This is a genomic window from Micromonospora sp. DT228 (genome assembly GCF_049841595.1).
Lineage (GTDB): Bacteria > Actinomycetota > Actinomycetes > Mycobacteriales > Micromonosporaceae > Micromonospora.
Map to the genome: position 1 here is coordinate 218,642 of NZ_JBNCKO010000006.1, position 57,497 is coordinate 276,138.

General features: G+C 73.5%; 50 protein-coding genes and 1 pseudogene (2 of these 51 running past the window's edge). 13 read left to right on the forward strand and 38 right to left on the reverse strand.

Features of this window, described 5'->3' with window-relative positions; translation table 11 throughout:
- Positions 1-92: the start of a histidinol-phosphate transaminase gene (locus ACLQ29_RS15170; RefSeq protein ID WP_425772198.1), read on the reverse strand. The gene continues 1,000 nt to the left of window position 1, outside the view; the window shows 92 of its 1,092 coding nt (coding positions 1-92); its start codon is at positions 90-92; the stop codon falls past the left edge of the window.
- 76 nt (positions 93-168) lie between these two features.
- Entirely contained in the window at positions 169-1,491 is a 1,323-nt protein-coding gene (gene hisD / locus ACLQ29_RS15175; protein WP_425772199.1) for a histidinol dehydrogenase, read from the reverse strand.
- Positions 1,492-1,597: 106 nt separating this feature from the next.
- Between hisD and ACLQ29_RS15180 the strand changes: the two genes are divergently transcribed.
- Complete coding sequence (locus ACLQ29_RS15180; RefSeq protein ID WP_425772200.1) at positions 1,598-2,302, forward strand: LON peptidase substrate-binding domain-containing protein; 705 nt, start codon at positions 1,598-1,600, stop codon at positions 2,300-2,302.
- Here the strand turns inward: ACLQ29_RS15180 and ACLQ29_RS15185 are convergent.
- The 25 genes and pseudogenes from ACLQ29_RS15185 to mraZ all read right to left on the reverse strand — a co-directional run bounded on the left by ACLQ29_RS15185 (position 2,217) and on the right by mraZ (position 29,091).
- The gene (locus tag ACLQ29_RS15185) at positions 2,217-2,948 is read right to left on the reverse strand and encodes a DUF2567 domain-containing protein (protein ID WP_425772301.1); all 732 of its coding nucleotides are present in this window, start codon (positions 2,946-2,948) and stop codon (positions 2,217-2,219) included. The two genes, ACLQ29_RS15180 and ACLQ29_RS15185, sit on opposite strands and share 86 nt — an antisense overlap.
- Before the next feature lie 193 nt (positions 2,949-3,141).
- The gene (locus ACLQ29_RS15190; RefSeq protein ID WP_425772201.1) at positions 3,142-4,896 is read right to left on the reverse strand and encodes an ATPase; all 1,755 of its coding nucleotides are present in this window, start codon (positions 4,894-4,896) and stop codon (positions 3,142-3,144) included.
- A gap of 95 nt (positions 4,897-4,991) precedes the next feature.
- Entirely contained in the window at positions 4,992-6,023 is a 1,032-nt protein-coding gene (locus ACLQ29_RS15195; protein WP_425772202.1) for a hypothetical protein, read from the reverse strand.
- Positions 6,024-6,065: 42 nt separating this feature from the next.
- Positions 6,066-7,010, reverse strand: coding sequence for an RluA family pseudouridine synthase (locus ACLQ29_RS15200; protein ID WP_393363355.1), 945 nt, complete (start codon positions 7,008-7,010; stop codon positions 6,066-6,068).
- The gene (lspA, locus tag ACLQ29_RS15205; protein WP_425772203.1) at positions 7,007-7,621 is read right to left on the reverse strand and encodes a signal peptidase II; all 615 of its coding nucleotides are present in this window, start codon (positions 7,619-7,621) and stop codon (positions 7,007-7,009) included. Before lspA ends, ACLQ29_RS15200 begins: the two co-directional genes overlap by 4 nt.
- A 64-nt stretch (positions 7,622-7,685) precedes the next feature.
- A complete protein-coding gene (locus ACLQ29_RS15210) occupies positions 7,686-8,105 on the reverse strand; it encodes a TraR/DksA family transcriptional regulator (RefSeq protein ID WP_124770807.1) in 420 nt (139 codons plus the stop codon).
- A 227-nt stretch (positions 8,106-8,332) separates the two neighbouring features.
- Positions 8,333-9,832 carry a potassium/proton antiporter gene (locus ACLQ29_RS15215; RefSeq protein WP_425772204.1) on the reverse strand — a complete coding sequence of 500 codons (1,500 nt, stop codon included), beginning with the start codon at positions 9,830-9,832 and terminating at the stop codon, positions 8,333-8,335.
- Between the two features lie 22 nt (positions 9,833-9,854).
- Complete coding sequence (locus ACLQ29_RS15220) at positions 9,855-10,160, reverse strand: DUF167 domain-containing protein (protein WP_425759822.1); 306 nt, start codon at positions 10,158-10,160, stop codon at positions 9,855-9,857.
- A gap of 11 nt (positions 10,161-10,171) precedes the next feature.
- Entirely contained in the window at positions 10,172-10,729 is a 558-nt protein-coding gene (locus ACLQ29_RS15225) for a hypothetical protein (protein ID WP_425772302.1), read from the reverse strand.
- Between the two features lie 347 nt (positions 10,730-11,076).
- Complete coding sequence (locus tag ACLQ29_RS15230; RefSeq protein ID WP_357251070.1) at positions 11,077-11,883, reverse strand: DivIVA domain-containing protein; 807 nt, start codon at positions 11,881-11,883, stop codon at positions 11,077-11,079.
- 44 nt (positions 11,884-11,927) lie between these two features.
- Positions 11,928-12,233 carry a YggT family protein gene (locus ACLQ29_RS15235; protein ID WP_030334503.1) on the reverse strand — a complete coding sequence of 102 codons (306 nt, stop codon included), beginning with the start codon at positions 12,231-12,233 and terminating at the stop codon, positions 11,928-11,930.
- Between the two features lie 31 nt (positions 12,234-12,264).
- Entirely contained in the window at positions 12,265-12,957 is a 693-nt protein-coding gene (locus tag ACLQ29_RS15240) for a cell division protein SepF (protein WP_393363369.1), read from the reverse strand.
- Between the two features lie 189 nt (positions 12,958-13,146).
- Positions 13,147-13,890, reverse strand: a complete 744-nt coding sequence (locus ACLQ29_RS15245) for a YggS family pyridoxal phosphate-dependent enzyme (protein ID WP_393363372.1) — start codon at positions 13,888-13,890, stop codon at positions 13,147-13,149.
- A 9-nt stretch (positions 13,891-13,899) separates the two neighbouring features.
- Positions 13,900-15,015 (reverse strand): cell division protein FtsZ, encoded by a 1,116-nt coding sequence (gene ftsZ, locus ACLQ29_RS15250; protein ID WP_425772205.1) that lies wholly within the window; start codon positions 15,013-15,015, stop codon positions 13,900-13,902.
- 245 nt (positions 15,016-15,260) lie between these two features.
- Positions 15,261-16,079 (reverse strand): cell division protein FtsQ/DivIB, encoded by an 819-nt coding sequence (locus ACLQ29_RS15255; protein ID WP_425772206.1) that lies wholly within the window; start codon positions 16,077-16,079, stop codon positions 15,261-15,263.
- Entirely contained in the window at positions 16,076-17,641 is a 1,566-nt protein-coding gene (gene murC / locus ACLQ29_RS15260) for a UDP-N-acetylmuramate--L-alanine ligase (RefSeq protein ID WP_425772207.1), read from the reverse strand. Before murC ends, ACLQ29_RS15255 begins: the two co-directional genes overlap by 4 nt.
- Positions 17,638-18,744 carry an undecaprenyldiphospho-muramoylpentapeptide beta-N-acetylglucosaminyltransferase gene (gene murG / locus ACLQ29_RS15265; RefSeq protein ID WP_425772208.1) on the reverse strand — a complete coding sequence of 369 codons (1,107 nt, stop codon included), beginning with the start codon at positions 18,742-18,744 and terminating at the stop codon, positions 17,638-17,640. Before murG ends, murC begins: the two co-directional genes overlap by 4 nt.
- Positions 18,744-20,156, reverse strand: a complete 1,413-nt coding sequence (locus ACLQ29_RS15270; protein WP_425772303.1) for an FtsW/RodA/SpoVE family cell cycle protein — start codon at positions 20,154-20,156, stop codon at positions 18,744-18,746. The genes murG and ACLQ29_RS15270 overlap by 1 nt, the downstream gene beginning before the upstream one ends.
- A gap of 255 nt (positions 20,157-20,411) precedes the next feature.
- Positions 20,412-21,536: a phospho-N-acetylmuramoyl-pentapeptide-transferase gene (gene mraY / locus ACLQ29_RS15275; RefSeq protein WP_425772209.1), complete on the reverse strand. Its 1,125-nt coding sequence runs from the start codon at positions 21,534-21,536 to the stop codon at positions 20,412-20,414.
- Positions 21,533-22,930 carry a UDP-N-acetylmuramoyl-tripeptide--D-alanyl-D-alanine ligase gene (locus ACLQ29_RS15280; protein ID WP_425772210.1) on the reverse strand — a complete coding sequence of 466 codons (1,398 nt, stop codon included), beginning with the start codon at positions 22,928-22,930 and terminating at the stop codon, positions 21,533-21,535. The genes mraY and ACLQ29_RS15280 overlap by 4 nt, the downstream gene beginning before the upstream one ends.
- The gene (locus ACLQ29_RS15285) at positions 22,927-24,450 is read right to left on the reverse strand and encodes a UDP-N-acetylmuramoyl-L-alanyl-D-glutamate--2,6-diaminopimelate ligase (RefSeq protein WP_425772211.1); all 1,524 of its coding nucleotides are present in this window, start codon (positions 24,448-24,450) and stop codon (positions 22,927-22,929) included. Before ACLQ29_RS15285 ends, ACLQ29_RS15280 begins: the two co-directional genes overlap by 4 nt.
- 91 nt (positions 24,451-24,541) lie before the next feature.
- Positions 24,542-26,746, reverse strand: coding sequence for a peptidoglycan D,D-transpeptidase FtsI family protein (locus ACLQ29_RS15290; protein WP_425772212.1), 2,205 nt, complete (start codon positions 26,744-26,746; stop codon positions 24,542-24,544).
- Between the two features lie 3 nt (positions 26,747-26,749).
- The gene (locus ACLQ29_RS15295; RefSeq protein WP_393363393.1) at positions 26,750-27,355 is read right to left on the reverse strand and encodes a hypothetical protein; all 606 of its coding nucleotides are present in this window, start codon (positions 27,353-27,355) and stop codon (positions 26,750-26,752) included.
- Positions 27,345-28,454: pseudogene (gene rsmH / locus ACLQ29_RS15300) on the reverse strand (16S rRNA (cytosine(1402)-N(4))-methyltransferase RsmH). The gene ACLQ29_RS15295 and the pseudogene rsmH overlap by 11 nt, the downstream one beginning before the upstream one ends.
- A 205-nt stretch (positions 28,455-28,659) precedes the next feature.
- Positions 28,660-29,091: a division/cell wall cluster transcriptional repressor MraZ gene (gene mraZ / locus ACLQ29_RS15305; protein ID WP_425772213.1), complete on the reverse strand. Its 432-nt coding sequence runs from the start codon at positions 29,089-29,091 to the stop codon at positions 28,660-28,662.
- A 355-nt stretch (positions 29,092-29,446) separates the two neighbouring features.
- On the opposite strand from mraZ, the gene ACLQ29_RS15310 reads away from it, so the two are divergent.
- Genes ACLQ29_RS15310 through ACLQ29_RS15320 form a run of 3 tightly spaced genes read left to right on the forward strand, consistent with a single transcriptional unit; the run spans position 29,447 to position 32,083 of the window.
- The gene (locus ACLQ29_RS15310) at positions 29,447-30,694 is read left to right on the forward strand and encodes a MurT ligase domain-containing protein (protein WP_393364511.1); all 1,248 of its coding nucleotides are present in this window, start codon (positions 29,447-29,449) and stop codon (positions 30,692-30,694) included.
- A complete protein-coding gene (locus tag ACLQ29_RS15315; RefSeq protein WP_393363398.1) occupies positions 30,684-31,403 on the forward strand; it encodes a type 1 glutamine amidotransferase in 720 nt (239 codons plus the stop codon). The genes ACLQ29_RS15310 and ACLQ29_RS15315 overlap by 11 nt, the downstream gene beginning before the upstream one ends.
- A complete protein-coding gene (locus ACLQ29_RS15320; RefSeq protein WP_425772214.1) occupies positions 31,400-32,083 on the forward strand; it encodes a TVP38/TMEM64 family protein in 684 nt (227 codons plus the stop codon). Before ACLQ29_RS15315 ends, ACLQ29_RS15320 begins: the two co-directional genes overlap by 4 nt.
- A gap of 190 nt (positions 32,084-32,273) precedes the next feature.
- On the opposite strand, the gene leuS is transcribed toward ACLQ29_RS15320, so the two are convergent.
- Positions 32,274-35,114 carry a leucine--tRNA ligase gene (leuS, locus tag ACLQ29_RS15325; protein ID WP_425772215.1) on the reverse strand — a complete coding sequence of 947 codons (2,841 nt, stop codon included), beginning with the start codon at positions 35,112-35,114 and terminating at the stop codon, positions 32,274-32,276.
- A gap of 402 nt (positions 35,115-35,516) precedes the next feature.
- Between leuS and ACLQ29_RS15330 the strand changes: the two genes are divergently transcribed.
- From ACLQ29_RS15330 to ACLQ29_RS15340, 3 genes are read left to right on the forward strand one after another with little or no spacing between them, the layout of a single operon-like run.
- Positions 35,517-36,569, forward strand: a complete 1,053-nt coding sequence (locus ACLQ29_RS15330) for an AAA family ATPase (protein ID WP_387197722.1) — start codon at positions 35,517-35,519, stop codon at positions 36,567-36,569.
- Position 36,570: 1 nt separating this feature from the next.
- Positions 36,571-37,869 (forward strand): DUF58 domain-containing protein, encoded by a 1,299-nt coding sequence (locus tag ACLQ29_RS15335; protein WP_393363410.1) that lies wholly within the window; start codon positions 36,571-36,573, stop codon positions 37,867-37,869.
- Between the two features lie 16 nt (positions 37,870-37,885).
- Positions 37,886-40,363 carry a transglutaminaseTgpA domain-containing protein gene (locus ACLQ29_RS15340; RefSeq protein ID WP_425772216.1) on the forward strand — a complete coding sequence of 826 codons (2,478 nt, stop codon included), beginning with the start codon at positions 37,886-37,888 and terminating at the stop codon, positions 40,361-40,363.
- 610 nt (positions 40,364-40,973) lie between these two features.
- Here ACLQ29_RS15340 and ACLQ29_RS15345 read toward each other — a convergent pair.
- The 9 genes from ACLQ29_RS15345 to ACLQ29_RS15385 form a co-directional block, all read right to left on the reverse strand.
- Complete coding sequence (locus tag ACLQ29_RS15345; protein WP_110564093.1) at positions 40,974-41,372, reverse strand: DUF3040 domain-containing protein; 399 nt, start codon at positions 41,370-41,372, stop codon at positions 40,974-40,976.
- Between the two features lie 116 nt (positions 41,373-41,488).
- Positions 41,489-42,748, reverse strand: a complete 1,260-nt coding sequence (locus tag ACLQ29_RS15350) for a DNA polymerase IV (protein WP_425772217.1) — start codon at positions 42,746-42,748, stop codon at positions 41,489-41,491.
- 62 nt (positions 42,749-42,810) lie between these two features.
- Positions 42,811-43,983 (reverse strand): alkaline phosphatase family protein, encoded by a 1,173-nt coding sequence (locus tag ACLQ29_RS15355; RefSeq protein ID WP_425772218.1) that lies wholly within the window; start codon positions 43,981-43,983, stop codon positions 42,811-42,813.
- Entirely contained in the window at positions 43,980-44,729 is a 750-nt protein-coding gene (locus ACLQ29_RS15360) for a methyltransferase domain-containing protein (protein WP_393363421.1), read from the reverse strand. The genes ACLQ29_RS15355 and ACLQ29_RS15360 overlap by 4 nt, the downstream gene beginning before the upstream one ends.
- Positions 44,730-44,747: 18 nt before the next feature.
- Positions 44,748-44,924, reverse strand: a complete 177-nt coding sequence (locus ACLQ29_RS15365; protein ID WP_393318609.1) for a hypothetical protein — start codon at positions 44,922-44,924, stop codon at positions 44,748-44,750.
- Between the two features lie 93 nt (positions 44,925-45,017).
- A complete protein-coding gene (locus ACLQ29_RS15370) occupies positions 45,018-48,404 on the reverse strand; it encodes an error-prone DNA polymerase (protein ID WP_425772219.1) in 3,387 nt (1,128 codons plus the stop codon).
- A gap of 33 nt (positions 48,405-48,437) precedes the next feature.
- Positions 48,438-50,051 (reverse strand): DNA polymerase Y family protein, encoded by a 1,614-nt coding sequence (locus ACLQ29_RS15375; protein WP_425772220.1) that lies wholly within the window; start codon positions 50,049-50,051, stop codon positions 48,438-48,440.
- Positions 50,048-50,773 carry a hypothetical protein gene (locus ACLQ29_RS15380; RefSeq protein ID WP_425772221.1) on the reverse strand — a complete coding sequence of 242 codons (726 nt, stop codon included), beginning with the start codon at positions 50,771-50,773 and terminating at the stop codon, positions 50,048-50,050. The genes ACLQ29_RS15375 and ACLQ29_RS15380 overlap by 4 nt, the downstream gene beginning before the upstream one ends.
- Before the next feature lie 105 nt (positions 50,774-50,878).
- On the reverse strand, positions 50,879-51,328 hold the full coding sequence (locus tag ACLQ29_RS15385; protein ID WP_007463070.1) for an SAV_6107 family HEPN domain-containing protein: 450 nt from the start codon (positions 51,326-51,328) through the stop codon (positions 50,879-50,881).
- 442 nt (positions 51,329-51,770) lie between these two features.
- Here ACLQ29_RS15385 and ACLQ29_RS15390 point away from each other — a divergent pair, with 442 nt between their 5' ends.
- The 6 genes from ACLQ29_RS15390 to ACLQ29_RS15415 all read left to right on the forward strand — a co-directional run bounded on the left by ACLQ29_RS15390 (position 51,771) and on the right by ACLQ29_RS15415 (position 57,147).
- Positions 51,771-52,259: a YbaK/EbsC family protein gene (locus ACLQ29_RS15390; RefSeq protein WP_425772222.1), complete on the forward strand. Its 489-nt coding sequence runs from the start codon at positions 51,771-51,773 to the stop codon at positions 52,257-52,259.
- A gap of 104 nt (positions 52,260-52,363) precedes the next feature.
- Positions 52,364-53,101 (forward strand): monooxygenase, encoded by a 738-nt coding sequence (locus tag ACLQ29_RS15395; RefSeq protein ID WP_425772304.1) that lies wholly within the window; start codon positions 52,364-52,366, stop codon positions 53,099-53,101.
- Entirely contained in the window at positions 53,098-53,649 is a 552-nt protein-coding gene (locus tag ACLQ29_RS15400; RefSeq protein ID WP_393363437.1) for a GNAT family N-acetyltransferase, read from the forward strand. Before ACLQ29_RS15395 ends, ACLQ29_RS15400 begins: the two co-directional genes overlap by 4 nt.
- The gene (locus ACLQ29_RS15405) at positions 53,646-54,527 is read left to right on the forward strand and encodes a carotenoid biosynthesis protein (RefSeq protein WP_425772223.1); all 882 of its coding nucleotides are present in this window, start codon (positions 53,646-53,648) and stop codon (positions 54,525-54,527) included. The genes ACLQ29_RS15400 and ACLQ29_RS15405 overlap by 4 nt, the downstream gene beginning before the upstream one ends.
- Complete coding sequence (locus ACLQ29_RS15410; protein ID WP_425772224.1) at positions 54,524-55,648, forward strand: glycosyltransferase; 1,125 nt, start codon at positions 54,524-54,526, stop codon at positions 55,646-55,648. Before ACLQ29_RS15405 ends, ACLQ29_RS15410 begins: the two co-directional genes overlap by 4 nt.
- Positions 55,649-55,659: 11 nt before the next feature.
- A complete protein-coding gene (locus ACLQ29_RS15415; protein WP_425772225.1) occupies positions 55,660-57,147 on the forward strand; it encodes a phytoene desaturase family protein in 1,488 nt (495 codons plus the stop codon).
- A 17-nt stretch (positions 57,148-57,164) separates the two neighbouring features.
- Here ACLQ29_RS15415 and ACLQ29_RS15420 read toward each other — a convergent pair whose 3' ends face one another.
- On the reverse strand, positions 57,165-57,497 hold the 3' end of the coding sequence (locus ACLQ29_RS15420; RefSeq protein ID WP_425772226.1) for a CDP-alcohol phosphatidyltransferase family protein. Its footprint extends 357 nt past the window's final position; only the last 333 of its 690 coding nucleotides appear in the window; its start codon lies beyond the right edge, outside the window; the stop codon is at positions 57,165-57,167.

The window sequence follows — 57,497 nt, forward strand, 5'->3', positions numbered from 1 at the left end:
TCCAGCTGCGGCGCGCCGTACGGCGACAGCCCGCGCAGGTCGTCGCGGATCGGCAGGTCCGCGAGGCCGGTTCGCTCGCTGCGCTCGCTCACGCCGGCTCCCCGCTCCGCGAGGAGCCGGCGTGCGGCACCAGGCGACTGAGCCAGCTGGTTCGCTCGCTGCGCTCGCTCACGCTGGCGCTCCCGGGAAACGGGCCTGGACCGCCTGGCCGTGCGCGGGCAGGTCCTCGACTCCGGCCAGGGTGACCACGTGTGGGGCCACCTCACGCAGAGCGGCCTCGGTGTATTCGATCAGGTGCACGCCGCGCAGGAACGACTGCACCGACAACCCGGAGGAGTGCCGGGCGCAGCCGCCGGTGGGCAGCACGTGGTTGGACCCGGCGCAGTAGTCGCCGAGCGACACCGGCGACCAGGCGCCCACGAAGATCGCCCCCGCGTTGCGGACCCGCAGCGCCCACTCCCGGGCGTCGACCGTCTGGATCTCCAGGTGCTCGGCCGCGTACGCGTCGACCACCCGCAACCCCGCCTCCAGGTCGTCGACCAGGACCACGCCGCTCTGCTCACCGGTCAACGCCGTGGTGACCCGCTCGGCGTGCTTGGTCGCCGGCACCTGCCGGGCCAACTCCCGCTCGACCGACTCGACGAGCGTCATCGACGGGGTGACGAGCACGCTCGCGGCGAGCGGGTCGTGCTCGGCCTGACTGATCAGGTCGGCGGCGACGTGCGCCGGATCGGCCGTGTCGTCGGCCAGGATGGCGATCTCGGTCGGCCCGGCCTCGGCGTCGATGCCGACCACACCGCGCAGCAACCGCTTGGCGGCGGTCACCCAGATGTTGCCGGGGCCGGTGATCAGGTCGACCGGGTCGCACCGCAGCTCACCCAACGGGTCGACCGCCGCGCCGTACGCCAGCATCGCCACCGCCTGGGCCCCGCCCACGGCGTACACCTCGTCGACGCCGAGCAACGCGCATGCGGCGAGCACCCGGGCGTCCGGCAGACCGCCGTTGTCCTTCTGCGGCGGGCTGGCCACCACCAGCGACCGCACACCGGCCGCCTGCGCCGGCACGACGTTCATCACCACTGTCGACGGGTACATCGCCAGGCCGCCGGGCACGTAGAGACCGACCCGGTCGACCGGCAGCCAGCGCTCGGTGACCGTGCCGCCGGGCACCACCTGCGTGGTGTGGTCGGTGCGCCGCTGGTCGTCGTGCACCCTGCGGGCTCGGGCGATCGACTCCAGCAGCGCGGCGCGCACGGCCGGGTCGAGCACCCCCTCGGCCTCGGCGATCGCCTCGACCGGCACCCGCAGCACCTCCGGGGAGATGCCGTCGAACCGCTCGCTGGCCTCCCGGATCGCCGGGTAGCCATGCTCGCGGACCGCCTCTACCAGCGGGCGGATCCGCTCGACGGCAACCGAGACGTCGAGCTGGGCACGGGGCAGCAGGCGGCGCGGGTCACCGAGACCGTCGCGCAGGTCGATCCGATTCAGCACCCTTGCGAGTCTAGGCGGCCCGCGCGGAGCGCACCCGAGCCGCCCGACCGCCGGGACGGTGAGCCGGGCCACGCCCCCGGGGGCGAGATTGGTTAGGCTCGACCATGTGACCGCACGGCTGCCGGTGTTCCCGCTCGCAACAGTGCTCTTTCCCGGGTTGGTGCTGCCGCTGCACATCTTCGAGGAGCGCTACCGGGCGCTGGTGCGGCACCTGGTCGACCTGCCCGAGGGTGCTCCGCGTGAGTTCGGCGTGGTGGCCATCCAGGCCGGCTGGGAGGTCGCGCCCGCCGGTCCCGGCGCCCGCTCCACGCCGAGCGGCGGTGACGTCACCCTGCACGAGGTGGGCTGCACCGCCGAGCTGCGCCAGGTGACCGAGCTGGCCGATGGCGGCTTCGACATCGTCACGGTCGGCCGGCGTCGCTTCCGGATCGCCGAGGTCGACGACAGCGCCGCGCCCTACCTGACCGCCGACGTGGAGTGGTTGCCCGACCCGGCCGGGCCGGACGAGGTGGCCGAGCTGCTGGCCGCCCGGGTGATCGCGGTGTTCCGGCAATACCTGGGCCTGATCCGCTCCGATCCGGAGGAGATCTCCGAGCAACTGCCGGAGGACCCGACGGTGCTCTCCCACCTGGTGGCGGCGACCGCGGCACTCACCGTCGACGACCGCCAGCGGCTGCTGGCCATCGACGACACCGCCGCCCGGCTCCGCGCCGAGCTGCGGCTGCTCAACCGCGAGGCGGCTCTGCTTCGTCAGGTGCGGGCGGTGCCGGTGCCGCTGTCGGAGTTGGCGTCCCCGCCGACACCCAACTGAACCCCGCCGGGTCCGGCTCCGGGCGCAGCCCCGGCCACCGCGACCAGCCGGCCAGCAGGGTGTACAGGATCGCGGCGCCGAACGCCGGCAGCAGCAGGTTTCCGTGCGGCACCGGCAGCACGCCGAGCACCCAGTCGACCCCACCGGCCCGCAGGTCGGCCGGCTTGGTGAAGGCCTGCCCGGCCGGGGCGGTGGCCAGCAGCCGGTCGAAGGTGGCCAGGCCGACCCGCCGACCCACCTGCCAGGCCACCGGTGCGGCGACCAACGCGCCGAGCACCGCGGCGAGCAGCCCCACCGGGCCGCGCCGCCGCCGCAGCACGAACCACAGGGCGAGCGCGACCAGCAGCCCGAAGCCGAGCCCGAGCAGGCTGAACCACCCGTCGGCGGCGATCGGCTGCTCCGGTTGCGGGTCGGCGTAGATCGCCCCCTCGACGGTCTTGACCACCGGGGTGTCCGGCGCGAGCGCGGCCCAGAGCAGGCCGAACGGCACACCCAGCACGGCGAGCGCGAGCACCGTGCCCAGCACCGTCACCACGGCGCGCAGCGGACGGCGCGGCTCGTCGAAGCTCAGCTCCAGAGAGCTCTGGTACGCCCCCGAAGAGGCACCGACGGACGGCGGCTCACTCGCGGCCGGCTGCTCACCCACGGACGGCGGCTCGGCGGACGGCGGCGCACCGACGGGCGGCGGCTCGGCGGCCGACGGTGTCGTGCCCGACGCTCGGGGCGGCGTGGACTGGTCGGGCTCGTCGACGGGCCACTCACGGTCGGGGTTGTCCGGGCTCACCCGATGATCCTCTCAGGCCCGGTGTGGGCCGGGGCCCCGGTGGCGGCAGACCAGCTCACCGGGCGAACGGCTCCACCATCATCGCCGCCGCACGCAGCCACGCCTGCCGGGTCTCCGGCTGGAGCTGGTGGTACTCGATCGACGACCCGGTCTCCAGCGCCGGGTCGTACGGCACCACCGCCACCCCCCGGGTACGGGTGGCGAAGTGCCGCTCCAGGTCGTCCTGCAGGGGCGAGCGGCCCGAGGTCGGGCAGGAGATGAGGGTGATCGCGTTGTCCGCCAGCTCGCCCATGCCCTCCTCGTGCAGCAGGTCGAGCATCCAGTCGGCGCTGAACGCCGCGTCCTCGCGGGGCACGGTGGTCACCACCAGCTGATCCGCGGCCTGCATCACGGTGCGCCAGTTGGGGCTCTCCACGTTGTTGCCGGTGTCCACGCAGACCACGTCGTGGGTGCGCCGCAGCAACTCCAACACCCGGCGGACGGTGAACTGGTCCAGACGCTGGGCGAAGCGCGGGCTCTCCTCGCCGGCCAGCACGTCGTACGAGCCGTCGGAGGCGTGCCGCAGGTAGTCGTCGAGCCGACCCAGCAGTGTCGAGTCCTCCAGGATCTCGATGTGGGCCAGGTCGCTGACCAGGTGTCGGATCGTCCGGGCGTGCCGGGCGCTGCCGGCGCGCAGTCCGAGGGTGCCGCGCAGCTCGTTGTCGTCCCAGGCCAGTACGCCCTTCCCGCGCACGCTGCCGACGGTGGCCGCGGCGAGCACGGTGGCGGTGGTCTTGTGCACCCCGCCCTTGGGGTTGGCGAAGGCGAACACCCGGGGCGTGCCCAGGTCGCGGCGGAGCACTCCGTTGGCCCGCTCCTGCTCCGGGTCGGCGCCCTGCGAGCGCCACTCGACCCGGCCCGGGTAGGCGCGTTCGGAGACCGCCGCGCCGACGGACGGGGTGGTCGGAGGCACGACCGGCGGGGCGGGCGGAGGCGCGACAGGTGGGGGTGGCGGCGCGGCCACCGGGTAGCCGGTCTCCGGCTGGTAGCCGGTCTCCAACAGCGCGTACCGCGACTCCACCGGCGGGTCGCCCTGCTGGTAGCCGTTGTCCAGCAGCGCGTAGCGGGACTGGGCGGCCTCGGGGGCGCGGGGCGGCGGCTCGGGCTCGGCCCGGTACGCCGGTTCCGCCTGGTAGCCGGGCTCGGCCCGGTACGCCGGCTCGGCCTGGTAGCCCGGCTCCGCGCGATAGCCCGGCTCCGGCTCCGCGCGATAGCCCGGCTCCGCCCGGTAACCCGGCTCGGCCCGGTACGCCGGATCCGCGCGGTAGTCCGGCTCGGCGCGATAGCCCGGTTCCGCACGATAGGTCGGCTCGGCCCGGTAGTCCGGCTCGGCGCGATAGGTCGGCTCGGCCCGGTAGTCGGGCTCCACGCGATAGGTCGGCTCGGCGCGGTACGCCGGCTCCGACCGGTACGCGGGCTCGGAGCGGTACGCCGGCTCCGACCGGTAGTCCGGCTCGGCGCCGTAGGCGGGATCCGCCCGGTACGTCGGCTCGGCCCGATAGGCGGGGTCGACGCGGTAGGTCGCCTCGGCCCGGTAGGCGGGGTCCGCGCCGTACGACGACTCCGCCGGATGCCCGACGGCGGGCGCCCTCCCGGCGTGCCCGTTCGGGGCCGCACGTCGCGGCAGCGGGTCCGGCGGCGCCTCGTCGGCCCGCCGCTCCGGCTCGGTCTGCTCCGCGCCGCGACCGCCCAGCCGGGCGCGGTCCAACAACGCACGCCACCGCGGCGCTGGTTCGGCCGGCCGGCCCCAGCCGGTCTCACTGCCCTCCACGGCCCGCCCTCCCAGCACCATCGATCTTCGTCTGACAGGCTACGAAGCAAACCCTATTCGGACCACACCTCAGAACGCACACCAGCCGACGCAGATCACGACGGCGTGGGCGTCGGCGACTCGACGGCGTCGGTGACGTCCGGCGAGGTGGTGACGCTCGGCGGGGGCGGCTCGGTGGGCTCCGGCGAGGACAGCGCGGGTAACGGAATCGTCACGACGGGTGCGGGTTCCGACGATTCGCCCACCGACGCCGAGGGCGCCGGGGTGCGCGAGGCCGGCTCCGACCGCTGGGCCGGCGTCGGCTTCGGACTCGATCCGGTGTCGGCGGGCGGGCGCACCACGTCACGCTGCTCCGGCAGGGGCGGCGTGAAGACCGTGCGGTCCAGCCGGTATACCTCCGGGGCGGGGTCGACCGCCCGCACGTCCGGTCGGGCCGCCATGCCGCGCAACACCCCCGGCGCCGCTCGTACCACCGCGGCGTAGACGCAGGCGCAGCCGGTGCGGTACGCGGCCGCCTCGGCCGTCGCCACCTCGGCGCCGCTGGCGTAGAGCGCTCGCAACTCCCGCTCGCTCGCGCCGTCGCCGTCGACAGCGGTGGCCCTCGCCCGGTAGTCCGCGGCCTCGGTCTCCTTGCGGGCCGCCACCTCGTCCATACCGGCGACCACGTCGTCCGGCACCCGCAGCGCGGGAATCTTGACGATCTCGGTCTGCCGCCCCGGCAGCGGGACCCGCCCGAAGACCGTCGAGACCGGAACGTCGCCGAGCACCGTCGCCAGACGCTGCGGCGGCAGGTACGCGACGAGTGTGACGAGCGCGTAGGTCCCGTCCTCGGCGGCCGGGGGAGACTCGGCGAGCGCGGCCAGGTCGGCGGCGGCGGACCGCAGGTAGCCGGGCACGGAGTCGCCGTCGGAGACTCCCACCCGGGTCACCTCGCCCACCGTCCGGTCGCCGAGCGGGGTCTCGTCTGCGGCCCAGAGCGCGGTGCCCAGCACCGCCGCCGCGGACAGCGCGGCCGCCCAGGTGAGCACCCCGGACCGGGTCGGCCGGTCACCCAACCGGGTCACGGCCCGGGTCAGCGGCGGCAGCAACCGTTGGTCCAACTGCCGCAGCAGGTTGCCGGCGCGCACGGGCGGGATCCCCTCGTCGGATCGGTGTCGGGCGGTCGCCGCTCAGTCACGCAGGATCTGGAGCGCGCGGTCCAGATCGTCAGGGTAGTCGCTGACGAACCGGACCTCGTCCCCCGTTCGGGGGTGCAGGAAGCTCAGTTCGCGGGCGTGCAACCACTGTCGGGCCAGGCCGAGACGGGCCGAGAGGGTGGGGTCGGCACCGTAGGTCAGGTCACCCACGCACGGGTGCCGCATGGTCGAGAAGTGCACCCGGATCTGGTGGGTCCGGCCGGTCTCCAGTCGGACGTCGACAAGGCTGGCCGCCGGGAACGCCTCCAGGGTGTCGTAGTGGGTGATGCTCGGCTTGCCGCCGGAGACCACCGCCCAGCGGTAGTCGTGGGTGGGGTGCCTGTCGATCGGCGCGTCGACGGTGCCGCGCAGCGGGTCCAGGTGACCCTGCACCACCGCGTGGTAGCCCTTGTCCACCTCGCGGTACTTGAAGGCCCGCTTCAACGCCGTGTACGCGTGTTCGCTCTTGGCCACCGCCATGATCCCGGTGGTGCCGACGTCGAGCCGGTGCACCACGCCCTGCCGCTCGGCGGCGCCGCTCGTGGAGATGCGGTGCCCGATCGCGGCGAGGGCGCCGATCACCGTCGGACCGGTCCACCCGGGGCTGGGGTGCGCGGCCACCCCCACCGGCTTGTCGACCACCACGATGTCGTCGTCGGCGTAGACCACCCGCAGGCCGGGCACCGCCTGCGGCACCACGGTCGGCGGCGCGACCGGGGCGGGCAGCGTGACCTCCAGCCAGGAGCCGGCCTTGACCTTGTGCGAGTTGGCACGGGAGGCGCCGTCGACAAGCGCGTCCCCGGCGTCGACAAGGGCCGCGGCGGCGGTGCGGGAGAGCCCGAAGAGCCGGGACACCGCCTGGTCCAGTCGCATGCCGTCGAGGCCGTCCGGGACCGGGAGGGAACGCTGGTCGCCGCCTGCGGCGAACGCGGAGGTCATGCCCGCTCCCGCTGGTCCGCGCCCTGGGTGGCGTCCGTCTCGACCGGGGCGCCGTCGCGCCCGGCCCGTCGACCGTCCCGCTGCCGGCCGGTCAACTCCAACAGCATGGCCAGCAGCACACCGCAGACCAGCGAACTGTCGGCCAGGTTGAACACCGGCCAGACCTGGCCGTACGGGTCGAAGAGGCTGATCATGTCGACCACGTGCCCGTGGAAGGGCGCGGGGGCCCGGAAGATCCGATCGACGAGGTTGCCGAGCGCGCCGCCCAGCACCAGGCCGAGGCAGATCGCCCACGGCAGCGAGCGCAGGCGCAGGGCCATCCAGACGATCCAGCCGACCACACCGATGGTGATCAGCGGGAAGATCCAGGTGTGGTCCGCGCCGATGCTCCAGGCGGCACCGCTGTTGCGGGTCAGGCTCAGGTAGACGGACCCGCCGAGCAGCCGGACCGGCTCCCGGTCGGTCAACGCGGCAAGCGCGAGGTGCTTGGTGACCAGGTCGGCCAGCAGGGCCACCAGGGCGACTCCGGCGAGAGTCGCCACGGCCCGGGGGCGGCGTTTGTCGCCGCCCGGGTCGGTGCGGCCGGGTTCGGCGGACGGTGCTGCGGTCATGCGCTCCCCATCGACAGTCTTGGCGGTGATCGCTCACCGTCTCGTCGCCGCCGGGGAGCGGACCTCAGCGCCGCTCCTCCAGCTGCTTGCACGTCACACACTGGGTGGCCGACGGGAAGGCGGCGAGGCGCTCGACCGGGATCGGGTTGCCGCACCGCTCGCACCAGCCGTAACCACCCTCGTCGAGACGCTCCAGAGCGCGCTCGACCTGCGTGATCCGTTCCAGAATGCTGTTGGCGAGAGAGATCTCCTGCTCCCGCTCGAGCGTCTTGGTGCCCGTGTCGGCCTGGTCGTCCCCGGCCGAGTCGGTCAGCCGATCGCGCTGCAGCTCGGTGATCTCACTCAGCGTCTGATCGTACTCGGCGCGAAGCTCGTCCCGCCGCGCCGCCAGCGCCGCCCGGATCTTCTCGGTCTCCGCGGTGCTGCGGGTGGCCTTGGCCACCGGCTTGCGCCCGGCGGTCCTGGTGTCGGCTGGCTTCGCCATGGGTCGCTCCCTCGGCCGCGGCGCCGCGTTGTCCGCGGCACCTGGTCAGGGGGCGTCGACCACGACGTCCCCTAGATGTACGAAAAGGGGCGCACGGCGACGATGGCCGCGCACTCCGGAGGTTGGCAAGAATACGGAACGTACAGGCGTCCGACAACGTGCCGCACCGTCGCACCGCTTAACTACCCCTAGCCCTGCCTAACTAGGGCAAAGGGAACGCTAGCAGGTCAACCGACCGCCTCATCCCCGTACTCGCCAAACCATCGGGCCAGCCGGCCCCGCCGACTGACCGCCCGCAGCCGCCGTTCGGCCGCGTCGCGCACCCCGGCCGTCGCCACGATCAGCAGACTGTCGCCGGTCTTCAACCGGGTGCCCGGGCTGGGCACGAAACCCACCCCGTCCCGCAGCACCAGGGTGACCGACGCGCCCAGCGGAAGACGCAACTCGTCGACGTGCACGCCCGCCAACCGTGAGCCCGGCGGCACCTCCAACTGCAGCAGGTCCGCCCGCATCCGCTCCAGCGGCGCGGTCTCCAGATGGATCTCGGTGGCCTCCGCCGGCGCGGTCACCCGCAACCGGCGGGCGAACGGCCCCAGCGTGCTGGTCTGCACCAACGTGAAGATCACCACCAGCACGAAGACCACGTCGAAGAGGCGCTCCGCGCCGGGCACCCGCTCGGAGAGCGGAATTGTCGCCAGCACGATCGGCACCGCCCCGCGCAGCCCGGCCCAGGACAGGAACGCCTGTTCCCGGAGGCCGACCCGGAACGGCAGCGCCGAGACGGCCACCGACAGCGGACGGGCCAGCAGCACCAGGGCCAGCCCCGCGACCACCGCCGGCACCACCGCCGCGTCCAGCCGGCCCGGCGAGGCCAGCAACCCGAGCAACACGAACAACCCGATCTGGGCGAGCCACGCCAGCCCGTCGGCGAAGCCGAGGATCGCCCGCCGGTGCGACAGCCGGGCATTGCCCAGGAGCACCCCGGCCACGTAGACGGCGAGGAACCCCGAGGCGTGCAGCACCGCCCCCGCGGCGTACGCCAGCACGGTGATGCCCACCGCGGCGATCGGGTAGAGCCCGGCCGAGGGCAGCGCGGCCCGGCGCAGCGCCCAGATGCCGGCGACGCCCGCGCCCACGCCCACCGCCGCTCCGACGCCCAGCTCGTAGCAGACCAGCAGGACCTCGTACCACCACGGGTGCGACCAGCCCTGGTGCGACAGCAGCACCACGAGCAGCACCACCGGGGCGTCGTTCATGCCCGACTCGGCCTCCAGCGTCGCCACCAGGCGGGGCGGCAGCCGCAGCCGGCGCAGGGTGGCGAAGACGGCCGCCGCGTCGGTGGACGAGAGCACCGCGCCGTACAGCAGCGCCAACCGCCAGTCCAGCCCCAGCAACAGGTGCACGGCGACGCCGACCACCACGATGCTCACCACCACGCCGACAGTGGAGAGCGCGGACGCCAGCCCGAGCACCGGTCGCAGCGTGGACCACCGGGCGGTCAGACCGCCCTCCGCGATGATCACGATAAGCGCGCAGAAGCCGAGGGTACGGGTCAACTCGACGTCGTCGAAGCGGATGCCCAGGCCACCCTCGCCGATCGCCACGCCCAGCGCCAGATAGACCAGGAGGCTGGGCACACCCAGCCGGGTGGAGAGCCGCACCGCGCCGACGGCGACGAGCAGCACGGCCGCCCCCAGCAGCAGCGCGATGTCAAAGCCGGGCGTCACGGCTGCCCGGCCTGGGCGTTCCTCACTCGGCGGATCCGTCGCGCAGGAGGCGCAGCGCCGCGGACAGCTCCGGGCTGGGCCGATCGACGAGGAAGAGCTTGTCCCGGCTGGCCGCGCCGGCGCGCAGGGCGACCTCGGCTCGCCGGACACCCAGGGCAGCGGCGAGGGCCCGGCGAGCCGCCTCGGTCGCCCGACCGTCGACTGCCGGTTCGTGGACCGCGATCACGAGGGCGGGCCCGTGCGGGCCGTCGAAGCGGCCGCCCACCCGGGCGGACGAGGCGCCGGGCTTCACGCGTACCGCCACGGTGAGCGTGTCCTGCGCGGGCACCGGGGGCCGCTTCAGATCGGCCGGGCGTCGGCGAGCAGGGCGGTGGCCGGCGCACAGGTCGCGCACGGGGTGAAACCGAGCTCGGCGGCCTCGGCGACCGGCAGCGTCTCGGGCACCCGGCCGACGAGATGCGGGCAACTGGCGAGGTGGTAGCGGGGGTGGCCGTCCACCACCTCGACGTCGTCGGTCAGTCGCGCCACCCGGGCGGCCTCGGCGGGAGTGACCCGCTGCTCGGCGGGCTCGTCGGCGGCCGAGGCGCTGCGGCTCGGACCGTCGTCGGTCGACGGCGCGGGGCTGACCGGGCGGACCGGCGGGGACGTGTCGTCGGCCGGCGTCCCGAACGGCGGCCACTCGCCGAACGGGGGCGCGTCGTCGACCCGCGCGTCGAAGCCCGGCACGTCGTCGGCCTGCCCATCGAAGCCCGGCGCTTCGTCGACCCGCCCGTCGAACGGGGGCGCGTCGTCGAGCGGCGCGTCAGCGGGTGCCTCGTGGTCGACCGGCGGCGCGGGTGGTTGCCGCCACCCGGTGCCGCCGGTACCGACCGTCGTGGGCACATGCTGGACCGGCACCTCCGGCTCGACCAGCGGCGGCCCGTACGCGACACCCGGCGTGGCCTGGCTGGCCGTGCGGGATGCGTCGGGTTGCCACCGGCCGGTCCGGCCGGGATCCGCCGTCGCACGGTTGGCGGCTGCCTGACGGGCACCCACCACCAACGCCACGGCGGCCAGCAGACTGGCCGCGATAGAGATGATCAACATGAAGCTGGAGCCACCGGCCAGGCCGAGCACCAGGAGCACCACCGCGACGAGGATGAGCAGAAGACTTGCGACTATCACGGCTCACCCCCGCCGCGTCGTACCGTCCAGACAAGGCCGGCGACCGTCACCATTGGCGGAGAACGATCGCCGGCCGGCGCTCAGCGTCCGGCTTCGAGGGCGCCGGAACGCCCACTGCCGTACGAACCGGCGAGGCCCGCAGCGGCCAGCCCGTTGCCGCCGGCGACCCGGCCTGCCTCGGAGCGGGTCATCTCGGCTTCCAGGCCCTGGCCACGACCGTCGAGGTCACGAAGCTGGCTCTCCAGGTAGGCCTTGAGCCGGGTGCGGTACTCGCGCTCGAACTGCTTGAGCTCCTCGATGTGCTTCTGCAGGGCCGTGCGCTTGGCGTCCAGGCCGCCCATGGCCTCCTGGTGCCGCTGGCGGGCGTCCCGCTCCAGGGCGTCGGCCTTCGCGCGAGCCTCGCGGGTCACCTCCTCGGCCTTGCCACGAGCCTCGGACAGCAGCTGGTCGGCCTCGCGACGCGCGTCGGACACGTGGTCGTCGGCGGTGCGCTGGGCCATCATCAGCACGCGCAGGGCCTGCTGCTCACCGTCACCGGTGACGCCGCCGGCCGGGCCGCCGGTCGCGCGGACCTGCTCCAGCTCGGCCTGCATCGCGCGGGCAGCCTGCTCGGCCGCCGACTTGTCGCGCTGCACCCGGTCCAGTTGGGCCTTGACGTCGTTGAGCTCCGCCGCCAGTCGGGCGTCGCCGCCGGGGCCTGCGGGGGCACCGCCACGGCCGCCGCGCTCCACCTGGGCGCGCAGCTCGTTGTTTTCCTCGATGAGACGGGCGAGCTCGCGCTCGACCTCGTCCAGGAAGGCGTCGACCTCCTCCTCGTCATACCCCCGCTTGCCGATCGGCGGCTTTTTGAAGGCGACGTTGTGGACGTCGGCCGGGGTCAGCGGCATCGAAACTCCTCGGGTCAGTTGCGGCCGCGAAAGCGCGTCGGTCATCAGGCAGATGCCCTGATCGACGGCCCTAACACGAACTCCATCAGCACGAACAGGATAACCAGGAGCACAAGGGAGGCCAGGTCGATGCTCACGGTACCAATTCGCAGCGGAGGGATCACACGCCTCAACGCGTTGAGAGGGGGATCAGTGACGCTCCACACGGATTCCAATCCTGCCGATGCGCCACGGCCCGGTTGCCAGCGTCGGCCGTACTGCAGGACGGCGCTCAACACGAACCGGGACAGAAGCAAGAGCAGGAAGACATAAAGGATCAGGTACAGCACTTGCAGTAAGATCGACAACACGGTCAGCGACGTCCCTCGGGTCGGGCGGGGGTCAACTCAAACTGAAAAAGCCGCCCTCAGCGATCTTGGCCTTGTCCTCAGCGGTGACCTGGACGTTAGCCGGTGAGAGCAGGAACACCCGATTGGTCACGCGCTCGATCGTACCGCGCAGGCCGAACGCCAGCCCGGCCGCGAAGTCAACCAGACGGCGGGCATCCGCCTCATCCATTTCGGTGAGATTGATGATCACCGGGACGCCGTCGCGGAAGTGCTCACCGATGGTGCGCGCCTCCCGGTACGTGGTCGGGTGCAGCGTGGTGATCTGGTATCGCTGCTCCTCCTCGGGCAGCGCCCGCTCCCGCGACGTGACCTGCGGCGCGAGGGCCAGATTGTCCCGGGTGTGGTACGTCAGCGCGCCGGACGTCTCGCCCGCCGACGACCTGGTGATCGACCGTACGCTGGACCGCTCGACCCGCTCCGGGCGCTCGCTGTCACCACGCTCGGACTCGCTCAACCGCCCGCTCGTCCGCTCGGAGAGTCGACCCCGCTCACTGGCGCGCGACCGGGGAGCCGGCGGCTCCTCGGCGTCGTCCTCGTCCTCGTCGGCGAACTCCTCGGCGTACCGGCTCTGCCGGTACCGCGAGTCGCGGTAGCCACCCTTGTCGTAGCCACCGTCGTCGTAGGCCCGCTCGTCGTCTTCTTCGACCAGACCGAGCCAGACCCCCGCCTTGCGCAGTGCACCCATCCCGCGCCCTTCCGTCCGCCATGCGGCACGCGCCCCCGTGCCATGTCGCCCGTCGCGAGTGGACAACCATGCCCATCGGACCGGAACCGCAATCCCCCAAGCACGCGATTCGCGTCGCGCGCACGACCCCGACCAGGAGACGCCGCCCCTGAAACAACACTGATGTAATTTGCTTGTCTCGCGGTCAGGCTACCGCAGCGTGGGACGCATTCCGAGCAACGCGCTACCGACGCGGACATGTGTCGCGCCGTATCGGATCGCGATGTCGAAATCTCCGCTCATACCCGCGGACAGTCCGGTGGCTCCCGGGTGGACCGTCCGAAACGCACTGGCGACCTCCGCGAGGCGGGCGAAGGCCCGGTCCGGCTCCCACCCCAGCGGAGCGACCGCCATCAGACCGACCAGACGCATCCCCGGCGCGTCGGCGATCGCCTCGGCCACCGGTTCCAGCCCGGCGCCCGGATCGGCCGAACCGGGCAGCGCTCCGCCCCGGGCCGCGTCGCCGTCGATGCTCACCTGGACCATGGCGTCCAGCGGCACCTCCCGGTCGGCCGTCGCGGCCGCCAACGCCCGGGCCAACCGGACGCTGTCCACGGAGTGCACCGCGTCGGCGTAGCGAACCACCGAGCGGGCCTTGTTGCGCTGCAGTTGGCCGATGAAGTGCCACCGTGGACGTACCCCGGCGGCGGCCACCTCGGCGGCCTTACCGGCCGCCTCCTGGTCGCGGTTCTCTCCCATGTCGGTCACCCCGAGCCCGGCCAACGCCACCACGTCGCTGGCCGGGTAGGTCTTCGTCACGGCGATCATCGTGACCTCGGCGCGGTCCCGACCGACAGACGCGCAGGCGTCGGCGATGCGGGACCGGATCTGGGCCAGGCCGGCCGCCAGTTCGGCGTGCCGGTCCGGTCGTACCGTGGCTGAGCTGTCGGTCATCGGCGGTGCTCAGGACCCGTTCTTGAGGAAGTCGGGGACGTCCACGTCGTCGAAGAGCACGCGACGCGGCGACTGGGCCGGTGCCGGGTTGCTGATCGGCGCCGGCACCGGGGTGCTCTGCGGCGCCGGCTGGTTGGTGTTGGTCTTGCGGGTCGGCTCGGCCGCCTTGTACGCCGGGGTGCCGCCGTCGAAGCCCGCCGCGATGACCGTCACCCGCACCTCGTCGCCGAGCGCGTCGTCGATGACCGCGCCGAAGATGATGTTGGCGTCCGGGTGGGCCGCGTCGGTGACCAGCTGGGCCGCATCGTTGATCTCGAACAGGCCCAGGTCGGAACCGCCAGCGATGGAGAGCAGCACGCCTCGCGCGCCGTCCATGCTCTGCTCCAGCAGCGGGCTGGAGATGGCCGCCTCGGCCGCCTCGACCGCGCGGTTCTCCCCGCGGGCGCTGCCGATGCCCATCAACGCGCTGCCGGCGCCGCTCATCACGCTCTTGACGTCGGCGAAGTCCAGGTTGATCAGACCCGGGGTGGTGATCAGGTCGGTGATGCCCTGCACACCGGAGAGCAGCACCTGGTCCGCCGTGCGGAACGCGTCCATCATGCTGATGTTGCGGTCGCCCAGGGCCAGCAGCCGGTCGTTCGGGATCACGATGAGCGTGTCGCACTGGTTGCGCAGCTCGTCTATCCCCGTCTCGGCCTGCACCTGGCGGCGCTTGCCCTCGAAGGAGAACGGCCGGGTCACCACGCCGATGGTCAGCGCGCCGAGCTTGCGGGCGATGTTGGCCACCACGGGCGCGCCGCCGGTGCCGGTGCCGCCGCCCTCGCCGCAGGTCACGAAGACCATGTCGGCGCCCTTGAGCACCTCCTCGATCTCGTCGCGGTGGTCCTCGGCGGCGTTCTTGCCGACGTCGGGGTTGGCGCCGGCGCCCAGGCCGCGGGTCAGCTCCCGGCCCACGTCGAGCTTGACGTCGGCGTCGCTCATCAGCAGCGCCTGGGCATCCGTGTTGATCGCGATGAACTCGACGCCCTTGAGCCCAACCTCGATCATCCGGTTGACGGCGTTGACCCCGCCGCCCCCGATGCCGACGACCTTGATGACCGCCAGGTAGTTGTGCGGAGGTGTCATCTCCGGTCCTTTCCTTCGAGATTGGCGTCGGCCGACCGGTTACGGCGTGGCCAGACCAGCGGCCGACGACAGCTGTCACCAGCGAGGCTCAGAGGTGAACCCTCACCCTCTACTAGAGGCTTACAGTTATGTCAACCACTGTTCCTCTTCGGGGCAACGTAAGCGCCACCGCGCGATGAGCCAAGGACCCGACCGGCGTGTCGCCGAGCCGAGCGCGACGGGTCACCTCCGTGGGCGCTCCCCGGTCAGCGAAAGGTCACCACATCGGGCGCGCTCACGTCGATCCGGTTGGCGTCCTCACCCAGCAGGGCAGTGGCCACCCGGGCCTTGTCGGTCCCCCGGGTCGCGTCGCCCCAGACCACCGTCCGGTCCCCCCGCAACCGCAGGCTGATCCGGGCCAACCCCTCGACCTTCAGGTCCACCAACTGCGCGCGGAGCTGCGGGGTCAGCGCGGCGAGGACCTCCAGCGCGGCCCGGGTGCCCGGGTCGTCGGCGGCCGGCTGGCCCACCGTCACCTGCGGCAGATCGGCGGGGCGCCGGTCCACCGTCCGGAACGCGACACCGCTCCGGTCGATCAGGGCGAACGCCGTCCCCTGCGGCACCACCGCCACCGGAGTCCGCTCGGTCACCCGCACCACGAGCACGTCGGGCCAGTCCCGGGAGACCGTGGCCCGCTCCACCGCCGGCAGCGCACCGACCCGGCGGGCGGCGGCGGCCAGGTCCACCCGGGCCAGCGGCACCCCGTCCGGCACGCGGACCGCGTCGTGCACCTGGACCGGGGTGACCAGCCCGGCACCCTCCACCCGCACCTCCCGGACCCCGAACAACCCGGTGCCGAGCACCGTCCAGGCGACCAGCCCGGCCAACGCGAGCACCCCGGCCGCCACCGCCCACGGCAGCGCCGCCCGCATGCGTCGCTGCCGGGCACGAGCCATGAACCGGCGAGTCGAGGGCGGTACCGCGTCGCGACCCGCCCGCACGAGCTGCCACCGCCGCGCCGGGCCACGGCGTGGGGCGCCACCGTCGGCGGCGCTGGTCCGCCCCCGGGCCGGGCCGGGACTCATCCGGCCAGGGGCGCCGCGCCGCCGGGCGCGGCGGTGCCACCGAGAGCCGCTCCGTCGCCGCCGGCCGTGGTCCCACCCCGCACCGAGTCGGTGGTCTCCGGGGACGTGGCCGCCGGGTCGACGGTCGCGGTCGGTGCCGGGCCGTCCCTGCGCTCACCCAGGGCCGCCAGCAACTCGTCACCCATCAGCGAGATCGGCGGAGCGCCCATGGTGACCACCACGTCCCCGGAACGGGCCCGGCGAGCCACCTCGACCGGCGCCTGCTCCCACGACTCCACGAAGATCTTGCGGTCGGCGGGCAGGTCCACCGCCGCGATCAGCGCCGCCGAACCCTCGCCGGGCTGCCGCAGCTCACCCGGCCCGAAGACCTCCAGCAGCACCACCTCGTCGGCGATGGCCAGCGCCTCGGCGATCTCCGCCTGGTTGTCGCGGGTGCGGTACAGCCGGTAGGGCTGGAAGACGACGACCAACCGTCCGTCCCCGGCCACCTCGCGCAGCGTCTGCATCGCGAGGGTCATCGAGGTCGGGTGGTAGGCGTACTCGTCGTAGACCAGCACCCCGTCCGCGACACCCTTGCGCTCGAAGCGCCGTCGCACGCCGGGGAAGACCGCGAGCGCGGTCTCGGCCGCCTCCAGCGGCAGTTCCAGCAGGTACGCGGCCAGCACGGCGGCGGCGCTGTTCAGCCCCATGTGCCGCCCCGGCACCGGCAGGCGGAACTCGCCGAGCGACCGGCCGTCGATCACGGCCAGGTAGCGAACCCCGCGCGCCGAGGAGACGATCTCGGTCAACCGCAGGTCGGCGTCGGCGGCCTCGCCGTAGGTGAACACCCGCCGCCCCTCGGCGCGCAGGCTCTCGGCCAGCCGCCGACCGCCCGGGTCGTCGGCGCAGGTGATGATGAACCCGTCCGGGTCGGTGAGGCGGGCGAACTCCACGAACGCCGCCTCCAGCGTCGCGTAGTCGCCGTAGGTGTTCAGGTGGTCGGCCTCGACGTTCGTGATGATCGAGACGTACGGGCGGTAGATGAGGAACGAGCGGTCGCTCTCGTCCGCCTCGACCACGAAGTGCTCGCCGGTGCCGTGGTGGGCGCCCGAGCCGACCTCGGAGATCTCCCCGCCGATCACGAAGGACGGGTCCACACCGGCCTGCTGGAGCACCATCGTCACCATCGAGGTGGTGGTGGTCTTGCCGTGCGTGCCGGCGACCGCCACCGCCCGACGGCCGGTCATCGCCGCGGCCAGGGCCTCCGAGCGGTGCAGCACCCGCAGGCCGCGCCGACGCGCCTCGACCAGCTCCAGGTGGTCCTGCGGAATGGCCGACGAGTAGACGACGGTGTCCACGCCGTCGAGGTTGCTCGCCTCGTGGCTGAGGTGGATGGTGCCGCCGAGCGCCCGCAGCCCCTCCAGCGAGGGCCACTCCCGCAGGTCGCTGCCGGACACCCGGATGCCCCGGGTGAGCAGCAGCCGGGCCACGCCGAGCATGCCCACCCCACCCACCCCGATCAGGTGGACGGCCCCCAGGTCCTCAGCGGTGAGCGTGCCGGCCGGGGTGAACTGTGCCGTCATCGGGCCACCGCCGCGATGACGAAGGAGCGCAACGCCTCGTCACCGTCGCGCCGCCCGTACGCCGCCGCCGCGGCGCCCATCGCGTACAACCGCTGTGGGTCGCGGATGAGGGGGATGACAGTGCGTTCCAACCAGTCAGGTGTCAGCTCCGCGTCATCGACGAGCAGCCCACCGCCGGCCTCCACCACGGGCAGCGCGTTGCGCCGCTGTTCCTGGTTGCTGTGCGGGTACGGCACGTAGATCGTGGGCTGCCCGATCGCGGCCACCTCGGCGACTGTCATCGCCCCGCCCCGGGCCAGCATCAGGTCGGCGGCGGCGTAACCCAGCTCCATCTCGGACAGGTAGGGCAACGTCACGTACGGCACCGGCAGGTCGGTGGGGATCGGCACCGGCTCGTTGCGCGCGCCCATCACGTGCAGCACCTGCACGCCGTTGCGGGCCAACTCCTTGGCCGCCCCGGAGACCGCCAGGTTGATCGAGCGGGCGCCCGACGAGCCGCCGGAGACGAAGAGCACCGGCAGGTCCGGGCGGAGCCCGAAGTGGGCGCGGGCGGCGTTGCGCAGCGCGTACCGGTCCAGGCCCGCGATGGTGCGGCGCAGCGGCACCCCGACGATCGTGGCGTCGCGCAGCGACTCGGCCTGGCTCGGCTGGTGCGGGAAGCCGACGGCGATGTTCTTGGTGAACTTCATGCCCAGTCGGTTGGCCACGCCCGGTGGCACGTTCACCTCGTGGATCACCATGGGCAACTCCCGGCGCCAGGCGGCGAGGTAGGCCGGCACCGAGACGTACCCACCGAAGCCGACGACCACGTCGGCCTTGACCTCGTCGATCACCTTGCCCGCGGCGCGCGCCGCGGTCCACATCCGGCCCGGGGTACGCACCAGGTTCATGTTGACCGACCGGGGCAGTTGGTACGCCGGGATCTGCCGCAGGTCGTAGCCCTGCGGCGGAATCAGGTCATTTTCCATGCCCTTGGGTGTGCCGAGGCAGGTGATCCGGACGCCCGGGTCGTGTCGGCGCAGGCAGTCGGCGAAGGCGAGCAGCGGGTAGATGTGCCCCCCGGTGCCACCTCCCGCGAGCACCACCGAACGCAGCGGACCCATCAGCGTCTCCTCTCGCTCGCCGTACCCCCGCGGCTGCGGTCCTGGCGGACCCCGCGCGGCGCGGCCTGGTCGTCGTGGCGCCGCTCGCGGGACCGGGGCACGGACCCTCGGTCGGCGGGCGGCGTCGCCGGTCGGCGGCGCCGGCCGGGTAGCGGCGGCAACGGGGCCCAGAGTAGTCGGACCCACCGGGCCGGCGGACGGGCATGCAGTGCTCTGGCCGCATCGGGTTCGGCGCGGGCGAAGGACGCCAGCATGCCGATCGCGGCCAACGTCACGACCAGGGCACTTCCGCCGTCGGAGATGAACGGCAGCGGCAGGCCGGTGATCGGCAGCAGCCCGACCACCCCACCGATGTTGATGACGGCCTGGCTGACCAGCCAGGTGGTCACGGCGGCGGCGGCGAGCCGGCGGAACGGATCGTCGACCCGTCGGGCGATCCGCAACCCGGTGTACGCGAGGACCGCGAACAGGCTGAGGATGACGACGCACCCGATCACGCCCAGCTCCTCGGCGATGATCGCGAAGATGAAGTCGTTGTGCGCCTCGGGCAGCCAGTCCCACTTCAGGCTGCCCTTGCCCAGCCCGACACCGAACCAGCCACCGTGCTCGATGGCCAGCCGCCCCTGGTAGAACTGGAGGCAGTCGTTGAGTTTGCAGGTCTCCGGGTCCGGCGGATTGAAGAACATGTCCAGCCGGGCCAGGCGGTAGTTGTCCGCGCCCTTTTCGCCGGAGCCGGCGCCCAGCGAGGCCACCGCAATGAGCAGCCCGACGCCGAGCAGACCGACCACCGTCAGGGCGCCGAAGACCCGCATCCGCACACCGGCGGCCCAGAGCAGGCCGACCACCAGGGCCAGCAGGCAGAGCATGGTGCCCGTGTCGTTGTAACCGACCAGGACGAAGAGCAGGCCCAGCACCGGGAAGAGCGGGGTGGCCAACTCCCGCCACCAGCCCAGCGCGGCGCCCTTGCGGGCGATGACATGCGAGCCCCAGAGCACGAGCGCGAACTTGGCCAGCTCGGAGGGCTGCACCTGGATCCCGCCGATGAACAGCCAGTTCAGCGTTGCCTCGACCGGGCCGAACACGACAGTCTTCTGACGGGTGAGCCGGCCGTAGGCCACCAGCAGGTTGAGCACCAGCAGCAGCGCGATCGAGGTGAACAGCAGCGGCCGGCCCAGCGACCGGTAGGTGCTGGCGGGCAGGCGCTGGCAGGCCCAGAACGCCCCGATGCCGATCACCGCGAAGATGGCCTGCTTGGTCACCGACGCCGAGGCGTTGCCGTCCTCGGCGAAGTCCTTCACGCTTGTCGCCGAGAAGACCATGGTCAGCCCGATCAGCAGCAGCAGGCCGGCGCTGGACAACAGCAGGTAGTAGGACGCCAGCGGCCGGTCCAGCAGGCCGCGCAGCGCGGCCAGCCCGCCGGCCGCGTCCCACCCGCGCAGCGGCACGGGCGTCGCCGGTTCCGTCGCGCGCGGTGTCGCATTCGGTTCCGGGCCGCGCGTGTCGTCCGGCGGCGCGCCGGCCGCCGCGGTACGCGTCGCGCCCGGTGACCGTCGCGGCCGGCCGGCTGTCCTGTCGTCGGTGCCTGGATCCTCCCCCACCCCGACATCATCACCGCTGAACGCGCCCGAGCGGCCCACAACGACACACCGGGCGTGTCGTCCCGCGGATCAGGTCATGTTGGCGAGGAACTCGCTGTAGAACAGGCCCAGGGCGATGGCCACGCCGATGCCGGCGATGATCCAGAAACGCACCACGATGTTCACCTCACTCCAGCCGGCCAGCTCGAAGTGGTGCTGGAGTGGCGACATTCGGAACACCCGTTTGCCAGTGGTCTTGAAGGAGATGATCTGGATCACCACGGACATCGTGATGATCACGAAGAGCCCACCGATGATCGGCAGCAGCAGGATGGTGCGGGTCGACATCGCCATGCCGGCGATCAGACCGCCCAGCCCCAACGCGCCGGTGTCACCCATGAAGATCCGCGCCGGGGACGTGTTCCACCAGAGGAAGCCCACACAGGCCCCGGCCGCCGCCCCGGCGATGAGCGCGATCTCCAACGGGTCGCGGACCTCGTAGCAGTACGGCTGCTTGTAGTTCGGGTCGGCGCACCAGTGCCGGTACTGCCAGAACGCGATGAGCGCGTACGAGGCCAGCACCATCACCGACGCGCCGGTGGCCAGACCGTCCAGACCGTCGGTGAGGTTCACGCCGTTCGTCGCGGCCATCACCACGAAGATGAAGATGATCACCGCGCCGACCTTGCTGACCTCCAGGAAGTCGATGTCCCGGATGAAGCTCAGCGTCGTGCTGCCCACCGTCTCGGTGTTCGTCGCCACGCCCGAACCGTCGGTCATCGTGCTCGGGAACCACAGCGCGATCACCCCGAAGACCGCACCGACCAGGATCTGCCCGAGCAACTTGCCGCGCTTGTTCAGACCGGCGCTGTTGCGCTTGCGCACCTTGAGGAAGTCGTCGAGGAAACCGACCGCGCCGGAGAAGACCATCAGCCCCAGCAGCACCAGCGCGGTGATGGTCGGCTCCACCTGGGCGATCTGCTTGTCCGGCAGGGTGGTCAGGGCCAGGTGCCCGGCCACGTACGCGATCACCGTGGCCAGGATGAAGACCACGCCACCCATCGTGGGCGTGCCCTTCTTGCCCTGGTGCATGGCGGGGCCGTCGGACCGGATCGGCTGACCGGCCTTGAGCTTGGTGAACACCTTGATCGCGAGGGGGGTGCCGAAGAGCGAGACGATGAAGGCCACCCCGATGGCGACGATGACCGCCCTCATCGGGTCGACTCCCCACCGGTGTCGGCGCGCAGGGCGTCGGCCACCTCCCAGGTCCGGTACCGGGAGCCCTTGACCAGGACGACATCGCCCGGTCGTAGCTCGCCCCGCAGCACCTCGACGGCCGCCGCCTGATCGGTGAGCAGCACCGACTCTCCTCCCCAGTTCGCTACCGCTGTCGCGCCTTCGTGGATCGGCGCGGCCGGCTCGCCCACCACGAGCAGCCGGTCGACGCCCAGCTCGGCCGCGAGTCGGCCGACCTCGGCGTGGCCGTCGTACTCGAACGGACCCAGCTCGGCCATGTAACCAAGCACCGCGACGGTACGCCGTCCCTGGCCGATGCTGGCCAGCGCCCGCACCGCCACCGCCATCGAGGCCGGGTTGGCGTTGTACGAGTCATCGATGACTGTCACCCCGTCGGGGCGGTCGAAGACATCCATCCGGCGGGTCGACACCAGCCCCAACTCGCCGAGGGCCGTCGCCAGCTCCGTCAGCGGCAGGCCCAGCTCCCGGGCCACCGCCGCCGCGGCGAGGGTGTTGCCGACCTGGTGCCGGCCGGCCAGCCCGAGCCGCACCGGCGCACGCCCCTCCGGGGTGACCAGTGTGTACGACGGGTGTCCCCGCTCGTCGAGCGTGACGTCCTCGGCGCGCACGTCGGCGTCCGACGCCTCGCCGTAGCGGACCACCCGGGCCCGCGTCCGGCTCGCCATCGCGTCCACCCGCGGGTCGTCGGCGTTCAGCACGGCCAGCCCGTCCGGCGGCAGGGCCTCGACCAGCTCGCCCTTCGCCTGCGCGATGGCCTCCTGCGAGCCGAACTCGCCGATGTGCGACGTGCCGACGTTGAGCACCACGGAGATCCGGGGCGGCACCAGCTCACACAGGTAACGGACGTGCCCGATCCCGCGTGCGCCCTTCTCCATCACCAGGTAGCGGGTGGCCGGCCCGGCCTGCAACGCGGTGTACGGGTGCCCCAGCTCGTTGTTGAACGACCCGGGCGGCGCCACCGTGGCCCCGAGCCGGGTGGTGAGCTGACCGATCAGATCCTTCGTGGTGGTCTTGCCCGACGAGCCGGTCACGCCGATCACGGTCAACCCGGGCAGCCGGTCCACCGCGGCGCGGGCCAGCCGGCCCATCGCGGTCAGGGCGTCGTCGACGAGCACCATCGGCACCCCGGGCACCTCGCGGCTGCCGAGCACCGCCACCGCCCCGGCCTGGACCGCCGTCACCGCGTAGTCGTGCCCGTCGACCTTCTCGCCCGGAAAGGCCACGAAGAGCGAACCGGGCCCCACCTTGCGCGAGTCGAACTCCACCGAACCGGTCACGGTGGCGGCCGGATCGGCGCCCACCAGCCGCCCGTCGACCGCCGCGGCGACCTCGGCCAGGCTCAGCGCGATCATCGCCGACCCGCCAGGTCTCCGAAGCGGGCCCGCAGCGCGTCGGCCAGCTCGACGCTGTCGTCGAACGGAAACACCTCGCCCGCCACCTCCTGGCCGCGCTCGTGCCCCTTGCCGAGCAGCGCGATCACGTCGCCCGGCTCGGCCAGCCGAACCGCCTCGTCGATCGCGGCCCGCCGACCGGACACCTCGATGATCCGGGCGGCCGCGCCGGCCCGGTACGCCCCGGCGAGCACCTCGGCGCGGATCTCCGCCGGATCCTCGGTACGCGGGTTGTCGTCGGTCACCAGCACCACGTCGGCGCCCTCGGCGGCGGCCGCGCCCATCACCGGCCGCTTGCCCCGGTCCCGGTCCCCGCCGGCGCCGATCACACAGATCAACCGGCCGACGCTCAGCTCACGCAGCGCGGCCAGCACGGCCACGATCGCGTCCGACTTGTGCGCGTAGTCGACCACCCCACGCACCGGCCCGACGCTGTCGACCAGCTCCAACCGGCCGGGTACGCCACCGCAGGCGGCCACGCCGGCCGCCGCGGTCACCGGGTCCACCCCGGCGCCCACCAGCGCGGCGATGGCCAACAGCGCGTTTGCCACGTTGTGCCGGCCGGGCAGCGCCACCCCGGTGGACAGGACCACACCGTCCGGGCCGTGCGCGGTGAACCGCTGGGCGTACCCCTCGCCGCCCACGCCGTCGGCCCACCAGGTCGCGCCCCGGTCACCGGCCGCCGAGTAGGTGACGGTGGCCGGCTTGTGCAGCGGCTGCAACGCCGGGTCGTCGTGGTTGAGCACCTCGACCGCGCAGCGCCCGTCGAAGAGCTGGGCCTTCGCGGCGAAGTAGTCGTCGCTGTCGGTGTGGAAGTCCAGATGGTCGGAGCCGAAGTTGGTGTAGCCCCCCACCGCGAACCGGACACCGCCCACCCGGCCCATGGCCAGCGCGTGGCTGGAGACCTCCATGACCACGGCGGTGACCCCACGCTCGCGGGCCGTGGCCAGCATGGCGTGCAGGTCGGTCGCCTCGGGGGTGGTGCGCACGCTGTCGATCACCAGGTCACCGAGGCGGGTCTCCACGGTGCCGATCAGCCCGGTGGTGTGCCCGGCGGCCCGCAGCCCCGACTCGACCAGGTACGCGGTGGAGGTCTTGCCGGCGGTGCCGGTCACGCCGATCACGGTGAGCGCGGCGGTCGGGTCGCCGTAGACCGCCGAGGCCAGCTCGCCGAGGACCGCGCGGGGGTCGGGCACCACCAGGGCGGGCAGACCGCTCGCCGCCGCCAGCTCGGCGCCGGCCGGGTCGGTCAACAGGGCCACCGCGCCGGCCTGGGCAGCGCCGGCGGCGAACTCCGCGCCGTGTCGACGGGCACCGGGCAGCGCCGCGTACAGGTCGCCGGGGCGGACCTCCTGGCTGGCGTGGGTCGCCCCGGTGACGGTCACCGCGGCGTCGTCCGCCGGGAGGTCGACGGCGAGCCGGACGGCGAGGTCACCGAGCCGGACTCCGGTCACGGTACGTGGACGTGGATTGCCAGGCACGGCGTCAGACCCTACCCGGTCGTCCGGTTCCGGCCGTACAGCCGCCCCGGTGGTTCGTCGGCACCCACCGATGATGTCCCGCCACCGCTGCTCAGCGCGGATAGACCACGAACTTGGGTGCCGAACCTGTGGACGGCGGCACGCGATAGTGACGCAGGGTGAACTGCATCATGTCGCGAAACGCCGGATTGGCGATCGCCGCGCCCCCGTAGTTGGGCGCGTACACGAAGACGGCGATCACGTACCGGGGGTTCTCGGCGGGGGCCATGCCGATGAAGGAGGACACCTCGCCGGGCTGCTGCTTGCCGTCGACGAACCGCAGGCCGGTGCCGGTCTTGCCGGCGACCCGGTAACTGGGGACCGCGGCGGTGAGCCCGGTGGCGTGGTCGACCGTGGTGACCGCCTCCAGCATGCTGCGCAGGGCCGCCGCGTTCTGCGGGCTGAGCACCGACCGGGTCACCGGCGCGGGCGCCGCGGTGCGCTTGCCGTCCGGGCCGATCACCTCCTTGACCAGGTGCGGCTGCACGTAGGTGCCGTTGTTGGCGATCGCGGCGTACGCGGCGGCCATCTGCAACGGGGTGGCGTCGACGCTGTGCCCGATCGGCACCGACCCGGCCGACGATCCGCTCCACTCCTCGGCCGGCAGCAGTCGCCCGCCGGCCTCCCCCGGCATCCCCTCGCCGGTCGGCTTGCCCAGCCCGAACCGCTTCTGGTAGTCGATCAACCGGTCCCGGCCGAGCTTCTCGCCGACGGTGATGGCGCCGACGTTCGACGAGTAGGCGAGCATCCCGGGGATGCTCATCCGCTTGCCGCCGGCCGGGTGCGTGTCGGAGAACCAGGTGTCGCCCATCTTGATGCGGTTGGCGATGGGCAGGGTGGTGTCCGGGGTGATCACCCCCTCCTGCAGCGCCGCGCCGTAGGTGATCGCCTTGTGCACCGAACCGGGATCGACGATGAAGCTGGTGGCCGCGTCCTCCCGCTCGACCGGGGTGCTGTCCGTCGGCTTCGCCGCGCTGTAGGTGGGATTGCTGGCCTGGGCCAGCACCGCGCCGGAGGGGATCTCCATGATCACGGCCGCGCCGGTGCCGCCCCGCAGCTGGGCCATGCCCGCGCTGAGGATCTGCTGCGTCCGGTACTGCAGATCACGATCGATGGTGAGGCACAGCGAGCTGCCCGGCTTGGCGAGGGTGGTCTGGCTGTAGCCGCCCGGGATCGCCGCGGCGAGGTCACCGAGGCCGGCCTCGTAGCGCCGCTGGCCGTCCTGCCCGGCGAGCACGTCGTCGTAGCGAGCCTCCAGCCCTTCCAGCCCGACCATGTCCTGGCTGGTGAACCCGATCAGGTTGGCCGCCAGGTCACCCCCGGGCACCTCGCGACGCTCGTCGCGGTGCACCCCGATGCCGGGCAGTTCCAGAGCCTGCACCCGCTTGGCGGTCGCGATCTCCACCCCCCGGGCCAGGTAGGCGAACGTGGACTCCTTGCCGTTGTCCAGCTTGCGCGGCTTCATCAGCGCGACGAGCTTCGACGCCGGGATGGCGAGCAGCGGGGAGAGCGCCTTGGCGGTGGCGGCCGGGTCCTCGACCTTCGTGGGGTCGGCGAACACGTACCGCGCCTCGACGCTGCGCGCCAGCGGCTCACCCCGGTAGTCGTAGATCGCGCCCCGCGGCGCCGGCAGTTCGACGGTGCGGGTGCGGTCGACGACGCCACCGCCGGCGTACGCCGGGGCGTCGACGGTCTGGAGGAAGATCAGCCGGATCCCGATGGTCACGAACAACGTCAGGGCGAGGGCGGTGCCCAGCCGCAGCCGCAGCCGCGAGTCGGCGAGCTTCGGCGGGCGCGGTGGCTTGCGGGACGGCCGCCGGGCCGCCGGGCGCTCGGCGCGGCGTGGCGCGCGCGGTGTGGTCCGTCGGCGCGGCGGCGGCTCGTCGACGCCCGGCCCACGGGGGGTACGCGGCGCGACGGTGCGCACCACGCCGCCCCGCCCGGCGGCCGGGGCGTCGCGGCGACCGGCCCGGGCGGCGGCCCGGCCGCCGTCGAGCACCTGCAACGCCGGCCGGAACGGGTCGCCGGAACGGGTGCTGCGCGGGGTACGCCGTTGCTCGGCGCCCACACCGCGCGGCGGCGTGCCGCGCTCGTCGCGGACGGTCCGACCCCGTGGCGTGTACGCGCGGGCGCCGGAGATGCCCCCGATGCCCGGCTCGCCGGTGCGCGGCTCGGAGTCGGTGGGGCTGCCGTCACGCGAAGAACCGCGCCGGGACCCCGTGGGGTCCCGGCGCGGCTCGTCCGACCTTCGTGGCACCGGTCAGCCTCCCGCACCCTGGCTGGTCACCGACGGCTTACCGGTGGCCGGCTGCGGCACGCCGATGGTCTTGCCGTCCGGCAGCCGGATGTAGCCCGGCTCGCCGGCGTCCACCAGGCCCAGCCGCCGCGCCTCGGCGGTCAGGTTGCCCGGCGCCTCGTACTCGGCGATCTGCTTGTCCAACTGCTGCTTCTCCAGGTCCAGTCGAGCCTGCTGCTGCTGCAGCCGCTCCAACCGGAACGCGTTCTCATTGATCTTGGTGTTGACCGCCAGGATGCCCAGCACCCCACCGACCACAAGCACCACGATCAGCGCCGCGAACGGCGCACGCGGCACCGAGATCGGCGGCGGCGGCGCCACCCGCAGCCGCGGCGACCGGGCGCCGGTGGCCCCGGCGGCCTTCTCGACCGGCCGCAGCGCGGCGGCGCCCTCGGTCGGGAACTCGCGCGCCCCCCGGGCGCGAGTCTCCCCCTGCTGGTTCACTCGATCGATGCGTGGCGTACCGTTTCCGAGGCGCGGAGCCCGCTCCGCCGCGGTCCGGCCCCCCGACCGCGGTGCGCGCTGCCCGCCGCCGGTGACGTCCCGGCGGCCGCGCTTGTCAATGTTCATGTCCCTCCCCCTCAACGTCCGTCCCTCTGCCGTCCCGGTGCCCCTGACCCCCCACGGATCAGGCGGACCCCGTGCCCGGTTGGTGCATTCCCTTCACCCGTCGGCGAGACCGTTCGCGGTCGGTCCGCCCCTGCTCTGTCGCGTTCGGGTCGAGTCGCTCCGCGGCCCGCAGCCGCACCGAGGCGGCGCGCGGGTTCGCGGCGACCTCCGCCTCCCCGGGCAGTTCGGCGCCCCGGCTGAGCAGCCGGAACGTCGGACCCGACCCGGGAAGCTCGACCGGGAGGTCGACCGGGCCCTTACTGCGGACCCGGTCCGCGAGCGCCACCTTGGTGAGCCTGTCCTCCAGGGAGTGGTAGGACAGGACCACCATGCGACCGCCCACGGTCAGTGCGTCGAGCGCGGATGGCAGCGCTGACTCCAGCGCCGCCAGCTCTCTGTTTACCTCGATCCGTAAAGCCTGAAACGTTCTCTTTGCCGGGTGCCCACCCGTTCGTCGGGCTGGTGCCGGAATGGACTCCCGGACCAGCTCCGCCAACCGCGCGGACGAGGTGATCCGGCCGCGTTCCCGCTCCCGCAGGATCGCCGAGGCGATCCGGCCGGCGAACTTCTCCTCGCCGTAGACCCGCAGCACCCGGGCCAGGTCCGGATGCGTGTAGGTGTTGACCACCTCTTCGGCGGTCACCCCCCGGGTCTGGTCCATCCGCATGTCCAGTGGCGCGTCCTGGGCGTACGCGAACCCGCGGTCGGGCGCGTCCAACTGCAACGACGACACACCCAGGTCGAACAGGACGCCGTCGATGCCCGGATAGCCCAGCCGGTCCAACACCTCGGGCAACTCGTCGTAGACGGCGTGCTCCAGATGCACCCGATCGGCGAACCGGGCCAGCCGGACCCGCGCGTGAGCGAGCGCCTCGGTGTCCCGGTCGAGCCCGATCAGGACCGTCTCCGGGTGCGCCTCGAGCACCGCCTCGGCGTGCCCGGCCAGGCCGAGCGTCGCGTCGACGTGGACCGTCCGGCCGCCTCGACCCAGCGCGGGGGCCAGCAGCTCAAGACACCGCTCGAGCAGCACCGGCACGTGCGTGCCGCGCAACTCCCCCATGTTGACCCCCACTGGTTGAAACGTCCGTTCTCCTCGTGCGCCTGTCGTCGGACGGCGCTGCCGTCGTACCGCCAGATCCCCATCCGCTCCCGCCGGACACCGGACCGTCGCCCGATGACTGGATCGTGCGCCTGGCACCGGGGAAGGGGTGCCAGGAACTCGAAAGCGGCTGGAGATCTCGCAGTACGTCGGGCGCCGTTCCGCCCTACAGACCGCCGGGCAGCACCCCCTCCGAGATGTCGGCGAAGTCGTCCTCGCTGTCGGCGAGGTAGGTCTCCCAGGCTGCCTTGTCCCAGATCTCCACCCGCGTGCTCGCGCCGATCACCACCAGGTCGCGGTCCAGCGCGGCGTACGTCCGCAGGTGGGCCGGGATGGTTACCCGACCCTGCTTGTCCGGAACCTCGTCGTGCGCGCTGGCGAAGAAGACCCGACTGTAGGCCCGGGCCGCCTTGTGCGTCATCGGCTGCGCGCGCAACTGGTCCGCGATCCGCTGGAACTCAGGGGTCGGGAAGACGTAGAGGCAGCGCTCCTGCCCTTTGGTGACCACGACACCCCCCGCCAGCTCATCCCGAAACTTGGCCGGAAGGATCAACCGGCCCTTTTCGTCCAGGCGTGGAGTGTGGGTGCCGAGAAACACCGGCCCAACCCCCTCGCCCCTGAGCGGCGTTCGCGGCGCCGCTGACCCCCCGGGCCGGTGAGCCCTCCCGGCCTCACCATTGGTCCCCACTCTACTCCACTTCCCTCCACCTGCAACCAGATTCGCCCGCGTGGCGTGTCCGATCCGGCGACAAAACAGCACGTCACAAGGGGTGGAGCGGAGTGGAGGGCCGCGCCGGCCGGCCGGCGTGGTCCGCTTTCCGACATAGATCGACTCCGTCCGGTGGAGGTCCTCCCGGCCGCCCGCGCCGCCACCACGGCCGAACGGTTCACCGTCGGCGGCGATCTGGCGGGGCTGGCGGTCCGGTAACCTCGCTCGCGTGACGGACGCGAAAATGCCCCTACGGGCCAAGGTGGCCAGCTCCGTGTCACGGACCGCCGCGGCGCTCTCCCGGGCGGCCGGCCGTGGCGACGGTTCGGTGATCGGCGGGTGGATCGGCCTGAAGATCGACCCGGACCTGCTGGCCCACCTGTCGGCCGGGCGTGCGATCGCGCTCGTCTCCGGCACCAACGGCAAGACCACCACCACCCGGTTGACCTCCGCCGCGGTCGGCGTGCTCGGCCGGGTCGCCACCAACTCGTTCGGCGCCAACATGCCCAGCGGGCACACCTCGGCACTGGCCAAGGCCGGCAGCACCCCGTACGCGGTGCTGGAGGTGGACGAGCACTACCTCGCCCAGGTCCTCGAGGCGACCGAGCCGCACGTGGTCGCGCTGCTCAACCTCTCCCGCGACCAGCTCGACCGCGCCAAGGAGGTCGCCATGATGGCGCAGCTCTGGCGTGCGGCGCTGGTCCGGCACACGAATGTCCGGGTGGTGGCGAACGCCGACGACCCGCTTGTGGTCTGGGCGGCCACCCCGCCCGGCGATCCCGCCCAGGGCATCAACCCGCCGCACGTGACCTGGTTCAGTGCCGGTCAGCGCTGGCACGACGACTCCTGGGTCTGCCCGGAGTGCGGCTCCACCATCCAGCGCTCCGGCGAGCAGTGGTGGTGCACCGGCTGCCCGCTGCGCCGACCCGAGCCGCACTGGGTCGTCGAGGACGAGGGGGTGCTCGACCCCACCGGCGCCTGGCACAAGGTCTCCCTCCAACTGCCCGGCAAGGTCAACCTCGGCAACGCGGCGACCGCGCTGGCGGTGGCCGCCGAGTTCGGCGTCCGCCCGGTCGACGCGGTGTCCCGCCTCGGCATCGTCACCTCGGTGGCCGGTCGCTACGCGCAGGTCGACAAGGACGGGCGCAACATCCGGCTGCTGCTGGCGAAGAACCCGGCCAGCTGGCTGGAGGCGTTCGACATGGCCGACGACGCACCGACCCTGCTCTCCATAAACGCGCGCGACCCGGACGGCCTCGACACCTCCTGGCTCTACGACGTCGACTTCGCCCCGCTCCGCGGCCGGCAGGTGTTGATCACCGGTGACCGGGCATACGACCTGGCGGTCCGACTGGACGTCAACGACGTGCCGTTCCAGCACGTCCGCACGTTCGACGACGCACTCCGGTCGGTCCCGCCCGGGCGGCTGGAGGTCATCGCGAACTACACCGCGTTCCAGGACATCCGAGCGGAGTTGGACCGTGTCATCTGAGAGTCTGCGCATCGTCTGGATCTACCCCGACCTGCTCTCCACCTACGGAGACCGGGGCAACGCCCTGATCCTCGCCCGCCGGGCCCGTCAGCGCGGGATGCCTGTCGAGGTGCTGGAGGTCCGCTCCGACCAGCGGCTGCCCGCGACCGCCGACATCTACCTGGTCGGCGGCGGCGAGGACGGCCCGCAGGCGCTCGGCGCCCAGCGGCTCCTCGCCGACGGCGGCCTGCACCGCGCCGTCGCGCAGGGCTCGGTGGTGTTCGGGGTCTGTGCCGGCTACCAACTGCTCGGCGCCTCGTTCTTCGCCAAGGGCGTGCAGTGCCGCGGCCTGGAGCTGCTCGACCTGCAGTCGGACCGGGGCGAGAGCCGGGCCGTGGGCGAGCTGGCCGGCGAGATCGACCCCCGCCTGGGGCTGCCCCCGCTCACCGGTTTCGAGAACCACGGCGGCCGGACCCACCTCGGCCCGGAGGTCTCGCCGCTGGCCCGGGTCACCGCCGGGGTGGGCAACAACGGCGCCACCGAGGGCGCGTGGCGCGGCAAGCTGCTGGGCACCTACTCACACGGGCCGGCGCTGGCCCGCAACCCCGCCCTGGCCGACCTGCTGCTGCGCTGGGCCACCGGGGCTCACCAACTCCCGCCGTTGGACGACACCTGGTCGGACCGGCTCCGCAACGAGCGCCGCTCCGCGGTGGCCGTCGCCCGGGCATGATCCGTGCCGTCCGGCGGCTGCTCCGGCAGCCGTCGGCCGCCCGGTTCGCCCTGCTCGTGCTGCTGATCGGCGGCTGCGGGCTGCTGCTGCTCCTGGCGCCCCGACCCGATCCGGAGCAACTGCCGCTGCTGGCCGACCGACTGGGCGACCTCGCCCCGGTGGCGGCCGTCCTCGGCGGCGCGCTGCTGCTGGTCGCCCTGGTCCCCCGGACCTTCGTCACGCTCGCCGCGGGTGCGATCTTCGGCCCGTTGGAGGGCGCCGCGTACGCCCTCGGCGCCGCGCTGGTGGCCGCGGCGATCGGGTTCACGGTCGGCCGGCTGCTCGGCCGGGAGTTCGTGGCCGACAGGGTCCGTGGCCGCCTGGCCCGCCTCGACGGCTGGTTCGCCCGGCAGAGCGTGGTCGGTGTGGTCACCGTCCGACTGCTGCCGATCGCCGGCTTCGGGCTGGTCAGCTACGGCTACGGCACGACCGGCGCCCGGGTGCTGCCGTTCCTGGCCGGAAGCGTGATCGCCTCCGCGCCGACCGCCTTCGGCTACGCGGCGATCGGCGCGTCGGTCAGCTCACCCGGCCACATCAACTGGTACGCCGCCGCCCCGGCCAGCCTCGGCCTCATCGCCAGCGGGGTGCTGATCTACCGGTGGTGGCGTGCCGAGCGAGCCCGCCGCTCCATGCCGGTCTGACCGTGCCCGAGCCAACCGTCAGCCCGGCCGAGGAGCCCCTGTCCGGCGGGGGCGCCGTGGTCCAGGCGGCGCTGACCCTCTGATCCCCGCGATCTTGCAGTTCCTGTCCCGACATACCGCCCGCGAGAGGGCAAAACAGGGACCGAAAGTGCAAGATCGCGGGGGTGAGGGGCGAGGGGCGAGGGGTGAGTTACGCCACCACCGAGACCATTCGGCCCTTGACGACGATGACCTTGCGGGGTTCCTTGCCGGCCAGGCTCGCGGCCACCGCCTCCAGGGCCGCCGCGCGGACGACCTCCTCGGCGGCGTCGGCGGGCACCTCGATGCGGCCACGGACCTTGCCGTTGACCTGCACCGGATAGGTCACCGTGTCGGCCACCAGCAGCGCCGGGTCGGCGGTCGGGAAGTCCGCGTACGTCAGCGAGGTGTCGTGGCCCAGCTTGCGCCACAGCTCCTCGGCCAGGTGCGGGGCGAACGGCGCCACCATCAGCACCAGCGGCTCGGCCACCTCGCGCGGCGTCGCCGACAGCCCGGTCAGCCCGTTGGTCAGCTGGATCAGCTTGGCGATCGCGGTGTTGAACCGGATGCCGTCCATGTCGCCACGGACCCCGTCGATCACCCTGTGCAGCAGCCGGCGGGTCGCCTCGTCGGCCGGATCCTCGGTGATCCGCAGCGCGCCGGTCTGCTCGTCGACGACGGCCCGCCAGACCCGCTGCAGGAACCGGTACGAGCCGACCACCGCCCGGGTCTCCCAGGGTCGGGACACCTCCAGCGGGCCCATCGACATCTCGTACACCCGGAAGGTGTCGGCGCCGTACGCGGCGCACATGTCGTCGGGGGTCACCACGTTCTTCAGTGACTTGCCCATCTTGCCGTACTCGCGGTTGACCGCCAGGTCGCCCAGATAGTAGGCGCCGTCGCGCTCCATGACCTCCTCGGCCTGCACGTAGCTGCCGCGCGAGTCGGTGTACGCGTACGCCTGGATCATGCCCTGGTTGAACAGCTTGCGGAACGGCTCGAACGACGACACGTGGCCCAGGTCGAACAGCACCTTGTGCCAGAACCGCGCGTACAGCAGGTGCAGCACGGCGTGCTCGGCGCCGCCGACGTACAGGTCGGTGCCCCCGCAGTCACCCTCGCGCTGCGGGCCCATCCAGTAGCGCTCGTTCTCCGCGTCGACGAACCGCCCGCTGTTCGTCGGGTCCAGGTAGCGCAGCTCGTACCAGCAGGAGCCGGCCCACTGCGGCATCACGTTGGTTTCCCGGGTGTAGCGCTTCGGCCCGTCACCCAGGTCCAGCTCGACCTCGACCCAGTCGCGCCGGCGCGACAGCGGGGTCTCCGGGTTGCTGTTCGCGTCGTCGGCGGCGAACGTCTTCGGGGAGAAGTCGTCCACCTCCGGCAGCTCGACCGGCAGCATCTCCTCCGGCAGGGCGATGGCCGCGCCGGTCTCGTCGTAGACGATCGGGAACGGCTCACCCCAGTAACGCTGGCGGGAGAACAGCCAGTCGCGCAGCCGGTAGGTCACCGCGCCGGTGCCGTGCCCGTTCGCCTCCAGCCAGGCGATGATCGCCGCCTTGGCGTCGGCGACCCCCAGGCCGTTCAGGTCCAGGCCGCGTTCGGGCGCGGCGCTGTTGATCGCCGGGCCGTCCCCGGTGTACGCCTTGCCGTCGAAGCCCTCCGCCGGCTGCACGGTACGCACGATGGGCAGCTCGAAGACCTCCGCGAACGCCCAGTCGCGTTCGTCCTGCGCCGGCACCGCCATGATCGCGCCGGTGCCGTAGCCGGCCAGCACGTAGTCGGCGATGAAGATCGGGATCTGCGCGCCGGTGACCGGGTTGGTGGCGTACGCGCCGATGAAGACGCCTGTCTTCTCCTTGGTGTCGGACTGCCGCTCGACGTCGGTCTTGGCCGCCGCCGCCTTGCGGTACGCCTCGACGGCGGCCCGGGGGTTGGCGTGCCCGCCGGTCCAGGCGTCCCTCGCGTCGTCCGGCCACGCGTCCGGAGTCAGCGCGTCGACCAGCTCGTGCTCGGGCGCCAGCACCATGTAGGTGGCGCCGAAGACGGTGTCCGGGCGGGTCGTGAACACCCGCACCGGCGCCTGCTCGGTCGGGAAGTCGATGTGGGCGCCGGTGGAGCGGCCGATCCAGTTGCGCTGCATCAGCTTGATCGGCTCGGGCCAGTCCAGGGTGTCCAGGTCGTCCAGCAGCCGGTCACCGTACGCGGTGATCCGCATCTTCCACTGCTTCAGGTTGCGCTTGAAGACCGGGAAGTTGCCCCGGTCGGAGCGACCGTCGGCGGTGACCTCCTCGTTGGCCAGCACGGTGCCCAGCCCGGGGCACCAGTTGACCGGGGCCTCGGAGACGTACGCCAGGCGGTGGTCGTCGACGACCTGGCGGCGCTCGGCGACGCTCAGCTCGGCCCAGGCCCGGCCGTCCGGGGTGGGTCGGTTACCGCCCTCGAACTCGGCGATCAGCTCGGCGATCGGGCGGGCCCGGCCGGCGTCGCCGTCGTACCAGGAGTTGAAGATCTGCAGGAAGATCCACTGGGTCCAGCGGTAGAAGTCGGTGTCGATGGTGGCCACCGAGCGGCGCTCGTCGTGTGCCAGCCCCAGCCGGCGCAGCTGCGTCTTGTACCGCTCGATGTTCGCCACGGTGGTGGTCCGGGGGTGGGTGCCGGTCTGCACCGCGTACTGCTCGGCGGGCAGGCCGAACGCGTCGAAGCCCATCGCGTGCAGCACGTTGCGGCCGGCCATCCGCTGGTAGCGGGCGTAGCAGTCGGTGCCGATGTAGCCCAGCGGGTGGCCGACGTGCAGGCCGGCGCCGGACGGGTACGGGAACATGTCCAGCACGTACAGCTTCTCCGCGCCGGCGCGGGGGTGGGTCGGGTCGGCCAGCGGGCCGGTCGGGTTCGGTGCGTGGAAGGTGCCCTCGCGCGCCCAGGTGTCCTGCCAACGGATCTCGATCTCGTCGGCCAGGGCCGCGGTGTACCGGAACGGGGGAATGTCGCCCGCCGGTGCGGCTGCCTCACTCATCGTCTCTCCTCGCTTCGCTTCGCTTCGTCTCGGCGGCGCCGGGCCGGGCCGGCGGCGGGCACAAAAATGCCCCTCGCACAGGAGGGGCCGCCGTGCTGTCGCGCCTTCAGCGCATCAGCACGGCCCGGTAAGAAGCAGGAAGACTCCGGCCATGTTCGGCAGTGTACCGCGTCGGCGGCCCGCCCCGCCGGCCGCAGGGGTACGCCGGGCCGGGTCCCCCGAGGTGGCGAATATCGGGGCGTAACCGACGGACTACCTGCGGGGGTCGGCGATAACGACAAACATGGTTAGCCTGAGAGGCTAGTGAGAATCCTGCGGCAAACGAGGCTCGACGTCGCGAACCCAACGGCGGGTCCAGGTGCTCTCTACAGAGCTGCCGTGACGGCGACGAGGAGGAGGCCCGTGACACAACAGACCTGGGACGAGGTTGGCGGCCTACTGCCGCACGACGAGTTCCGCGCCGCCAGCGAGGCCATCGTGGCCAACATCGAGCAGGTCATCGAGGGTAAGACCGCCACCGTGCGGCTCGCCCTGGCCGTGTTGCTCGCCGAGGGTCACCTCCTGATCGAAGACGTTCCCGGTGTCGGCAAGACCAAGCTGGCCAAGGCGCTCGCGCGGTCCATCGACTGCACGGTACGACGGATCCAGTTCACCCCCGACCTGCTGCCCAGCGACGTCACCGGGGTCAGCGTCTACAACCAGGAGACGCACGACTTCGAGTTCCGCCCGGGTGCCGTCTTCGCCAACCTGGTGGTCGGCGACGAGATCAACCGGGCCTCGCCGAAGACCCAGTCGGCGCTGCTGGAGTGCATGGAGGAGCGTCAGGTCACCGTCGACGGGGTGACGTACCAGCTCCAGACCCCGTTCATGGTCATCGCCACCCAGAACCCGATCGAGATGGAGGGGACCTACCCGCTGCCCGAGGCGCAGCGCGACAGGTTCACCGCCCGCATCGCGATGGGCTACCCGGACGCCAACGCCGAGCTGGCCATGCTCGACGGCCACGGTGCCACCGACCCGCTGAACGAGCTGCGCGCGGTCTCCGACGCGGACATCGTCCGGCAGCTCATCGCCACCGTCCGGCAGGTGCACGTCGCGGACGCGGTCAAGCAGTACGCGATCGACCTGGTCACCGCCACCCGCGAGGCCCCCGACCTGCGGCTCGGCGCCTCCCCCCGAGCCACCCTGCAGCTACTGCGCACCGCCCGCGCGGTCGCCGCCCTGGAGGGCCGCGACTACGTCCTCCCCGACGACCTGCAGGCCCTGGCGGTGCCGGTGCTCGCCCACCGGATCATCCCGACCGCCGACGCGCAGCTCGCCCGGCGCACCACCGACGCGATCGTCTCGGAGCTGGTGCACCGCCTGCCGCTGCCGCACGACCGGCAGCGCAACCAGTACGACACCCGGCCCGCTTCCGGCAACGGCCGCGCGCCCTACGAGCCGCGGAGGCCATGACGTGCGTGCCGGGCTGCGCGGGCTGACCACCCGCGGGCGCTCCTTCCTCGCCGCCGCGGTCGCGGCGGCGCTCTCGTCCGGCATCCTCGGCGAGAAGGACCTGCTCCGGGTGGCGGTGCTGTTGGCCGTCCTGCCGTTGCTGGCCGCGGCCTACGTCGGGCGCAGCCGTTACAAGCTGGCCTGCAACCGGTCCCTGGACCCGCATCGGGTTCCGGTCGGCGCCAATTCCCGGGTGGTGCTGCGTCTGCAAAACCTGTCCCGGTTACCGACCGGCACCCTCCTGCTGGAGGACCGGTTGCCCTACGCGCTGGGCAGCCGGCCCCGGGTGGTGCTGGAGCGGCTCGGCGCGCACCAGGCCAGTTCCGTGGCGTACACCGTGCGGGCCGACGTGCGGGGCCGGTACGACGTGGGTCCGCTCGTGGTCCGGATAACCGACCCGTTCGGCCTCTGCGAGCTCACCCGGTCCTTCCCCAGCACCGACCACCTGACGGTCATCCCGCAGGTCGCTCCGCTGCCGTCGGTCCGGCTCCCCGGGGAGTACGCGGGCAGCGGCGACAGCCGGGCCCGGTCGGTGGCGGTGCACGGCGAGGACGACGCGGCGACCCGGGAGTACCGGCGCGGCGACGACCTGCGCCGGGTGCACTGGAAGTCCACCGCGCGCACCGGCGAGCTGATGGTGCGCCGCGAGGAGCAGCCGTGGGAGAGCCGCGCGACAGTCGTCCTGGACACCCGGGCGTACGGCCACCGCGGCGAGGGGCCGACCGCCAGTTTCGAGTGGGCCGTCTCCGCCGCCGCGAGCGTCGCCGTCCACCTCCGCCAGGCCGGCTACAAGCTGCGCCTGGTCAGTGGCTCGGGCGTCGACGTGGACGCGTCGGAGGCCGGCGGTGACGGTGCGTTGCTCGACCATCTCGCGGAGGTGCGCCTGGATCAGCGCGCCGACGTGGCAGGTCTCGTGCAGCGGGTCCGCCAGCGCGCCGACGGCGGGTTGATCATCGGGCTGTTCGGCACGGTGAGCGTGGCCGAGGCCGAGCTGCTGGCCGGGCTCCGGGGCAACGGCGCCACCTGCATCGGTTTCCTCCTGAACAGCTCCACCTGGCTCAGCCTGCCGGAGAAGGCCCGGGCCGAGGCCGAACACGCGCACGCTGCCGCCGTCCTCGCCATGTTGCAGAGTGGCTGGCGCGTCGTCGGCGTCGACCACGGCGCCCGACTGCCGGCGCTGTGGCCGCAGACCGGCCGGGGCTCCCAGGGCTTCGCCCTACGCGCGGCGCTGGCGGAGACGGTCGCCGGCGGCGTGCGATGAACGGAAGGGTCCCCTCATGATCGCCAGTCGGAACATCGGCCTGGTGGCGGCCACGGCCACGCTGCTGGCCGCCGCGCCGCTGTCGGCCATCTTCCAGAGCTGGACGTGGCTCGTCCAGTCGGTCATCACGGTCGCCGTGGTGGCCGGGGCGGCCGCGCTGACCAGGCTCGTCCGGGCACCACTGTGGGGTCAGGTGCTGGGCATGCTGGCCGGGTTGGTCCTCGCCCTGACCTGGCTGTTCCCCAGTAACCAGGAACTGCTCGCCGTCCTGCCCACGCCGAGCACGTTCGCGCACTTCAACGACCTGCTCAGCGGCTCCATGCAGGACATGCGCTCGTACGGAGTCGAGGTCCCGGACACCGACCCGCTGCTGTTCATCGCCGTGCTCGGCGTCGGCGCGGTCGCCGTACTCGTGGATGTCCTCGCGGTGGGGCTGCGCCGGCCCGCGCTGGCGGGGCTGCCGATGCTCGCCATCTACTCGGTGCCGGTCGCCGTCTATGTGAACAGCGTCCCCGCGACGCCGTTCGTGGTGGGCGCCGCCGGTTACCTCTGGCTGCTGGTCACCGACAACGTCGACCGGGTCCGCAGGTTCGGGCGCCGGTTCACCGGCGACGGCCGCGACGTCGACGTGTGGGAGGCCTCGCCGCTGGCGTCGGCCGGCCGTCGGCTCGCGGTGATCGGGGTGGTGCTGGCCGTGGCGCTGCCGTTGGCGGTGCCCGGCATGAGCGGCGGGCTCCTCGACTCCCTCAGTCGAGGTCCGGGCAACGGCAGCGGCAACGGGCCCGGTTCGGGCGGCACGTCGGGTCGGATCGACCTGTTCGCCTCGCTCGCCGGTCAGCTCAACCAGTCCCAGGTGGCCGAGCTGGTCAAGGTCACCACTTCCGAACCCGACCCGTTCTACCTGCGCTACGCGGTCGCCGACGAGCTGCGCCCGACCGGTTTCCAGGCACGCAACCCGGCCGGCCGAGCGGTCAACCGGGACCTGCCCAACCCGGCCGAGCGGGTCCGCCCCGGTGTGCAGCACACCACCTACCGGGCGACCGTCGAGGTCACCAAGAGCCTGAGCATGTCGCTCATGCCGGTGTACGCCGAGCCGATCCGCGCCGAGGACCTCAGCGGCAACTGGCTCTACGACCCCAACCAGCAGGTCGTCTTCTCCAACCGGGAAAACTCCCGGGGCCGGAAGTACTCCTTCGACTACGTCCGCTCGACCTACACGCCGACGACGCTGCGGGCCACCCAATCGCTGCCGACCGACCACCCGTTACGCCGGCAGATGACCGCCACCCCGGGGCCGGTGCCCGAGGTGGAGGAGCTGGTCAAGGGACTGATCCAGGACAAGCGCACCGACTACGACCGGGTGTTGGCGATCTACAAGCACTTCTCGGCGGACAACGGGTTCAGCTACCGGTTGAGCACCGAGAGCGGCAGCAGCGGCCAGGACATCGTCAACTTCCTCACCAACAAGGTCGGCTACTGCCAGCAGTACGCCGCCGCGATGGCCTGGCTGGTCCGTTCGGCGGGCATCCCGGCGCGGGTGGCGTTCGGGTTCACCAACGGCAGCAAGCGCGACGGTGACACGTTCACGCTGACGAACCTCAACCTGCACGCCTGGACCGAGGTCTACTTCGACGGGGTCGGCTGGGTGCCGTTCGACGCCACCCCGACGTACGGGGTGCCGGGGTCCACCCGCTCGGCCTGGGCACCGGACACGGACGCGCCGGAACCGACCACACCGGGCACCGGCGTCACGGACACCCCGACGGGCCCCGAGGCGTCGGCCGGTCCGGCCGGGCCGGACAGCGCCGACCGGGACGTCGACGACGGGCTGTCCCTGGGCGGTACCACGCCGGCCGAGCAGCCACCGGTCTGGCCGTGGTGGACGGCGGGCCTGCTGGCCCTGCTGGCACTGCTCGCCATTCCCGCGCTGCGGCGGCTGGCGCTGCGCCGCCGACGGGGTGGCCAGCCGGCGAGCGCCGCGGTGGCCCCCACGGCGGCCGTCGGCGACGGTGTCGATCCGGCGGCGCGGGTGGTGGTGGTCGGCGTGGACGCCGACCGGGCCCGCGCTGACGCACACGCCGCCTGGGCGGAACTGCTCGACACCATGGTGGACTTCCGGGTCCCGGTCGACCTGACCGAGACGCCCCGGGCGACCGCGGACCGGCTGGTCCGGGACACCCTCGGCGACGACACGGCCGCGACCGGGTCGGCGCGGCTGCTCGGACAGGCGGAGGAACGGGCCCGTTACGCACGGGACCCGCTCACCGGTGAGCGGTTGCCGCCGGCGCTACGCGAGGTCCGCGGGGCGCTCGCCGCACGGGCCGACCGCCGCACCCGCCTGGTCGCCGCCGTGTTGCCGCCGTCGGTGCTGCTGCGGTGGCGGACCTCCATGGCGGACGCGTCCGGCCGGATGGTGGCGCTGACCGGGCGAGCCCGGTACCGGTTGCTGCGCTGGAACCCTCGACGGCTGTTGGCGGACCGAGCGGCCCGCTGACCTGGCCGGCTGAGCAACGCCCGTTCGGAGCCGGGGTGGCGGTCCACCAACCGCCACCCCGCCCGAGCCCACCTCGCCCCGCTCCGCCCGATCCGCGCCGCCGCGCCGCGCCGCTCGAACCGCCACCCCGCCGGACACAGCCCGGCCCACCCCGCCGCTCGATCCGACGGGCGGCCCCGCCCGAGCCGACAGTCCGCCCCGCCCGGCGGCCAGGCCCGCCACATCAGGCGTGCCGCCGCCTCCGGGTCCCTCACCGCATCCGGGTCCCCGCCGACTCCTTGATCAGGTGATGAAAAGTAGGGCTCAGAGGCTCGCCAGACCTACTTTTCATCACCTGATCAAGGCCAGGCAGATCCCGACGCTTGAGCAAGGCCAGGCAGGTCCCGACGCTTGAGCAAGGCCAGGCAGGTCCCGACGCTTGGGCAAGCCACGCGGGTTCTGACGCACGAGCGGGGCGCTGCACTTGAGCAAGGCCAGGCGGGTTCGAGGCACGCGCGAGGCGCTGCGGGCAGCGGTGGAGGAGGGCGCGCGGATATGACGGAGGTCGCCGGGGCTGTGCCCGGCGACCCGCTCGTCGCGGCGTTCGGCCCGCCTCAGCGGCGGGACCGACTCAGCGGTGCCCCTCCGGGCGCTGCCGCCACCTGTCCTCCATGCGGTCCAGGATCGACGACCGGCGACCGGACCGGCCACCGCGGGGACGACGACGACTTGTCGTGCCGCCCACCACGTGCAGGTCGGGTGACTGCGCTCGCCGGTGCGACTGCACCGCATACGCGGCCGAGGCCAGCATGACGACAAAGCCCGCCACCGCCAGCGGTGGAGTCTTGATCACCGCCCCGTAGACCAGTAGAGCCAGGCCAGCGATGATGACGCCGGCGGCGACGAGCAGGCGACGCCGCGCATGGAAGCGCGGATCGCTGGCGCGCACGGCCGAGGCGAATTTGGGGTCCTCGGCAAGCGACCGCTCGATCTGCTCGAACAGCCGCTGCTCGTGCTCCGAGAGCGGCACGGCACTCCTCCCCGGTCACGTTGGTCGGGCCCACTCGGGCCGACAGACCGTGGCAGCCATCCGGCTGCTTACCCGCAAGTCTACGAGGGGGCTCGCGCGTCGGAAAGCGGGACGACCTACGGGTGGGGTGGATTTTCCTTCCGGTGAGCGTCACGGTCGCCCATCAGACTGGCCGGACCTATGACGGACCGCCCGAATCGGGCAGCGGCGGCGTCGGCGGCAGCTTCCGCTTCCCGCCAACCGCGCTCGGGCGCGCCGAGGGTGAGCTGCCGGGGCGCGCCCCGTGCCGCGGCGAGCCCCTCCACCCGGACACCGACGAGCCGGATCCGCTCGCCCGGGTCGAGTGCGGTGTAGAGCGCCCAGACCGTGTCGAACATCTCGCGGGCGGTGTCGGTGGGCACGTCGAGGGTGCGGGAACGGCTGACGGTCCGGAAGTCGGCCAGCCGCACCTTGAGGGCGACGGTGCGCCCGACCTGCCCGGAGCCGCGTAACCGGACGCCGACCTTGGCGCTGAGCGCGAGCAACGCGCGGCGGATCTCCAGTGGGTCGGCCACGTCGACGTCGAAGGTCACCTCGGCGCCGATCGACTTGTCGACGTGCTCCGGGGTGACCCGGCGCGAGTCCCGTCCCCAGGCCAGCTCGTGCAGGTGGGTCGCCGACGCCGCGCCGACCGCCTTGCGGAGCATGCCCAGCGGGGCCTCGGCGAGGTCGCCGACGGTCGCCAGGCCCAGCCTGCGCAGCGACTCGGCGGCCCGCTCCCCCACCCCCCAGAGCGCGTCCACCGGCAGCGGGTGCAGGAAGTCGAGCACCTGCCCCGAGGGCACCACCAGCAGGCCGTCCGGCTTGGCCCGGGTGGAGCCGAGCTTGGCCACGAACTTGCTCGGCGCCACCCCTACCGAACAGGTGAGCGCCTGCTCCTCGGCGACCCGCCGGCGGATCAGCCGGGCGATGGCGGCCGGCGAGCCGAAGAGCCGGCGGGCGCCGCTCACGTCGAGGAACGCCTCGTCGAGGGAGAGCGGCTCGACGAGCGGGGTGACGTCCCGGAAGATCTGCATCACCGCCCGGGAGGCGGCCGTGTAGGCGCTGAACTCCGGTGGCAGGTAGACCGCGTGCGGGCAGCGCGCCCGAGCCTGGCTGGTCGGCATCGCGCTGCGGACGCCGTAGCGGCGGGCCTCGTAGCTGGCCGAGCTGACCACCCCGCGCGGCCCCACACCGCCGACGATGACCGGCCGGCCGCGCAGCTCCGGGCGGCGGCGCACCTCGACGGCGGCGAAGAAGGCGTCCATGTCGACGTGCAGGATCGGGCTGCCGGAGTCGTCGGCATCCGGCCCGAAGCGCGGATCCCCGCCCCGGGGCAACGACTGACTTCGGCCCATCCCGGCAGGTTAACCCGGAGGTACGACACCACCAGCCGCCGGCGGGCCGGACCGTACCCCGGTCAGCCGCGGACGACCAGCAGCGGGACGGTCAGCTCGGCGGCGGTGTCCGACCCGTGGTAAGCCACCAGCTTCGACGCCATCGGCCGCTCGGTGCGGCTGGCCATGACCGCGTAGGTGGCGTTGCAGGTCACCACCACGTCGCCGATCCGGGCGAGGTGTTCCTCGGGCACCGGCCCGAACCAGCCGGTGGCCACCACCTCGTCTCTGGTCTGCACCCGCGCGGCGTCGCCGAGCACCGTCGACCAGGTGGCCACCACGTCGTCGAGCGCGCCGGGCGCGACGTGCAGGTACCGCACCCGGGCCTCACCGGCGACCACCCGGATCCCGTCGCGCAGCCGGGGGTCGGTGTCCAGGTCGAAGCGGTGCGCGGCGGGAATGTCGAGCTGGCCGTGGTCGGCGGTCACCAGCAGCGCCGCGTCCGGTGGGAGCCCGTCGACAAGTCGGGCGACAAGCGCGTCCACCTCGGTGGCGGCGACCCGCCAGGGCGCCGAGTCGACGCCGCTGAGGTGGCCGTGCCGGTCCAGGTCGGCGTGGTAGCCGGAGACCAGCGTCGGCCCGACGCCTGCGGCCAGCGCGGCCAGCATGGCGGCGGCCACCGCGTCCCCGCCGGCGGCGCCCCGGAAGTCGCCACCCCGGTTGGCGGCCAGGGTCAGCCCGCTGCCGCCGAACTCCGGCCGACTCACCACAGTCGTCGTCACGCCGGCGGCGCGGGCGCGCTCCAACTGGGTGGTCACCGGCTGCCAGCTCAGCGGCGACGGATCTCCGGCCCAGTCGGTGTGGGTGAGCACCCGGTCGGTGCCGGGCACCCGCACGGTGAAGCCGAGCACCCCGTGCGCGCCGGGCGCCACGCCGGTGCCCAGCGACACCAGGCTGGTCGGGGTGGTGGACGGGAAACCGGCGAGGAGCGGCCGGCCCGCCGTCGCGGCGAGCCCGGCGAGCGTCGGCGCGTACGGGGCGGCGGTCGGCAGCTGGTACCAGCCGAGCCCGTCGACGAGCAGCACGGCGATCCGGCGTACCCCGGCCAGCGTGGGGGCCAGCCCGAGCGGGTCGGCCGCGCCGGGCACGCCCAGCACGGCGAGCGCGCTGGGCAGCACGTCGGCGAGACGGCCGCCGCCGTGGTCCGGCCCGAGGACCGCCAGCGGCGCCGGCGTGCCGTCCGCGGCGGCGATCATGCGGGGCGGCGGGCGAACAGGTGCAGTTGGGCGGCCAGATCCCGGTACGGCGGTTGGGCGGCCAACGCGCGTTCCAGCTCGACCACCGCGGCGGACTGCCCGTCGGCGACCGCGGCCGGCAGCAGGTCGGCCAGCACGCGTACCCCGTGGATCTCCTCGACGACCAGCCCGGCGGCGCCGAGCAGCGCGGCGGCGCCGGGGGCGTCGTAACGCCGGCGCAGCGTGTCGCGCGGCCCGGCGGTGCCGGCCGGATCGGCGGCCAGGGCGGTCGCCACGTCCAGGTGCCCGTTCATCGCCCGGCCCAGCACGGCGGCGGCCCGGCCGGCCACCAGGACACTTGCCGCGCCGCCGGGACGCAGCGCGGTGGCCAGCGCGGACACCACGGGCGTCGGGTCGTCGACCACCTCCAGCACGGCGTGGCAGAGCACCAGGTCGACGCCGGCCGGCTCGACCAGCCCGGCGAGAGCGTCACCGTCGCCCTGCACGGCGGCGATCCGGTCGGCCACCCCGGCCTCGGCGGCTCGACGGGTGAGCGCGGCCAGCGCGTCGGGGCTGGCGTCGACAACTGTGACCCGGTGCCCGGCGCGGGCCAGCGGGACGGCGAAACCGCCGGTGCCGCCGCCCACGTCGAGCACTGTCAGCTCGGCGTCGCCGCGCCGGTCCAGCTCGGCGCGGAGCACCGACCAGATCACGGCGGTACGGGGTGTCAGCGGCGGCCCGGCGAACCGGCCTCGGGTCTGCTCCACCCGGACGAGCCTAGTGGGTCAGGAGTCGGTGCCCTCGGCCTCGTCCTCGGCCCGGGACCGGCGCTCGTTGGCCACCGGCCCGTTTGTCACCTCGTACTCGCGGGGGTCGGCGAGGTGCGCCGGCACCCAGCCGGTGCCCAGCCGGGTCCGCCGGGCGTTGGCGATTCCACCGGTGTACGCGTGATTTCCCGTCATTGTCGTTCCCCCTCACGGATCACGGGCCGCTCTGCCCGCTCGGGACGAGTCTCCCGCTCGACGGCTCGGGAAACCGTAATGTGGATCACTGAATCAGCGGAAGTCACGGGAAGCGGGGCTGACCGGTGGCTCGATGGCGTCCAGTCGGTCGGCGACCAGGTTGGTCACCCCCTCGTGGCGCTGCAACCGCCCCCGGACCACGAGCGCGGCGCTGGTCCGGGCCACCCGCCGGTAGCGCTGCCAGAGCCCCGGCGAGCAGGTGACGTTGAGCATCCCCGTCTCGTCCTCCAGGTTGAGGAAGGTGACCCCGCCCGCGGTCGCCGGACGTTGCCGGTGGGTGACGATGCCGCCGACCCGGATCCGTTGCCCCGGCTCCACCCGGCCCAGCCGGGCGATCGGCACCGCGCCGAGCACGTCGAGCTGACCCCTGATGAACCGGGCCGGATGGCTCTCCGGGGACAGCCCGGTGGCCCACACGTCGGCGACCAGCCGGTCCACCGCCTCCATCCCGGGCAACGTGGGCGCCGCCGCGCCGGTCACCGTGCCGGGCAGCCGGCCCGGCCGGTCCTGGGCCGCCGCGCCGGCGGCCCAGAGCGCCTCCCGCCGGGTCAGCCCGAAACAGGCGAAGGCGTCCGCGGTGGCCAACGCCTCCAGCTGCGCCGCGGTGAGACCGACCCGCCGGGCCAGGTCCGGCATGTCCCGGTACGGCCCACCGACGTCCCGGTCCGCCACGATCCGCTCGGCCACGTCGGCGCCGAGGGTCCGTACGCTGGACAGGCCGAGCCGGACGGCCGGGCCGCCCAGCCCCCAGGCGTGTGGCGGCTCCCCCGGCCCGCTGCCCCACCTGGTGTCCGGGGTGGACTCCAGCACCGCCGCGGCACCGCTGGCGTTGATGTCCGGGCGACGGACCTCCACCCCGTGCCGGCGGGCGTCGTCGACGAGGGTCTGCGGGGAGTAGAAGCCCATCGGCTGGGCGTTGAGCAGCGCGGCCAGGAACGGTGCCGGGTGGTAGCGCTTGAGCCAGGAGCTGGCGTAGACCAGGTAGGCGAAGCTCATCGCGTGGCTCTCCGGGAAGCCGTAGCTGGCGAACGCGGTGAGCTTGCGGTAGACGTCGTCGGCCAGTTCGCCGGTGATGCCCCGCTCGGCCATCCCGGCGTAGAGCCGGTCGGCGATGCGGGTCATCCGCTCGACCGACCGTTTGGCGCCCATCGCCCGGCGCAACTGGTCGGCCTCGGCCGCGTCGAAGCCGGCCAGGTCGATGGCGAGCTGCATCAGCTGCTCCTGGAACAGCGGCACACCAAGGGTCTTCTCCAGGGCGTTGCGCATCAACGGGTGCGCGAACGTCACCGGCTCCTGGCCGTTCTTGCGCCGGATGAACGGGTGCACCGAACCGCCCTGGATCGGGCCGGGGCGGATCAGGGCCACCTCGACCACCAGGTCGTAGAACTCGCGGGGCTTGAGCCGGGGCAGGGTGGCCATCTGGGCGCGGCTCTCCACCTGGAACACCCCGACCGAGTCGGCCCGGCAGAGCATGTCGTAGACCTCCGGGTCGTCCAGGGTCATGTCACCCAGGTCGAGGCTCTCGCCGATCATGTCGTAGCCGTAGTGCAGGGCGGAGAGCATGCCGAGCCCGAGCAGGTCGAACTTGACCAGGCCGACCGCGGCGCAGTCGTCCTTGTCCCACTGGAGCACGCTGCGCCCGGGCATCCGCCCCCACTCCACCGGGCAGACCTCGATCACCGGCCGGTCGCAGATCACCATGCCGCCGGAGTGGATGCCCAGGTGCCGGGGGAACGTCTGCAACTCGTTGGCGTACTCCACCACCTGCTCGGGGATGTTCTCGACGTCGACCGTGGCGACCGACCCCCACCTGTCGATCTGCTTGCTCCAGGCGTCCTGCTGCCCGGGTGAGAAGCCGAACGCCTTGGCCACGTCCCGCACCGCCGACCGGGGCCGGTAGGAGATGACGTTGGCGACCTGGGCGGCGTGTTCCCGGCCGTAGCGGGTGTAGACGTGCTGGATCACCTCCTCCCGGCGGTCGGACTCGATGTCCACGTCGATGTCCGGTGGGCCGTCCCGCTCCGGGGCGAGGAAACGCTCGAAGAGCAACCGGTGCCGGACCGCGTCCACATTCGTGATCCGCAGCGCGTAGCAGACCGCCGAGTTGGCCGCCGACCCCCGGCCCTGGCAGTAGATGTCCTGGTCGCGGCAGAACGTGACGATGTCGTAGACCACCAGGAAGTAGCCGGGGAAGCCCAGCTCCTCGATCATGTTGAGCTCGTGGTCGAGCTGCGCGTACGCCGCCGGGTGCGCCCGCGGCGGCCCGTAGCGCTCGTGCGCGCCGTCGGCGGTCAGCTTGCGCAGCCAGCTCATCTCGGTGTGCCCCGGCGGCACCGGGTACGCCGGCAACTGCGGCGCGACCAGTTGCAGGTCGAAGGCCAACTCGGCGCCGAACTCGGCGGCCCGCGCCACCGCACCCGGGTACGCGGCGAACCGGGCCGCCATCTCCGCGCCACTGCGCAGGTGGGCGGTGGCCGCCGCGGGCAGCCAGCCGTCGATCTCGTCCAGGCTGCGGCGGGCCCGGACCGCGGCGACGGTGGTGGCCAGCCGACGCCGGCCGGGGCTGGCGTAGTGCACGTTGTTGCTGGCCACCGTCGGCAGCCCGACCGCGGCGGCCAGCTCGGCGAGCGCGTCGTTGCGGTCGGCGTCGACGGGATGACCGTGGTCGGTCAGCTCCACCGCGACCGTCTCCGCGCCGAAGAGCGCGGTCAACCGGTCCAACTCGCGGGCCGCCGCGTCCACGCCCTCGGTGAGCAGCGCACCCGGCACGTGCCCCTTGCGGCAGCCGGTCAACACCAGCACGTGGTCACGCAGTTCCTCGGCGACCTGCTCCAGCTCCCCGTAGACCGGGCGGCCCTTCTCCCCGCCGCGGAGCTGGGCGCGGGCGATGGTGGTGGCCAGCCGGGCGTACCCCTCGTGGCCGTGCGCGAGCACCAGCAGGTGCGCGCCGTGCGGGTCGGGTTCGCCGTTCTGCGGGCCGGGCAGTCCGAGGGACAGCTCCGCGCCGAAGATGGTCGGCAGGCCCAGCGTACGAGCCGCCTCGGCGAAGCGGACCACCCCGTAGAAGCCGTCGTGGTCGGTGACGGCGAGCGCGGTGAGCCCCAGCCGGGCCGCCTCCTCGGCCAGCTCCTCCGGGTGGCTGGCACCGTCGAGGAAGCTGAAGTTGGTGTGCGCGTGCAGCTCCGCGTAGGGCACCACGCCGTCCGGGCGGGTCAGCTCCGGTGGCTGGTACTGCTCGCGGCGGCGACTCCAGGCCGGGGAGTCGCCGCCGTCGGCGTCCACGGCGAGCGGGTCCACCACGTGCAGGTGCCGCTCCTCGCGCGACCGCCCGCCGCCGGAACCGCCCGACCTGCCGTCGGCCCGCCCGGAGAGCACCCGCTCCAACTCCGACCAGGGCATCTTCGGGTTGTGAAAGCTCATCGGGCGCCCGCCTCCGACCTGGGGAGCAGCGGCTCAGTCATAGATCGCCTCCACCAGCCACTGCCCGGCCTCGACGGCCAGCAGCAGGGCGGCGCCGTCGGCCAGGCTGACCTGGAACCGGGCCCGGCGGCGGGCCTCGACCGGCGCCCACCACCGCTCGTCCACCGGCCACGGCCCGGCCCAGCCCACGATCTCCGCCGGCCGGCCGGTGCCGACCACCAGCCGAGCCGGTGGGGCGCTCACCGCCAACCGCGCGCTGATCACCACCGGCTCGCCGGCGGCGTCGTGCACAGTCGCCGCGAGCGGACTGGGCAGCACCACCGCCGGCGCGGGCGCCGGCAGCCGGCCGGGCCACGGCGGGGCCCCGCCTCCACCCCGGCCGGTGGCCGGGTCGGCGCCGGCATCGGTCGGCGGGCCGGGACGGGCGGGGACGCGTTCGTCGCCCCACGGCACCAGTCGCACCTGGTCGGCCGGGGAGCGACCACCGCCGAGCACCGCGGTGACCACCGCCTCCGGGCCGAGGATGCCCTGCACGCGGCTCAACGCCCGGTGTGCCCGTTCCCGCTCCGCACCGGCCTCGCCCCACAGGCCGACCTGCAGACCGGCCTGGGCGATCACCCCGTCCGGGACCAGCCGCAACCGGATGATGCCGGCCGTCGGCCGGGCCGGTCGGGCGCCGGTACGGCCGTTGCTGCCGGAGAGCCAACCGTCGAGCTGCCAGCGCACCCGGTCGGCGATGGCCGTGGCGGTGAGCAGGCCATCGTGCCGCCACACCCGGTGCAGCTCCTGACCGTGCTCGGTGACCGCCTCGATGCCGAGCCGGGTGCAGGCCAGCCCGTGCCCGGCCAGCCCCTCGTGCAACTGCTCGGCCAACGCGCGGGCCGCGAACGCCGCCGCGTCGACCCGGTCGATCGGCTCGTCGTACCCGGCGGTCACCGTCAGGTCGGCAGGTGGCTGCCGGACGGCGAGCGGGCGGTGGTCGCGCCCGGCCGCGAGCCGGTGGGCCAACGCCCCGTCGAACCCGAACCGGGCCAACACGTCGCCGGCCGGCAGCGCGGCGAATTCGCCGAGGGTACGCACCCCCAGCCGGCGCAGCAGGTCGGCCAACGCCGACCGGCCGAGCGCCTCGACCGGCAACCCGGCCAGGAACTCCGGTGTCCCGCCCGGCGCCACCACCCGGCCGGCGCGGGCGGCCAACCCGGCCGCGAACACCCCGTCGGCGATGCCGACCTGACTCTCCACCAGGCACGACTGGGCGACCTGCTCGATGATCCGTTCGGCGGCCGCCTCCTCACCGCCGAGGTAACGGCCCGGCCCCCGGGCGGCCACCGCGCAGGCGCCCGGACGGACCACCTCCACGCCGGCGACCAACTCCTCCACCGCGGCGACCACCGGCTCGAACGCCCGGGCGTCCCGGCCCGGGTCGTATTCCACGACTGTGAGTTGCGGGCAACGACCCTGCGCCTCCCGCTTACGCAGACCTCGGCGGACCCCCTCGGCGCGGGCCCGCTCGGAGCAGGCGACCACCCGGTTGGCGTGCAGCACGGCGACCGGGCCGGTCGCCGGCACCCCGTCGACGATCTCGGCGGCGAGCACCGGCCAGTCCGGACACCACAACAGCAGGGTGCGGGGCGGAGAACCGGTCACCCCCGACCGACCAGGGCAAGCGGCGCGGCCGGTCGGCCCACGGTCGACGGGACCGTGCGGGGAATGACCCGGGTCAGTTCGTCGCCCGGGAGCCAGACCTTGATCTCCTTGGGTCGGGCGGCCGCCCCGCGCCCGCGCGCCGAGACGGTGACCTCCCGGCGGCGCAGCCGCCCCCGGCCCTGCCCGAGCCCTTCCCACACCCCACGGACCACCTGCAGTGTCACGTCCGCGCCGTCCCACCGGCCGTACGGGACCAGCACGCTGCCCCGCTGCCGGGCCCGGGCGGCCAACCGGGTGGCGACCGAGGCGGAGACCGTGGCCGGCACGGTGGTCACCACGACGTCCACCCCGTCGATCAGCGCGGCGATCACGGTGGCCCACTCCGGGCCGGGATTCGGCACCAGGGCCAACCGGTCCAGGGAGATGCCCAGCTCAGCGGCCGCACCCGCACCGAACGTCGGCACCCCGACCACCGCGCACCACGAGCCGGCCCGGGACGCCTCGGCGAGCAGGGCCAGCATCAGCGAGGTGCCGCCACTGCGCTGGGGCTGGCCGGCGGCGACCGCGATGGTGCTCCCCCGGCGCAGACCTCGATTGGGCAGCAGACCGGTCAGCTCGGGTGCCACCGGCAGCACACGGTGGCCACCGACCGGGTCGGGTGCGCTCGCCGGGCGCACCAGATCGGCAAGTGCGGCGGAACCGACCACCATGCGGCCCGCCATTGGACCAACCCCCCGTCGTTGCTGCTGTGGATCACATTCAGGACCGGCACGCCGTGCCACCGGCCGCCCGGCTCCCCCCGCGGGGCGGTCGGTGGCACGGCGGGATCAGGCGGCGAGGCCGTCCAGGGCCGGTTGGTGGGCCACGCCGAGCGCGGTCTCCACCACCGTGACGAACTGTTCGGCGGCGCGGAGCAGGTCGTCGGCCTCCCGGGCGCTGACCACCCGGGGGATGCCGGCCTCGGCGGCGGCGCGCTTGCTGGCTCCGGCGGCGAAGAATCGGGACCACTCGTCGAGCTCCGGAGCGACGGCGCAGAGGAGGACCCAGACGCTGGTGATCCGGTTGCGCCGACTCGGCGCGGGCCGGGCCCGGGCGGCGAGCAGGGCAGCCGCCGCGCGCAGCGCCGCCAGGTGGGCAGCCGCGTAGCGCAGGCCGTCGGGTCGGGTCTGGCCGGCCTCGACCAGCCCGCGCCGAGCCAACGTGAGGAGTTGGGCGGGGGTGCGGTGCGGCAGCACGTGCGCCGGCACCGTCGGTGCCTGAGCCGGGTTGGTCGGCATGGGTGTCTCCTCCACGTGGCCGGGTGTCGCCTCGGCGCGTTGGTGCCGCCGACGAGACGCCGAGGTCGGGTGGTGCGGAGGAAGACGCACCGGGTGTGGCCGGCCGGGTGTGGACGCTTCCCCACACCACACCCGGCCGGCGTACCGGCGGGTGCGTCGCCCGCTGCCCGGGGGTCGTGGGCGGCGGACGACGCTCCTGCCTGTCGGGACCAGGCTCGCGACTGCCCGGAAACCCAGGTGCGGCCCGCGGAGCCGCACCGGCCGGAGTTGGCGCCGCGAAACGCCGCACTCCGGCTGGTTGGAACGGGCGTTCGAGGCAATCGAACACTCGTTCTAACTGCTGCTGACAGTACACCTCCCCACCGACGAAAATGCAACGTGTGACGCGCCGGCCGTGCCGGCCGGCTGAACCGGCCCCCAGCGGACCGGGAAGAATGGCGGGATGCAGCCACACCCGAACGTACGGGCGGTGCAGGACGCGCTCACCGCCGCCGGCACGCTCGACGGCGCCGGTGAGCCCAGCACGATCCGCCTGCTGCCCGACGCGGTGCCCACCGCGGCAGCCGCCGCCGAGGCGCTCGACGTCGAGGTCGGCCAGATCGCCAACTCGTTGGTCTTCGACGCGGACGACGCGCCGCTGCTCGTGCTCACCTCCGGCGCGCACCGGGTGGACACCGCCGGCCTGGCCGCGTCGATCGGGGTCACCCGGCTGCGCCGGGCCAGCCCGGAGTTCGTCCGGGCGCACACCGGGCAGCCGATCGGCGGGGTCGCCCCGCTCGGACACCCGCACCCGCTGCGCACACTTGTGGACACGGCACTGGCGACGTACCCCGAGATCTGGGCGGCGGGCGGCGTACCGCAGGCGGTCTTCCCGACCACCTACGCCGAGTTGTTGCGGGTCACCTCCGGCAGCCCGGCCGAGGTGGCGTGAGCGAGCGGAGCGAGCGAACCGGCAAGCACAGCGGCGACGCGCTCGCGACGTCGCGAAGCGGCGGCGTGAGCGAGCGAAGTGAGCGAACCGGCAAGCACAGCGGCGTGACCACGGCTCCGGAGCTGGTCACCCTGCACGTCTGGCGGACCTCCTCCGGCGCGCTGCCCCGGGCGCTGGCCCGGATGGCGGTGGACCCGCGCCGGCTGCGGGCCCTCCCGGGCGTCCGGTTCGGCAAGCTGCTGGGCACCGGGACCGGCACCGGCTTCGGACCCGGCGACGCCGACCTGACCCGGTGGGCGGCGCTGACCGTCTGGGACTCCCCCGCCGCGGCGGCCGACTTCGACGACTCGCCGGTCGGCCGCGCCTGGGCCCGCATCGCCCGCGCCCAGGCCCGGATCGACATGCGTCCGCTGAGCAGCCGGGGCGAGTGGTCCGGCCGACGACCGTTCGGCGAGCCCACCGGCGGTCGGGTCACCGGCCCGGTGCTGGCGCTGACCCGGGCCCGGTTGCGGGTCCGCCGGGCGGCCACCTTCTGGCGGGCGATCCCTCCGGTGGCCGCCGCCCTGCGCGACGCGCCCGGCCTGCTGGCCCGGTTCGGGGTCGGGGAGGCACCGCTGGGTTGGCAGGGCACGGTGAGCGTGTGGCGCGACCCGACAGACCTGGTGGCGTTCGCGTACCGTCACCCGGAGCACCGGGCGGCGATCATGCGAACCCCCACCGAGGGCTGGTACGCCGAGGAACTGTTCGCCCGGTTCGAGGTGCGCGACGTGGTCGGCGACCGGACGGTGCTCGGGTGGGTCGCCGACGGTGGCCCCGAAACGGTGAAGGGTGGACGGGCATGAGGTTGGTGCGCTGGACGCCGGACGATCTCGTCCGGCGGCTGGACGACGTGGTGGCCGTCTACGGCGAGGCGATGGGATACCGCACCGACCTGCTGGAGGCCCGGCGCGGCTACATCGCCACCCACGTCCGCCGGCCGGGTTTCCGGGCGGTCGCCAGCCTGACCAGCGAGGGGCACCTCGCCGGCTTCGGCTACGGCTACCTGGGCGCCTCCGGTCAGTGGTGGCACGACCAGGTGCACCGGGCACTGGACGCCCCGACCCGCCAGCGCTGGCTCACCCACTGCTTCGAGGTGGTCGAGCTGCACGTCCGGCCACCGGCACAGGGGCACGGCCTGGGCACCGGCCAACTGCGTGCGCTGCTCGGCATGGCCGAGGGCGACACCGTGCTGTTGTCCACCCCGGAGGCCGACGAGCAGACCTCGCGGGCCTGGCGGTTGTACCGGCGCTTCGGCTTCGTCGACGTGCTGCGCAACTTCCACTTCCCCGGTGACGAACGACCGTTCGGCGTACTCGGTCGGGATCTGCCGCTCGAGCCACCGGCGTCATGACCCGGCGGATCTCCTGGACACTGCTCGCCGTCCTGGTGCTCGCCCAGATCTGCTACCCGCTCACCACCGGCGCCACCAGGGCCGGGCTCACCGTGGCCACCGTCGTGCTCGGGTGGCTGCTCTCGGTGGGCCACGCGCTGCTCAGCCGGGGCCCACGGGTCGCGGCGGCGCTGGTCGCGGTGGCCACCGGCGGTGGTTTCGCGATCGAGGCGATCGGGGTGGCCACCGGTGTGCCGTTCGGCAGCTACGACTACTCCGGCGAGTTGGGTCCCAAGCTGGCCGGAGTGCCGCTGATCATTCCGCTGGCCTGGACCTGGATGGCCTGGCCGGCCTGGCTGGCGGCGGTCCGGCTGACCGGCGGCAGCGCGTCACGGGCCAGCGGCAACGGCGCAACGGTCACCGGCGGCAGCGGCGCGACAGCCGGGCTGTGGGTACGGCGGATCGCGCTGGCCACCGTGGGGCTGGCCGCCTGGGACCTCTTCCTCGACCCGCAGATGGTGGCCGAGGGCTACTGGGTCTGGCGCGACGCCACCCCGGCCCTGCCCGGCCTGGCCGGCATCCCGGTCAGCAACTACCTGGGCTGGCTGCTCTTCGCGGTGCTGCTGATGAGCGCGCTGCGCCCGCTGGCCGGGCCGGCCGTCGAGCACACCAATCGGCGGGACCACCCGATGATCGCGCTCTACCTGTGGACGTACTTCTCCAGCATCCTGGCCCACGCCGTCTTCCTCGACCTGCCCGCCTCGGCGCTCTGGGGCGCCGCCGGCATGTCGGTGACCGCCGTACCCCTGGTGGTGACCCTCCTGCGTGCCCGCCGGGGCGGTGACCCCGGTCGGGAGGACCACCAGCCGCACCGCCCCGGCGTCGACGCGACCCGATGACCGTCCTGCTCGCCCTGCTGACCGCCGTCGCCGCGCTGACCGGGCACACCTGGCTCAACGCCGCCCGCTGGCTGCGTCGGCCCACCGACCGACCCGACGCCCTCGACGAGCCGGTCGCCGTGCTGCTGCCGCTGCGCGACGAGGCCGCCCGGGTCACGCCCTGCCTGCGCGCCCTGCTCGCCCAGCGCGGTGTGCCGGGGCTGCGCGTCGTGGTCCTCGACGACGGGTCCACCGACGGCACCGCCGACGTGGTCCGCGCGGTGGCCGGCGACGACCCCCGCGTCACGCTGCTCACCGGGGTCGCCCCGCCGCCGGGCTGGCTGGGCAAGCCGCACGCCTGCTGGCAACTGGCCACCCGGGCCGACCCGGACGCCACCGCGCTGGTCTTCGTCGACGCCGACGTGGTGCTCGCCCCGCACGCCGTCGCGGCGGCCGTCACCGAGCTGCGCGCCGCCCGCGTGACGCTGCTGTCGCCGTACCCCCGGATCGTGGTGGCGACGGCGGCCGACCGGCTGGTGCAGCCGCTGCTGCAGTGGCTCTGGTTGACGTTCCTGCCGCTGCGCGCGATGGAACGCTCGCGGCGGCCGTCGCTGGCCGCGGCGGGCGGGCAGTTCCTGGTGGTGGACCGGGCCGGCTACACCGCCGCCGGCGGGCACGCCGCGGTCGCCGACAAGATCCTGGAGGACGTCGAGCTGGCCCGGGCGGTCAAGCGGGCCGGTGGGCGGATCGCCCTGGCCGACGGCTCCCGGCTGGCCACCTGCCGGATGTACGACGACTGGCCGCAACTGCGCGACGGGTACTCGAAGTCGCTCTGGGCGTCGTTCGGGCACCCGGGCGCGGCGGCGGCAGTGGTGGCGGCGCTGCTGCTGCTCTACACCGCCCCGCCGCTCGTCGCGCTTGGGTTCGCCTCGACAGCTCCCCGGGTGTCAATGGTTGCGCTCATCGCATACCTGCTGGGTGTGGCCGGGCGGGTGCTCACCGCCCGCGCGACCGGAGGACGGTGGTGGCCCGACGCGCTCGCACACCCCGTGTCGGTCGTGGTCCTCGGTTGGTTGACCCTGCGGTCGTACCATCTGCGAAAGCGACGCCGCCTGACCTGGCGGGGCCGCCCGGTCAGCTAGGAGGGCGCGGCATGGCGCGGATCGTGGTCGTCGGCGCCGGGGTGGGTGGCCTCGCCACCGCCGCCCGGCTGGCCGCCACCGGGCACCAGGTGACCGTCTTCGAGGCCGCCGACACGGTCGGTGGCAAGCTCGGTAGGTACGCGCACGACTCCCCGGCCGGGTCGTTCCACTTCGACACCGGGCCGAGCCTGCTCACCCTGCCCCAGGTCTTCCACGACCTGTTCGAGGCGACCGGGGCGAAGCTCGACGAATACCTGGACCTGGTCCCGTTGGACCCGATCGTCCGGCACGTCTTTCCCGACGGTGGCCCGACCCTGGACTCGTGCGCCGACCCGGTGGAGTTCGCCACCCGGATCGGGGCCGCCCTCGGTGACCGGGCGGCGGCCGACTGGCAGCGGCTGTGGCGTCGCGCCGAACGGGTGTGGCGGGCCTCCGAGCGCGACATCCTGCGCCGTACCGTCGATTCCCCCCGCGATCTCGCGTCGCTGGCCTGGCGGCTCGGCGACCTGGCCGCCATCGCCCCGGGTCGCACCCTGCGCGGGCTGGGCCGCGGGCACCTGTCCGACCCGCGGCTGCGGATGCTGCTGGACCGGTACGCCACCTACACCGGCGCCGACCCGCGCCGGGCGCCGGCCGCGCTTGTCGCGGTCCCCTACGCCGAGTTGGCCTTCGGTGGCTGGTACCTGCGCGGTGGGCTGGGCACACTCGCCGACGCGCTGCTGACCCGCTGCCTGGACCTCGGCGTGGTCGTGCAGACCGACGCCACGGTCACCCGGATCGACGCCACCGGCGGCCGGGTGCACGGGGTACGCCTCGCCGGCGTCACCGCGCCGGTGCCCGCCGACGTGGTGGTGGCGAACGTGGACGCATTGACCGTCTACCGTGACCTGCTGCCGCACCCGGGTCGGCTGGCCGGGCTGACCGACCGCAGCCTCGCCGGTTTCGTGCTGCTGCTCGGCGTCTCCGGCAGCACCGGGCTGGCCCACCACACCGTCTTCTTCCCGGACGACTACGACGCGGAGTTCGACGCGGTCTTCGGAAACCCCGGGCGCGGCGTACGGGCCCGGCCGGCCGTCGACCCGACGGTGTTCGTCACCGTGGCCGACGACCCGATGGTCCGTCCGGCCGGACACGAGGCGTGGTTCGTGCTCGTCAACGCCCCCCGCCACGGCAGCGCGGCGGGCGCGGTCGACTGGCGACGCCCGGGGCTCGCCGACGCGTATGCCGACCGGATCCTGGAGGTGCTGGCGCGGCGCGGCGTGGACGTGCGCGACCGGCTGCTGTTCCGGGAGATCCGCACCCCCGCCGACCTGGGCGCGGCTACCGGCGCGCCGGGCGGCTCGATCTACGGCACCGCCGGCGGGCTGCTCCGGCCCGCCAACCGGGGGCCGGCGCACGGGCTGTGGCTGGTGGGCGGCTCCACCCACCCGGGCGGCGGATTGCCGATGGTGACCCTCTCCGCGCAGATCGTCGCCGACGAGATCGGCCCCGCCTGGTAGGACCGGTGGCGCGCCGTTCAGCCGACGTCGAGCAGGGCGCGGCGGATGCTGGAGAGCAGTTGCCCGAGGCCGAAGCCGGCCAGCAGCACCCACACCGCGGTCGCCATGGTGATGGTGCCGGCGGCCAGGTCCGCCTCGATCAGCCCGGCCAGCCCGGCGACCACCAGGCCGGCCAGCGCCACCGAGACCCGGGTGGGGCGTTCCCCGACGGTGACCGCGCCGATGTCGCGCATGCCGGCGGCGACCGCCCGGGCCCGGACGTACTCGTGCAGCCAGGACAGCGCGCCGCCCGCGACGACGAGCGCACCCGGCGCGCCGACCAGCCAGAACGCCAGCAGCCAGGCCACCTC

What these genes read in the sequence shown, in the direction of transcription:
- ACLQ29_RS15295 (WP_393363393.1), bottom strand. Translation starts at nt 27,355, where the DNA reads ATGAACATTGACAAGCGCGGCCGCCGGGACGTCACCGGCGGCGGGCAG.
- ACLQ29_RS15245 (WP_393363372.1), bottom strand. Translation starts at nt 13,890, where the DNA reads ATGACCGACAGCTCAGCCACGGTACGACCGGACCGGCACGCCGAACTG.
- ACLQ29_RS15400 (WP_393363437.1), top strand. Translation starts at nt 53,098, where the DNA reads ATGAGGTTGGTGCGCTGGACGCCGGACGATCTCGTCCGGCGGCTGGAC.
- ACLQ29_RS15415 (WP_425772225.1), top strand. Translation starts at nt 55,660, where the DNA reads ATGGCGCGGATCGTGGTCGTCGGCGCCGGGGTGGGTGGCCTCGCCACC.
- ACLQ29_RS15380 (WP_425772221.1), bottom strand. Translation starts at nt 50,773, where the DNA reads ATGGCGGGCCGCATGGTGGTCGGTTCCGCCGCACTTGCCGATCTGGTG.
- ACLQ29_RS15310 (WP_393364511.1), top strand. Translation starts at nt 29,447, where the DNA reads ATGCCCCTACGGGCCAAGGTGGCCAGCTCCGTGTCACGGACCGCCGCG.
- ACLQ29_RS15280 (WP_425772210.1), bottom strand. Translation starts at nt 22,930, where the DNA reads ATGATCGCGCTGAGCCTGGCCGAGGTCGCCGCGGCGGTCGACGGGCGG.
- ACLQ29_RS15365 (WP_393318609.1), bottom strand. Translation starts at nt 44,924, where the DNA reads ATGACGGGAAATCACGCGTACACCGGTGGAATCGCCAACGCCCGGCGG.
- ACLQ29_RS15210 (WP_124770807.1), bottom strand. Translation starts at nt 8,105, where the DNA reads ATGGCGAAGCCAGCCGACACCAGGACCGCCGGGCGCAAGCCGGTGGCC.
- murG (WP_425772208.1), bottom strand. Translation starts at nt 18,744, where the DNA reads ATGGGTCCGCTGCGTTCGGTGGTGCTCGCGGGAGGTGGCACCGGGGGG.
- murC (WP_425772207.1), bottom strand. Translation starts at nt 17,641, where the DNA reads ATGACGGCACAGTTCACCCCGGCCGGCACGCTCACCGCTGAGGACCTG.
- ACLQ29_RS15255 (WP_425772206.1), bottom strand. Translation starts at nt 16,079, where the DNA reads ATGAGTCCCGGCCCGGCCCGGGGGCGGACCAGCGCCGCCGACGGTGGC.
- ACLQ29_RS15340 (WP_425772216.1), top strand. Translation starts at nt 37,886, where the DNA reads ATGATCGCCAGTCGGAACATCGGCCTGGTGGCGGCCACGGCCACGCTG.
- ACLQ29_RS15230 (WP_357251070.1), bottom strand. Translation starts at nt 11,883, where the DNA reads ATGCCGCTGACCCCGGCCGACGTCCACAACGTCGCCTTCAAAAAGCCG.
- ACLQ29_RS15385 (WP_007463070.1), bottom strand. Translation starts at nt 51,328, where the DNA reads ATGCCGACCAACCCGGCTCAGGCACCGACGGTGCCGGCGCACGTGCTG.
- ACLQ29_RS15410 (WP_425772224.1), top strand. Translation starts at nt 54,524, where the DNA reads ATGACCGTCCTGCTCGCCCTGCTGACCGCCGTCGCCGCGCTGACCGGG.
- ACLQ29_RS15320 (WP_425772214.1), top strand. Translation starts at nt 31,400, where the DNA reads ATGATCCGTGCCGTCCGGCGGCTGCTCCGGCAGCCGTCGGCCGCCCGG.
- ACLQ29_RS15355 (WP_425772218.1), bottom strand. Translation starts at nt 43,983, where the DNA reads ATGATCGCCGCCGCGGACGGCACGCCGGCGCCGCTGGCGGTCCTCGGG.
- ACLQ29_RS15350 (WP_425772217.1), bottom strand. Translation starts at nt 42,748, where the DNA reads ATGGGCCGAAGTCAGTCGTTGCCCCGGGGCGGGGATCCGCGCTTCGGG.
- ACLQ29_RS15370 (WP_425772219.1), bottom strand. Translation starts at nt 48,404, where the DNA reads ATGAGCTTTCACAACCCGAAGATGCCCTGGTCGGAGTTGGAGCGGGTG.
- leuS (WP_425772215.1), bottom strand. Translation starts at nt 35,114, where the DNA reads ATGAGTGAGGCAGCCGCACCGGCGGGCGACATTCCCCCGTTCCGGTAC.
- mraY (WP_425772209.1), bottom strand. Translation starts at nt 21,536, where the DNA reads ATGAGGGCGGTCATCGTCGCCATCGGGGTGGCCTTCATCGTCTCGCTC.
- ftsZ (WP_425772205.1), bottom strand. Translation starts at nt 15,015, where the DNA reads ATGACACCTCCGCACAACTACCTGGCGGTCATCAAGGTCGTCGGCATC.
- ACLQ29_RS15240 (WP_393363369.1), bottom strand. Translation starts at nt 12,957, where the DNA reads ATGGGTGCACTGCGCAAGGCGGGGGTCTGGCTCGGTCTGGTCGAAGAA.
- lspA (WP_425772203.1), bottom strand. Translation starts at nt 7,621, where the DNA reads ATGACCGCAGCACCGTCCGCCGAACCCGGCCGCACCGACCCGGGCGGC.
- ACLQ29_RS15200 (WP_393363355.1), bottom strand. Translation starts at nt 7,010, where the DNA reads ATGACCTCCGCGTTCGCCGCAGGCGGCGACCAGCGTTCCCTCCCGGTC.
- ACLQ29_RS15390 (WP_425772222.1), top strand. Translation starts at nt 51,771, where the DNA reads ATGCAGCCACACCCGAACGTACGGGCGGTGCAGGACGCGCTCACCGCC.
- ACLQ29_RS15405 (WP_425772223.1), top strand. Translation starts at nt 53,646, where the DNA reads ATGACCCGGCGGATCTCCTGGACACTGCTCGCCGTCCTGGTGCTCGCC.